Annotated in this window: 60 protein-coding genes and 1 tRNA gene (1 of these 61 cut by a window edge); 30 read left to right on the plus strand and 31 right to left on the minus strand. The window is 58.8% G+C overall.

Annotated features, from left to right (window positions below; all coding sequences use genetic code 11):
- The 4 genes from ACR0DE_RS16860 to ACR0DE_RS16875 form a co-directional block, all read right to left on the minus strand.
- A protein-coding gene (locus tag ACR0DE_RS16860; RefSeq protein ID WP_480754380.1) for an autotransporter outer membrane beta-barrel domain-containing protein crosses the window boundary here: on the minus strand, positions 1 to 251 show its 5' end (the start). It extends 1,087 nt beyond the left edge of the window; only the first 251 of its 1,338 coding nucleotides appear in the window; it begins with the start codon at positions 249 to 251; its stop codon lies beyond the left edge, outside the window.
- 403 nt (positions 252 to 654) lie between these two features.
- Entirely contained in the window at positions 655 to 1,434 is a 780-nt protein-coding gene (locus ACR0DE_RS16865) for a gamma-glutamyl-gamma-aminobutyrate hydrolase family protein (protein WP_170397133.1), read from the minus strand.
- A gap of 134 nt (positions 1,435 to 1,568) precedes the next feature.
- Positions 1,569 to 1,994 carry a GlcG/HbpS family heme-binding protein gene (locus ACR0DE_RS16870; RefSeq protein WP_170466015.1) on the minus strand — a complete coding sequence of 142 codons (426 nt, stop codon included), beginning with the start codon at positions 1,992 to 1,994 and terminating at the stop codon, positions 1,569 to 1,571.
- 81 nt (positions 1,995 to 2,075) lie between these two features.
- Positions 2,076 to 4,211, minus strand: a complete 2,136-nt coding sequence (locus ACR0DE_RS16875; RefSeq protein ID WP_480754381.1) for a malate synthase G — start codon at positions 4,209 to 4,211, stop codon at positions 2,076 to 2,078.
- Positions 4,212 to 4,415: 204 nt separating this feature from the next.
- On the opposite strand from ACR0DE_RS16875, the gene pepN reads away from it, so the two are divergent.
- From pepN to ACR0DE_RS16905, 6 genes are all read left to right on the plus strand, one after another.
- Entirely contained in the window at positions 4,416 to 6,968 is a 2,553-nt protein-coding gene (pepN, locus tag ACR0DE_RS16880; protein WP_480754383.1) for an aminopeptidase N, read from the plus strand.
- The gene (locus ACR0DE_RS16885; protein ID WP_170397141.1) at positions 6,965 to 7,393 is read left to right on the plus strand and encodes a hypothetical protein; all 429 of its coding nucleotides are present in this window, start codon (positions 6,965 to 6,967) and stop codon (positions 7,391 to 7,393) included. Before pepN ends, ACR0DE_RS16885 begins: the two co-directional genes overlap by 4 nt.
- 126 nt (positions 7,394 to 7,519) lie before the next feature.
- A complete protein-coding gene (locus ACR0DE_RS16890; protein ID WP_170733179.1) occupies positions 7,520 to 8,779 on the plus strand; it encodes a hypothetical protein in 1,260 nt (419 codons plus the stop codon).
- Positions 8,780 to 8,856: 77 nt separating this feature from the next.
- The gene (gatB, locus tag ACR0DE_RS16895; protein WP_170424174.1) at positions 8,857 to 10,368 is read left to right on the plus strand and encodes an Asp-tRNA(Asn)/Glu-tRNA(Gln) amidotransferase subunit GatB; all 1,512 of its coding nucleotides are present in this window, start codon (positions 8,857 to 8,859) and stop codon (positions 10,366 to 10,368) included.
- Positions 10,369 to 10,521: 153 nt separating this feature from the next.
- Entirely contained in the window at positions 10,522 to 11,760 is a 1,239-nt protein-coding gene (gene pepT, locus ACR0DE_RS16900) for a peptidase T (RefSeq protein WP_480754385.1), read from the plus strand.
- Between the two features lie 98 nt (positions 11,761 to 11,858).
- On the plus strand, positions 11,859 to 12,305 hold the full coding sequence (locus ACR0DE_RS16905) for a DUF4177 domain-containing protein (RefSeq protein WP_480754388.1): 447 nt from the start codon (positions 11,859 to 11,861) through the stop codon (positions 12,303 to 12,305).
- 272 nt (positions 12,306 to 12,577) lie between these two features.
- Here ACR0DE_RS16905 and ACR0DE_RS16910 read toward each other — a convergent pair whose 3' ends face one another.
- Positions 12,578 to 12,820, minus strand: a complete 243-nt coding sequence (locus ACR0DE_RS16910; protein ID WP_480754389.1) for a glycine zipper 2TM domain-containing protein — start codon at positions 12,818 to 12,820, stop codon at positions 12,578 to 12,580.
- A gap of 364 nt (positions 12,821 to 13,184) precedes the next feature.
- Positions 13,185 to 13,260, minus strand: a tRNA-Thr gene (locus ACR0DE_RS16915).
- A 179-nt stretch (positions 13,261 to 13,439) separates the two neighbouring features.
- Here ACR0DE_RS16915 and ACR0DE_RS16920 point away from each other — a divergent pair.
- Positions 13,440 to 14,315, plus strand: a complete 876-nt coding sequence (locus tag ACR0DE_RS16920; protein ID WP_170424180.1) for a hypothetical protein — start codon at positions 13,440 to 13,442, stop codon at positions 14,313 to 14,315.
- Positions 14,316 to 14,325: 10 nt separating this feature from the next.
- Here the strand turns inward: ACR0DE_RS16920 and ACR0DE_RS16925 are convergent, their stop codons facing one another.
- On the minus strand, positions 14,326 to 14,592 hold the full coding sequence (locus ACR0DE_RS16925) for a DUF2312 domain-containing protein (protein ID WP_170397751.1): 267 nt from the start codon (positions 14,590 to 14,592) through the stop codon (positions 14,326 to 14,328).
- A 147-nt stretch (positions 14,593 to 14,739) separates the two neighbouring features.
- Here ACR0DE_RS16925 and ACR0DE_RS16930 point away from each other — a divergent pair, with 147 nt between their 5' ends.
- Positions 14,740 to 14,958 carry a hypothetical protein gene (locus tag ACR0DE_RS16930; RefSeq protein ID WP_170397154.1) on the plus strand — a complete coding sequence of 73 codons (219 nt, stop codon included), beginning with the start codon at positions 14,740 to 14,742 and terminating at the stop codon, positions 14,956 to 14,958.
- A gap of 9 nt (positions 14,959 to 14,967) precedes the next feature.
- Here ACR0DE_RS16930 and ACR0DE_RS16935 read toward each other — a convergent pair whose 3' ends face one another.
- Positions 14,968 to 15,183, minus strand: a complete 216-nt coding sequence (locus ACR0DE_RS16935; protein ID WP_170397156.1) for a hypothetical protein — start codon at positions 15,181 to 15,183, stop codon at positions 14,968 to 14,970.
- A 242-nt stretch (positions 15,184 to 15,425) separates the two neighbouring features.
- On the opposite strand from ACR0DE_RS16935, the gene ACR0DE_RS16940 reads away from it, so the two are divergent.
- Genes ACR0DE_RS16940 through ACR0DE_RS16955 form a run of 4 tightly spaced genes read left to right on the plus strand, consistent with a single transcriptional unit; the run spans position 15,426 to position 17,606 of the window.
- On the plus strand, positions 15,426 to 16,289 hold the full coding sequence (locus tag ACR0DE_RS16940) for an MBL fold metallo-hydrolase (RefSeq protein ID WP_170397158.1): 864 nt from the start codon (positions 15,426 to 15,428) through the stop codon (positions 16,287 to 16,289).
- 19 nt (positions 16,290 to 16,308) lie between these two features.
- The gene (locus tag ACR0DE_RS16945; protein WP_480754390.1) at positions 16,309 to 16,737 is read left to right on the plus strand and encodes a YeeE/YedE family protein; all 429 of its coding nucleotides are present in this window, start codon (positions 16,309 to 16,311) and stop codon (positions 16,735 to 16,737) included.
- A complete protein-coding gene (locus ACR0DE_RS16950; RefSeq protein WP_170404153.1) occupies positions 16,737 to 17,168 on the plus strand; it encodes a DUF6691 family protein in 432 nt (143 codons plus the stop codon). Before ACR0DE_RS16945 ends, ACR0DE_RS16950 begins: the two co-directional genes overlap by 1 nt.
- Before the next feature lie 9 nt (positions 17,169 to 17,177).
- Entirely contained in the window at positions 17,178 to 17,606 is a 429-nt protein-coding gene (locus ACR0DE_RS16955; protein WP_170397163.1) for a protein tyrosine phosphatase family protein, read from the plus strand.
- A 5-nt stretch (positions 17,607 to 17,611) separates the two neighbouring features.
- On the opposite strand, the gene ACR0DE_RS16960 is transcribed toward ACR0DE_RS16955, so the two are convergent.
- The 5 genes from ACR0DE_RS16960 to ACR0DE_RS16980 all read right to left on the minus strand — a co-directional run bounded on the left by ACR0DE_RS16960 (position 17,612) and on the right by ACR0DE_RS16980 (position 23,524).
- Positions 17,612 to 18,706, minus strand: a complete 1,095-nt coding sequence (locus ACR0DE_RS16960; protein ID WP_480754391.1) for a FliM/FliN family flagellar motor C-terminal domain-containing protein — start codon at positions 18,704 to 18,706, stop codon at positions 17,612 to 17,614.
- 77 nt (positions 18,707 to 18,783) lie between these two features.
- Positions 18,784 to 21,465: an ATP-binding protein gene (locus ACR0DE_RS16965; protein WP_480754393.1), complete on the minus strand. Its 2,682-nt coding sequence runs from the start codon at positions 21,463 to 21,465 to the stop codon at positions 18,784 to 18,786.
- Complete coding sequence (locus ACR0DE_RS16970; protein WP_170397170.1) at positions 21,453 to 21,773, minus strand: hypothetical protein; 321 nt, start codon at positions 21,771 to 21,773, stop codon at positions 21,453 to 21,455. Before ACR0DE_RS16970 ends, ACR0DE_RS16965 begins: the two co-directional genes overlap by 13 nt.
- The gene (locus ACR0DE_RS16975) at positions 21,770 to 22,150 is read right to left on the minus strand and encodes a response regulator transcription factor (protein ID WP_170397172.1); all 381 of its coding nucleotides are present in this window, start codon (positions 22,148 to 22,150) and stop codon (positions 21,770 to 21,772) included. The genes ACR0DE_RS16970 and ACR0DE_RS16975 overlap by 4 nt, the downstream gene beginning before the upstream one ends.
- 78 nt (positions 22,151 to 22,228) lie before the next feature.
- The gene (locus tag ACR0DE_RS16980; protein ID WP_480754395.1) at positions 22,229 to 23,524 is read right to left on the minus strand and encodes a short-chain fatty acyl-CoA regulator family protein; all 1,296 of its coding nucleotides are present in this window, start codon (positions 23,522 to 23,524) and stop codon (positions 22,229 to 22,231) included.
- A 176-nt stretch (positions 23,525 to 23,700) separates the two neighbouring features.
- On the opposite strand from ACR0DE_RS16980, the gene ACR0DE_RS16985 reads away from it, so the two are divergent.
- The 4 genes from ACR0DE_RS16985 (at position 23,701) to aat (ending at position 26,921) form a co-directional block, all read left to right on the plus strand.
- Positions 23,701 to 24,237, plus strand: coding sequence for a helix-turn-helix domain-containing protein (locus tag ACR0DE_RS16985; protein ID WP_170397176.1), 537 nt, complete (start codon positions 23,701 to 23,703; stop codon positions 24,235 to 24,237).
- Between the two features lie 149 nt (positions 24,238 to 24,386).
- The gene (gene accB, locus ACR0DE_RS16990; RefSeq protein WP_170564810.1) at positions 24,387 to 24,881 is read left to right on the plus strand and encodes an acetyl-CoA carboxylase biotin carboxyl carrier protein; all 495 of its coding nucleotides are present in this window, start codon (positions 24,387 to 24,389) and stop codon (positions 24,879 to 24,881) included.
- Between the two features lie 9 nt (positions 24,882 to 24,890).
- Complete coding sequence (gene accC / locus ACR0DE_RS16995) at positions 24,891 to 26,237, plus strand: acetyl-CoA carboxylase biotin carboxylase subunit (protein ID WP_170397180.1); 1,347 nt, start codon at positions 24,891 to 24,893, stop codon at positions 26,235 to 26,237.
- Between the two features lie 51 nt (positions 26,238 to 26,288).
- Complete coding sequence (gene aat, locus ACR0DE_RS17000; protein ID WP_170404159.1) at positions 26,289 to 26,921, plus strand: leucyl/phenylalanyl-tRNA--protein transferase; 633 nt, start codon at positions 26,289 to 26,291, stop codon at positions 26,919 to 26,921.
- On the opposite strand, the gene ACR0DE_RS17005 is transcribed toward aat, so the two are convergent.
- From ACR0DE_RS17005 to ACR0DE_RS17030, 6 genes are all read right to left on the minus strand, one after another.
- The gene (locus tag ACR0DE_RS17005) at positions 26,885 to 27,244 is read right to left on the minus strand and encodes a DUF2155 domain-containing protein (protein WP_170466088.1); all 360 of its coding nucleotides are present in this window, start codon (positions 27,242 to 27,244) and stop codon (positions 26,885 to 26,887) included. The two genes, aat and ACR0DE_RS17005, sit on opposite strands and share 37 nt — an antisense overlap.
- Entirely contained in the window at positions 27,241 to 27,693 is a 453-nt protein-coding gene (gene mlaD, locus ACR0DE_RS17010) for an outer membrane lipid asymmetry maintenance protein MlaD (RefSeq protein WP_170397186.1), read from the minus strand. Before mlaD ends, ACR0DE_RS17005 begins: the two co-directional genes overlap by 4 nt.
- 10 nt (positions 27,694 to 27,703) lie before the next feature.
- Positions 27,704 to 28,087, minus strand: a complete 384-nt coding sequence (locus ACR0DE_RS17015; RefSeq protein ID WP_010443266.1) for an NADH:ubiquinone oxidoreductase subunit NDUFA12 — start codon at positions 28,085 to 28,087, stop codon at positions 27,704 to 27,706.
- 79 nt (positions 28,088 to 28,166) lie between these two features.
- Positions 28,167 to 28,529, minus strand: a complete 363-nt coding sequence (locus tag ACR0DE_RS17020) for a RidA family protein (RefSeq protein ID WP_170397754.1) — start codon at positions 28,527 to 28,529, stop codon at positions 28,167 to 28,169.
- A gap of 62 nt (positions 28,530 to 28,591) precedes the next feature.
- Entirely contained in the window at positions 28,592 to 29,857 is a 1,266-nt protein-coding gene (clpX, locus tag ACR0DE_RS17025) for an ATP-dependent Clp protease ATP-binding subunit ClpX (protein WP_170397188.1), read from the minus strand.
- Between the two features lie 136 nt (positions 29,858 to 29,993).
- Positions 29,994 to 30,626, minus strand: a complete 633-nt coding sequence (locus ACR0DE_RS17030) for an ATP-dependent Clp protease proteolytic subunit (protein WP_170564807.1) — start codon at positions 30,624 to 30,626, stop codon at positions 29,994 to 29,996.
- A 309-nt stretch (positions 30,627 to 30,935) separates the two neighbouring features.
- Here ACR0DE_RS17030 and ACR0DE_RS17035 point away from each other — a divergent pair, with 309 nt between their 5' ends.
- The 3 genes from ACR0DE_RS17035 to ACR0DE_RS17045 all read left to right on the plus strand — a co-directional run bounded on the left by ACR0DE_RS17035 (position 30,936) and on the right by ACR0DE_RS17045 (position 32,769).
- A complete protein-coding gene (locus ACR0DE_RS17035) occupies positions 30,936 to 31,277 on the plus strand; it encodes an ArsR/SmtB family transcription factor (protein WP_170397190.1) in 342 nt (113 codons plus the stop codon).
- Between the two features lie 99 nt (positions 31,278 to 31,376).
- Positions 31,377 to 31,514, plus strand: coding sequence for an entericidin A/B family lipoprotein (locus tag ACR0DE_RS17040; RefSeq protein ID WP_010443271.1), 138 nt, complete (start codon positions 31,377 to 31,379; stop codon positions 31,512 to 31,514).
- Positions 31,515 to 32,418: 904 nt separating this feature from the next.
- On the plus strand, positions 32,419 to 32,769 hold the full coding sequence (locus ACR0DE_RS17045; protein ID WP_480754398.1) for a hypothetical protein: 351 nt from the start codon (positions 32,419 to 32,421) through the stop codon (positions 32,767 to 32,769).
- Positions 32,770 to 32,851: 82 nt separating this feature from the next.
- On the opposite strand, the gene ACR0DE_RS17050 is transcribed toward ACR0DE_RS17045, so the two are convergent.
- Positions 32,852 to 33,301, minus strand: coding sequence for a hypothetical protein (locus ACR0DE_RS17050; RefSeq protein WP_170466098.1), 450 nt, complete (start codon positions 33,299 to 33,301; stop codon positions 32,852 to 32,854).
- Between the two features lie 130 nt (positions 33,302 to 33,431).
- Positions 33,432 to 33,752, minus strand: coding sequence for a hypothetical protein (locus ACR0DE_RS17055; protein ID WP_170397195.1), 321 nt, complete (start codon positions 33,750 to 33,752; stop codon positions 33,432 to 33,434).
- Positions 33,753 to 33,938: 186 nt separating this feature from the next.
- Here ACR0DE_RS17055 and ACR0DE_RS17060 point away from each other — a divergent pair, with 186 nt between their 5' ends.
- Positions 33,939 to 34,886 (plus strand): aldo/keto reductase, encoded by a 948-nt coding sequence (locus ACR0DE_RS17060; protein WP_480754400.1) that lies wholly within the window; start codon positions 33,939 to 33,941, stop codon positions 34,884 to 34,886.
- Positions 34,887 to 34,914: 28 nt separating this feature from the next.
- Here the strand turns inward: ACR0DE_RS17060 and lepA are convergent, their stop codons facing one another.
- Both lepA and ACR0DE_RS17070 read right to left on the minus strand, forming a co-directional pair.
- Complete coding sequence (lepA, locus tag ACR0DE_RS17065) at positions 34,915 to 36,714, minus strand: translation elongation factor 4 (protein ID WP_170424201.1); 1,800 nt, start codon at positions 36,712 to 36,714, stop codon at positions 34,915 to 34,917.
- An 86-nt stretch (positions 36,715 to 36,800) separates the two neighbouring features.
- Complete coding sequence (locus ACR0DE_RS17070; RefSeq protein ID WP_480754402.1) at positions 36,801 to 37,355, minus strand: RNA ligase family protein; 555 nt, start codon at positions 37,353 to 37,355, stop codon at positions 36,801 to 36,803.
- 244 nt (positions 37,356 to 37,599) lie between these two features.
- On the opposite strand from ACR0DE_RS17070, the gene ACR0DE_RS17075 reads away from it, so the two are divergent.
- From ACR0DE_RS17075 to ACR0DE_RS17085, 3 genes are all read left to right on the plus strand, one after another.
- Positions 37,600 to 37,908, plus strand: coding sequence for a hypothetical protein (locus ACR0DE_RS17075; RefSeq protein ID WP_170404173.1), 309 nt, complete (start codon positions 37,600 to 37,602; stop codon positions 37,906 to 37,908).
- Between the two features lie 65 nt (positions 37,909 to 37,973).
- Complete coding sequence (locus ACR0DE_RS17080) at positions 37,974 to 38,915, plus strand: LysR family transcriptional regulator (RefSeq protein ID WP_170397757.1); 942 nt, start codon at positions 37,974 to 37,976, stop codon at positions 38,913 to 38,915.
- Between the two features lie 223 nt (positions 38,916 to 39,138).
- Entirely contained in the window at positions 39,139 to 39,684 is a 546-nt protein-coding gene (locus ACR0DE_RS17085) for a hypothetical protein (protein WP_480754404.1), read from the plus strand.
- A gap of 181 nt (positions 39,685 to 39,865) precedes the next feature.
- Here ACR0DE_RS17085 and ACR0DE_RS17090 read toward each other — a convergent pair whose 3' ends face one another.
- Positions 39,866 to 40,309, minus strand: a complete 444-nt coding sequence (locus ACR0DE_RS17090; protein WP_480754406.1) for a low molecular weight protein-tyrosine-phosphatase — start codon at positions 40,307 to 40,309, stop codon at positions 39,866 to 39,868.
- A gap of 27 nt (positions 40,310 to 40,336) precedes the next feature.
- On the opposite strand from ACR0DE_RS17090, the gene ACR0DE_RS17095 reads away from it, so the two are divergent.
- Both ACR0DE_RS17095 and ACR0DE_RS17100 read left to right on the plus strand, forming a co-directional pair.
- A complete protein-coding gene (locus ACR0DE_RS17095) occupies positions 40,337 to 41,035 on the plus strand; it encodes an NAD-dependent deacylase (protein ID WP_480705514.1) in 699 nt (232 codons plus the stop codon).
- 61 nt (positions 41,036 to 41,096) lie between these two features.
- Positions 41,097 to 41,705, plus strand: a complete 609-nt coding sequence (locus ACR0DE_RS17100) for an HdeD family acid-resistance protein (RefSeq protein WP_480754409.1) — start codon at positions 41,097 to 41,099, stop codon at positions 41,703 to 41,705.
- A gap of 68 nt (positions 41,706 to 41,773) precedes the next feature.
- On the opposite strand, the gene ACR0DE_RS17105 is transcribed toward ACR0DE_RS17100, so the two are convergent.
- The 5 genes from ACR0DE_RS17105 to meaB form a co-directional block, all read right to left on the minus strand.
- Positions 41,774 to 42,238: a copper chaperone PCu(A)C gene (locus ACR0DE_RS17105; protein ID WP_480754411.1), complete on the minus strand. Its 465-nt coding sequence runs from the start codon at positions 42,236 to 42,238 to the stop codon at positions 41,774 to 41,776.
- 45 nt (positions 42,239 to 42,283) lie between these two features.
- The gene (locus ACR0DE_RS17110) at positions 42,284 to 42,634 is read right to left on the minus strand and encodes a glycosyltransferase family protein (protein ID WP_170424215.1); all 351 of its coding nucleotides are present in this window, start codon (positions 42,632 to 42,634) and stop codon (positions 42,284 to 42,286) included.
- A gap of 405 nt (positions 42,635 to 43,039) precedes the next feature.
- Entirely contained in the window at positions 43,040 to 43,327 is a 288-nt protein-coding gene (gene rpmB / locus ACR0DE_RS17115) for a 50S ribosomal protein L28 (protein WP_008756960.1), read from the minus strand.
- A gap of 119 nt (positions 43,328 to 43,446) precedes the next feature.
- Positions 43,447 to 44,640, minus strand: a complete 1,194-nt coding sequence (locus ACR0DE_RS17120; RefSeq protein ID WP_170612173.1) for a Hint domain-containing protein — start codon at positions 44,638 to 44,640, stop codon at positions 43,447 to 43,449.
- 170 nt (positions 44,641 to 44,810) lie between these two features.
- The gene (meaB, locus tag ACR0DE_RS17125) at positions 44,811 to 45,788 is read right to left on the minus strand and encodes a methylmalonyl Co-A mutase-associated GTPase MeaB (RefSeq protein ID WP_480754413.1); all 978 of its coding nucleotides are present in this window, start codon (positions 45,786 to 45,788) and stop codon (positions 44,811 to 44,813) included.
- A gap of 120 nt (positions 45,789 to 45,908) precedes the next feature.
- Here meaB and hrpB point away from each other — a divergent pair, with 120 nt between their 5' ends.
- The 3 genes from hrpB to ACR0DE_RS17140 all read left to right on the plus strand — a co-directional run bounded on the left by hrpB (position 45,909) and on the right by ACR0DE_RS17140 (position 50,568).
- Positions 45,909 to 48,347, plus strand: a complete 2,439-nt coding sequence (gene hrpB / locus ACR0DE_RS17130) for an ATP-dependent helicase HrpB (protein ID WP_480754414.1) — start codon at positions 45,909 to 45,911, stop codon at positions 48,345 to 48,347.
- 194 nt (positions 48,348 to 48,541) lie between these two features.
- Positions 48,542 to 49,000, plus strand: coding sequence for an NUDIX hydrolase (locus ACR0DE_RS17135; RefSeq protein WP_170404203.1), 459 nt, complete (start codon positions 48,542 to 48,544; stop codon positions 48,998 to 49,000).
- Between the two features lie 89 nt (positions 49,001 to 49,089).
- Positions 49,090 to 50,568: an inorganic phosphate transporter gene (locus ACR0DE_RS17140; protein WP_170397220.1), complete on the plus strand. Its 1,479-nt coding sequence runs from the start codon at positions 49,090 to 49,092 to the stop codon at positions 50,566 to 50,568.
- A 61-nt stretch (positions 50,569 to 50,629) separates the two neighbouring features.
- Here the strand turns inward: ACR0DE_RS17140 and ACR0DE_RS17145 are convergent, their stop codons facing one another.
- Positions 50,630 to 51,604: a 2-dehydropantoate 2-reductase gene (locus ACR0DE_RS17145; protein WP_480754415.1), complete on the minus strand. Its 975-nt coding sequence runs from the start codon at positions 51,602 to 51,604 to the stop codon at positions 50,630 to 50,632.
- A gap of 65 nt (positions 51,605 to 51,669) precedes the next feature.
- Positions 51,670 to 52,635, minus strand: a complete 966-nt coding sequence (locus ACR0DE_RS17150) for a pirin family protein (protein ID WP_480754416.1) — start codon at positions 52,633 to 52,635, stop codon at positions 51,670 to 51,672.
- A 256-nt stretch (positions 52,636 to 52,891) separates the two neighbouring features.
- Here ACR0DE_RS17150 and ACR0DE_RS17155 point away from each other — a divergent pair, with 256 nt between their 5' ends.
- Positions 52,892 to 53,380 (plus strand): peptidase associated/transthyretin-like domain-containing protein, encoded by a 489-nt coding sequence (locus ACR0DE_RS17155; protein ID WP_170397223.1) that lies wholly within the window; start codon positions 52,892 to 52,894, stop codon positions 53,378 to 53,380.
- A 6-nt stretch (positions 53,381 to 53,386) separates the two neighbouring features.
- The gene (locus ACR0DE_RS17160) at positions 53,387 to 53,983 is read left to right on the plus strand and encodes a ferric reductase-like transmembrane domain-containing protein (RefSeq protein WP_480754417.1); all 597 of its coding nucleotides are present in this window, start codon (positions 53,387 to 53,389) and stop codon (positions 53,981 to 53,983) included.
- Positions 53,984 to 54,002: the final 19 nt, after the last annotated feature.

Below are 54,002 nucleotides of genomic sequence, written 5' to 3' on the forward strand. Positions count from 1 at the left end.
CCGCCTCCGAATCCGCCACCTGATCCACCCGAGCCGCCGCCCCCAGAGCCACCGCCAGAGCCACCGCCGGATCCACCCGAGCCGCCTCCGTTTCCTCCCCCGCCGCCACCATTGCCACCACCCCAACCCGGCAGCGTCCAATCTCTTTTTTGGTTTTGCGTATCGATCAGACAGTCGCGCCCATTTGGTGCCCCTCCGCGTTTGAACAGACGATGAACGCCCCCTGATCCATTAGATACGAAGGGAGACAAGCTTAGATGAACTCCGGGCCGAGATCGGCTCCAGGTATCAACGGTCGTGTTGCCCTGTGCAGCTTCCAGACGAAAAGCGCCGCTTTCCGTCTGCGATAACCACAATGAGGATGAAGAGTCAGGTGTTCGCCCGATGTAAAGCAGGTCTCCGGCCGAGCTGCATTGTTGCGCATGCCCAGCAGTTCCCAGGACCGCCAAAAAAAGTGCCGCAGGAACGAATTCTCTTAAACCGCGAGGGTACTTTCCTGAAAAGCTGTGCATGAACTGCTCCGAACCCAGTCAGATTTGAATATGGCCAAGGGTATCTCGGCGCAAATTCGCGGTTCAGGGAAGATATCCAATTATCTTTTTATTCGAATGTTGCCGGTAAACCTTAGAACGATCTATCGACAGATTAGCGTGACTAAGCAGACTGCCGGATCGCCCCGACCGTTTTCGCGTTTTTCCAATCGTATACGGCGCGACCAAATTCCTTGAACAATGGCCGCGAAACCGGGTCATTCGCCGCGTCCCATTCAGGGTGCCATTGGACCGAAAGGGTAAAGCCGGGGGCATCCTCGACATAGATCGCCTCGGGCGTGCCATCAGGCGCGTGGCCATCGATCACCACATTCTCGCCCAGCGTCTTGATCCCTTGTCCGTGTAACGTATTGGTCATCACTTCGGCCGCGCCCAGCAGGCGGTGGAACACTCCACCTTCGGTTAGCGACACGACATGGCGCAGAGCAAACTTCTCCTCCAAAGTGCCGTCGGGTGGCATCCGGTGGTTCTGACGCCCCGGGAGGTCACGAATCTCAGGGTAGAGCGTACCACCCAAGGCGACGTTTACTTCTTGAAACCCGCGACAAATCCCAAAGAACGGCTGACCCCGCTCAGCACAAGCCCGGATCAGAGGCAGCGTGATTGCATCCCGCGCGCGGTCAAACTCACCATGCGCCTCGGTTGCGGGCTCGCCATATTCTTCGGGGTGAACGTTCGGACGGCCGCCGGTCAGCAGGAAGCCGTCGCAAACCTCGAGCAACTCATCAACCGCTACATAACGCGGGTCGGCGGGGATCAGTAGCGGCAGACAGTCAGACACGTTCGAGACCGCCTCGGAATTCATCGTTCCGCCCGCATGGGTCGGATACTGATCATTCATCAGATAAGAGTTGCCGATTATTCCAACGACGGGGCGCGCCATTCCAAGTCCCTTGTATCGCTCATTTCCTGCAAAACCTATCGGCAGGTTTGGCCGCGCGCAACGGCACAGACCCTGCATGGTAGCGCAAGCGCGTGTTCAGCGACGCACATCCCTGATGAAGTTCGATAAAGGGGTCAGATCTCGCCCGTCAACCCAGCGGCTTCGATACCTGCCAACGCGGCCGCTGCGTCATTATCAGAAGTGTCGCCGGTTACACCAACGGCACCAACCACCGCACCCTTGCGGTCACGCAGCAGCACACCGCCAGGAACCGGAACAACCTGACCGCCATAAACCCCGTTCACGGCCGCCATGAAATAGGCCTGCCCTTCGGCCCGCTGCATCTGCGCGGTGCCCGCCATACCTAGCATTACCGATCCGTAAGCCTTGCCATGTGCGATTGCAAAACGCCCCGGCGCGGCGCCATCTTCGCGTTCGAACGAGATCACGTGGCCTCCGGCGTCCAGGACAACAACCGAGAGCGGTTTCAGCTCCATCTCGCGCCCTTTTTCCAGAGCTTTCCGAATGATGGTCCGCGCTTTGCGCAATGAAATGTTCATGCCCGATCCTTTTCATCTGGCCAAAAATACCTTCGGGGGAGCACGAGGGGGCAGACAGCCCCCTCGTACCTGCCGTTGCCCCTAGCTCAAACTTGCCTTCAGTTCCAGGCGACGGGCGTGCAGCACAGGCTCGGTATAACCCGAGGGCTGCACCCGCCCCCGGAACACCAGATCACAAGCCGCCTGAAACGCCACCCCGTCAAAACCCGGTGCCATGGGCCTGTAGGCCGAGTCTCCTTCGTTCTGACGGTCCACTACCGCGGCCATTTTCTGCATCGCCGCCATCACCTGTTCCTGACTGACCACATCGTGATGCAACCAGTTGGCCAGCGCCTGCGAAGAAATCCGACAGGTCGCGCGGTCCTCCATCAGTCCTATGTCGTTGATATCCGGAACTTTCGAGCAGCCAACACCCTGATCAATCCAGCGCACAACATAACCCAAGATTCCTTGTGCGTTGTTTTCGATCTCACGGGTGATCTCACCAGCGCTGAGATTACGACCGCCCAGCAGAGGTATGGTCAGCAGATCATTCAACGTACCACGAGCCCCATCAGCAGCCAATTCATCCTGGCGCGCCAACACATCGATCTTGTGATAGTGGGTTGCATGAAGCGTTGCCGCAGTAGGTGACGGCACCCAGGCGCAGGTTGCACCGGATTGCGGGTGGCCGATCTTGGTCGCCAGCATGTCCGCCATCCGATCGGGCATGGCCCACATACCCTTGCCAATTTGCGCTCTGCCTTTCAGGCCGCAGACCAGTCCGATATCCACATTGCGATCCTCGTAAGACGCAATCCATGGCGTATCCTTGATATCGCCCTTCGGCAGCATCGGGCCTGCTTCCATAGAAGTATGAATCTCATCCCCCGTCCGATCCAGGAATCCGGTATTGATAAAGGCCACGCGCGATTTTGCGGCCCGGATGCATTCCTTGAGGTTGGCCGATGTGCGCCGCTCTTCATCCATAATGCCCAGCTTCACCGTATTGCGCGGCAGGCCCAGGATGTCCTCGACCATGTCGAAAATCTCGACCGAAAACGCCACCTCCTCGGGCCCGTGCATCTTGGGTTTGACCACATAGACCGACCCCTTGACCGAGTTCCCGCCCTCGCGCTTCAGGTCATGCATGGCGATCAGCGTTGTGCAGAGCGCGTCCATCAAACCTTCACCAATCTCGCGCCCTTCGGCATCCAGCACTGCGGGGTTCGTCATTAGATGGCCCACATTTCGCACCAGCATCAGCGACCGACCTTTCAGAGTGGCTGGCGTGCCATTCGGAGCCATGTAGGCCAAATCCCCAGCAAGCTTGCGCGTGAAGGTTGTGCCGCCTTTCGTAACCTCTTCGGTCAGGTTGCCGGCCATCAAGCCAAGCCAGTTTCCATAGGCCAACACCTTGTCGGTCGCGTCGACACAAGCAACAGAATCCTCGCAATCCATGATGGTCGAAAGCGCGGATTCCAAACGGACATCAGAAATACCTGCAGGATCGGTGGCGCCAATTGTGCTATGCGCATCAATCTTGACTTGAATGTGCAACCCGTTGTTGCGCAGCAGTACAAACTCCGGTGCTTCAGCTGCGCCAGCGTAGCCTGCGAACTGAGACGGGTCGGCGAGCTTCGGCATCAGCGCACCGTCCTTAACGCTTAACCCGGAGACCTCCGCCCAGGACCCGTCGGACAGCGGCACAGCTTTATCTAAGAACGCCTTGGCCCAGGCGATGACCCGCGCACCGCGCCCGGCGTCATAAGCCTTGCCTGTCGGCAGATCGCCTAACGCATCTGTTCCATAAAGCGCATCATATAAACTGCCCCAGCGCGCATTTGCGGCATTCAACGCAAAGCGCGCGTTGGTGATCGGCACTACCAATTGCGGTCCGGGGATTAGCGCGATTTCAGGGTCGACATTGGCTGTCTCGATCTCGAAATCGTCGCCTTCCTCTACCAGATACCCAATCTCACGCAGAAAAGACTGATATTCAGCCGCGTCAATGGGCAACCCCCGCCGCGCCGCGTGCCAGCCATCGATCCGGCCCTGAATGTCAGCCCGCTTGTCCAGCAGCGCCCGGTTTTTCGGCCCAAGCTCATTGGCCAAGCGCGCCAGACCCGCCCAGAAATCAATTGCCGAAACTTCCGTGCCCGGCAGCGCCTTCTGTTCGATGAAATCCACCAGAACCGGGTCAATCTGCAGCCCGTTGCGGGTCTCTCTGCTGCTCATATTCCGAATCCCCTACGATTGTGTGCCATTGTATGCGCTCCCCAATTAGGGCGTTCGTTTCCGATAGGCAACTTCTGTCCCGACATGAGGGGCATTTGACCCAGCGCGAACCGTCTCAAATGAACAGCGGCAATGGCACATCGGTTGCAGCGTCCGCGCGAAGCCCATAACGTCGCGCCAGATTCCCAGTCGATGAGGCCCCCGATGCGCGACGCCGCCCCCACAACGATTTATCTGAAAGACTACACTCCGTTCGGGTTTCTAGTGGACAGTGTGCATCTGACCTTCGATCTGGCCGCACACGCCACTCGCGTCACTTCCCGCATCGCCTTCCGCCCGAACCCCGAAGCGACCGACCGCACGTTTTTTCTGCATGGCGAAGAGCTAAAGCTGATCCGTGCTGCAATTGATGGCGACGTGATCACGCCTGAGGTGACCACCGAAGGCCTCACCGCACCGGTTCCAGACGCGCCTTTCGTGTGGGAGGCCGTGGTCGAGATCGATCCCGGCAATAACACCGCGCTTGAGGGGCTGTATATGTCGAACGGCATGTATTGCACCCAATGCGAGGCCGAAGGGTTTCGCAAGATCACCTATTACCCCGACCGCCCGGATGTGATGTCTACCTTTACGGTGCGCATCAATGGCGACCTTCCCGTGCTGCTATCGAACGGCAACCCTTCGGGCAAAGGCGAGGGCTGGGCTGAATGGGTCGATCCATGGCCAAAACCCGCCTATCTGTTCGCGCTGGTCGCCGGAGAGCTGATCGCCCATCCCGGCCAGTTCACCACCAAATCCGGTCGCGACGTCGAACTAAATCTCTGGGTCCGCCCCGGCGATGAAGGCAAATGCGCCTTTGGCATGGAAGCCCTTAAGAAGTCAATGAAATGGGATGAGGATGTCTATGGCCGCGAATACGATCTGGACGTGTTCAACATCGTGGCCGTGGACGATTTCAACATGGGCGCAATGGAGAACAAGGGGCTGAACATCTTCAACTCCTCCGCCGTTCTTGCCAGCCCTGAAACCTCGACCGACATGAATTTCGAACGGATCGAGGCGATCATCGCACATGAGTACTTCCACAACTGGACCGGCAACCGCATCACTTGCCGTGACTGGTTCCAGCTGTGCCTGAAAGAGGGCCTGACTGTGTTCCGCGACGCGCAGTTCACTTCGGATATGCGCTCGGCTCCTGTGAAACGTATCCATGATGCCATCGACCTGCGCGCGCGGCAATTCCCCGAAGATAACGGGCCACTTTCACACCCGGTCCGGCCCGAGAGTTTTCAGGAAATCAACAACTTCTACACCTCAACCGTCTATGAAAAAGGCGCCGAGGTGATCGGGATGCTGAAACGGCTGGTCGGGGATGAGGCCTACAGCAAAGCACTGGACCTGTACTTCGATCGCCACGACGGGCAGGCCTGCACGATCGAAGATTGGCTGAAAGTATTCGAAGACACTACGGGCCGCGACCTGACCCAGTTCAAACGTTGGTACAGCCAATCCGGTACCCCCCGTGTCTCAGTTGCCGACGATTGGATCGATGGCACCTATACCCTGACGCTGCGCCAACGGACCGAGCCGACGCCGGGGCAAGAAGACAAGCAACCTCAGGTCATCCCTATCGCTGTGGGTCTGCTTGGCCCGAACGGGGACGAGATACGTACGACCGAAGTGCTGGAACTGACCGAAGCCGAGCAGAGTTTTACCTTTACCGGTCTCGCGGCCAAACCTGTGCCCTCGATCCTGCGTGATTTCTCGGCCCCTGTGATCCTTGAACATGAGATCAGCAATGCCGAACGCGCCTTCCTTCTGGCTCATGACACCGACCCGTTCAACCGCTGGCAGGCAGGGCGGTCGCTAGCCGAGGACACCCTGCTGCGCATGATCACCGATGAGGCAACGCCTGATACCGACTACCTTGACGGCTTGCTGGCAGTGCTACGGAATGAGGCGCTGGACCCGGCCTACCGGGCACTGATGCTGGGTCTGCCGACGCAATCGGAACTGGCCGCAACACTATTTGACAAGGGCATCACCCCCGACCCGATGGCGATCTGGCGAGCGGTGGAGACTTTGCGTCAAGCCACGGCGCAACACGTTCAAGACCTGCTCCCCCGTCTGAACAGTGAAACGCTGGTGGACGCGCCTTATCAGCCGGACGCTGAACAATCAGGCAAACGCGCCTTGGGCAGCGCGGCGCTTGCGCTGACCTCGAGACTGGATGGAGGTGCCAAGGCCGCAGAGCAATATGCACGTGCTGACAACATGACCCTACAGTTGGCCGCGTTGTCTTGTCTGCTACGCGCGGGCAAAGGCGAACGTGAGCTGGCCGCCTTCTATGATCAATGGCAGCATGACCGGCTGGTCATGGACAAGTGGTTCGCCATGCAGGTCTTGATGACCGGACCGGAAAAATCGGTTGAGACCGCGCGCAGGTTGACCGAGCATGCTGATTTCAATTGGAAGAACCCAAATCGCTTCCGCGCCTTGATGGGATCCCTGGCAGGCAACCACGCAGGCTTCCACCAAGCGAACGGAGCAGGTTACGCGCTGCTGGCAGACTGGTTGATCCGACTTGATCCAGTAAACCCGCAGACCACCGCCAGGATGTGCAGCGTGTTCCAAACTTGGAAACGCTATGACGCCGACCGTCAGGCCTTAATACTTGCACAACTGAATCGCATTGCCGGCACGCCGAACCTGTCCCGGGACACGACCGAAATGGTCACGCGCATCTTGGGCGCATGACCGCGTTTACGTTCACTCGACAGAACCGAAATCAGCGAACGGTTCTGATCCTGATCGGCGTTTACGCGATGTTGATCGCTTTGATGATCCTGCTGAACGCGGTCTGGTGGCTGATGGCGCTTCTGGCCCTGACTACCCTGCCCGCGCTGTGGGATGTCATCAAGGACACCAGCGCAGGTATGGAGCTGACCGATGAAACCCTGCGTTGGCACACCGGCCAACGTCAGGGACAACTCAAGCTGTCCGAGGTGGATCGATTCCGGTTTGACACGCGGTGGGATTTCTCGGTGCGCGTCTCAGCGGTTCTGAAATCCGACAAACGCGTGCGTTTACCCGATGAATCACTGCCGCCACACAAGCAATTCGAAATGGTCCTGAATCAGGCGGGATTCGCGGTCGAACGACATCATTTTAGAGTTTTCTGAAACGATTCATGGAGTCTGGGCCACATTGGCACCTGAATCGCGGGTTCTCCGCGACGCAGTCTTGATTTGAGCAGATTTTTTGGCAAACTGGACGGGTTACAAGTTTGTTCCAGTTCGAGTTTTGCCATGTTTTGGTCTTTGAAGGCTTTTGCCGCCCGTATTGTCGGTTCTTCTGATCCCACCCCTACACCTCTGCCTGCGTCCGTCGCCGATGCTACTGCATGGCTTGTCGCCTCGGGGCAGTTGAACATCCCAATCGCAGAATCAGATGAAAATGATGCGATCGGGCATCAGGTGATCGAACGTGGCCGCCATCTGGCGCGGCAGGATATGTGGGCAGAACTGTCGCTGGAGATGCGCGCTGCAGATGAGGGGCGCAAGGCTACCCCTTGCGGGCAGCCGATCTCCGAGCTGTTGGCCTTTGGGGCCCGGTCCGATGTGGTTTTGGCGGCCGAGCACGCGCTGTCGGACGGCAAAGCACTGTCAGACTATGATCTGCTGGGCGGGATCTCGGAATTGGAAGGCGAGATTCAGAATCATCCCGATGATCCGATGATCACGCTTGTGGTTGCCTTGGCCCATATCGATTTGGCGTGGGCCTGGCGCGGGACGGCGCACCCGGACACGCTGCCGGCGCTGCACCAATCCCGTTGTGCCGCGCATTTCGACCGGGCTGCTGCGCTGCTTCCGAAATGCCGCGCTGCGCTGCCCGACAGTCCGGCGATTGCTGCAGCGGATTGCGCCTTGCTGGCAGGACACATTGATCCGCGCACCCGCGTTGCTGATAAATACGAGGCCCTGATCACGCTGGATCCCCAGAACCATCGCCACATGCGCGCGATGGGCAGCCACCTTCTGCCACGCTGGTTCGGCAGCTATGAACAACTTGAAGTGCAAGCCTTGCGCAACGCCGCACGGACCCAGAAAAATTGGGGCGCGGGTGGATATACCTGGGTGCAATTCGACGCCATCGCGCTGGATGACGAGGCCTGCGCGCGGGTGGATGTCGAATACTTCATTGAAGGTTTGCGCGATATCGTTGCACGTCGTCCGGATCAGCAGACAATCAACCTGCTGGCGGCCTATTGCTCGGTCACATTGCAGAACAGAATGGGCCAGAACCCGCGCGCCGATATCGCCCGCAAACAGATTTGCGAGGCCGCAAACTGGCTGATCCGCGATCACATGACCGAACTGCATCCGCTGATCTGGGCCCATGCGGCTAACGGGTTCAATAACAGCCTTCGCGTCAACTCGGCCGAGCGTTTTGCCGCCCGTGGTCGCCGCGATGCGCTGAAGGCGATCGCCAATCTGTTGCGGGATGAGTTGCGCAGTGGGCAGAGTGTGACCTTTACACCGTCGGGGCTGCAGTTCTCGGGGAACTAAAGCGCCATTGCCCCTTGCCCCTTTGGCGCGCCGGGCCTAATACGCAGGCTTAGACTTCTGCGGAAATGAGGCGCGCCATGCTCGACCTGACATACGAAATGCCCAAACCCAAAACCATTGCCGGGGCCAAGCACGATTGGGAACTGGTGATCGGGATGGAGGTGCACGCTCAGGTCTCATCCAATGCCAAGCTGTTCTCGGGTGCATCAACCCAATTCGGGGCCGAGCCGAATTCGAACGTGGCCTTCGTGGACGCTGCGATGCCCGGCATGCTGCCAGTGATCAACGAGTATTGCGTTGAACAGGCCGTGCGCACCGGGCTGGGTCTGAAAGCGGATATCAACCTGAAATCGGCCTTTGACCGCAAGAACTACTTCTATCCCGACCTGCCGCAAGGATACCAGATTTCCCAGCTTTATCAGCCTATTGTAGGTGAAGGAGAAGTTCTGGTCGAGATGGGCGACGGTACCGCGCGCATGGTCCGCATCGAACGCATCCACATGGAGCAGGACGCAGGCAAATCGATCCACGACATGGATCCGCATATGTCCTTTGTCGACCTGAACCGGACCGGCGTCTGCCTGATGGAGATCGTTTCGCGCCCCGATATTCGTGGACCAGAAGAGGCCGCGGCATATATAGCCAAGCTGCGTCAGATCATGCGTTACTTAGGCACCTGCGACGGCAACATGCAGAACGGCAACCTGCGGGCAGACGTAAACGTCTCGATCTGTTTGCCGGGTGCTTACGAGAAGTATCAAGAAACACAGGACTTTTCGCATCTGGGCACGCGCTGCGAGATCAAGAACATGAACTCGATGCGGTTCATCCAGCAGGCGATTGAGGTCGAAGCCCGCCGTCAGATTGCAATCGTCGAAGCGGGTGGCGAGATTGATCAGGAAACCCGTCTGTATGACCCGGACAAGGGTGAGACACGCTCGATGAGGTCTAAAGAAGAGGCGCATGACTATCGCTACTTCCCTGACCCCGATCTGCTGCCGTTGGAGATCGAACAGGCATGGGTGGATGACATCGCCGCCAATCTGCCCGAGCTGCCAGACGATAAAAAAGCTCGTTTTATCAGTGCGTTCGGACTGACCGACTATGACGCATCGGTGCTGACCGCCGAGGTGGAATCAGCGGCTTATTTCGAAGAGGTCGCCAAGGGGCGCAGCGGCAAGCTGGCCGCGAACTGGGTCATCAACGAACTGTTTGGTCGCCTAAAAAAAGAAGACCACGACATCACCGAGTCTCCGGTGTCTCCGGCTCAGTTGGCGGGTATCATTGATCTGATTTCGTCGGATGCCATCTCGGGCAAGATCGCCAAGGATCTGTTCGAAATCGTCTATACCGAAGGCGGTGACCCGGCGCAGATCGTTGAAGACCGCGGCATGAAACAGGTGACAGATACCGGCGCGATCGAGGCCGCTTTGGACGAGATCATCTCGGCCAATCCGGCGCAGGTTGAGAAGGCCAAGGTGAACCCGAAACTGGCCGGATGGTTCGTCGGTCAGGTGATGAAGGCCACCGGCGGCAAGGCCAACCCGAAGGCCGTTAACGAACTGGTCAGCAAAAAGCTGGGTTCGTAAACCTTCCGAGTTGTACAAACCCCGGACAGGGGTTTGTTCGATTTGTACATAACGAAAACTTAATTTCAGAGCGCTCAAATCGGGCAAGCCATCGGCTTGACTCCCTGCCCGAATGCGCATTCTCATCTCGCCAAGTCAGAGAGGTGAGCATCAATGAAAAATCGTTTCGATCAGGAACTGGAAACCCGGCTGGTGCGCTATGCAGCCATCGACAGCCAGAGCGATGAGACCTCGCCATCGACCCCCAGCACCGAAATCCAGTTCGACATGCTGAACCTGCTGAAGCAAGAGCTTACCGAAATCGGTGCGCAGGATGTTGAGATGACTGGTGACAGCGTCGTGGTGGCAACCATCCCCGGTACGGCCGAAGGACCGACCATCGGGTTTCTGGCGCATGTCGACACCGCGCCTCAGTTCAATGCAACCGGCGTGAAGCCTCGGGTGATCAAAGGGTATAATGGCGGCGAGATTACTTTCCCTGATGATCCCGAGCTAGTGCTGTCGCCTGAAGAGCACCCTTATCTGGCCGAAAAGATCGGGCAGGATTTGATCACTGCGTCGGGAACAACTCTGCTGGGGGCCGATGACAAAGCGGGCGTTTCGATCCTGATGACGATGGCGCGACACCTGCTTGAGAACAAGGACGTGCCGCACGGTCCGATTCGCATCGCCTTTACCCCGGATGAAGAGATCGGGCGCGGTGTTACCGAACAGCTGCCCAAAGATCTGGGCGCGGATTTCGCCTATACGCTGGACGGGCAGGAACTGGGTGAAATCGAATACGAAAGCTTCTCGGCCGACCGCGCGGTAATCAAGATTACCGGCGTGTCGATCCACCCCGGGCTAGCCAAAGACAAAATGGTAAACGCGGCACATCTGGCTGCAAAGATCGTGCAGACCCTACCTCAGGCAACGATGACGCCCGAGGTGACGGATGGGCGCCAGGGGTTCATCCATGTCACCGATATGAACGGCGGCTCGTCCGAGATGGAGATAAAACTGATCCTGCGCGATTTCGAGATGGATGCGCTGGAAGCCCAGCGCGAGATCGTCCGACAAGTCTGCACCGCCGTACAGGCCACCGAGCCGCGTGCGACCATCACCTGCGACATCTCCCATCAGTATCGCAACATGCGCTATTGGCTGGAAAATGACATGACGCCGGTTGATCTGGCCCGCGAGGCCTGCCGTGAACAAGGGATCGAGCCGGTCTCGGTGCCGATCCGAGGTGGCACCGACGGCTCGCGCCTGACCGAATTTGGCACACCGACACCTAATATCTTCACGGGTATGCAGTGTATTCACGGACCGCTAGAGTGGATTTCGGTGCAGGACATGGCAGTCGCTACAGAAACCTGCTTGTCACTCGTAGGCAAAGCAGCGCGGAGCTAAGGCCACAGTGCGGGCCGAAATTCGCCAATGCGCGATCTTGGCTTTCGCCCGCCCGTCAAAATGTTAATTTGCCCCGACACGGCAATCAGGACCAGTTGATGCAGCGCTACGAATACAAAGTTGTCCCCGCTCCGCAAAAGGGCACCAAGGCGAAGGGCGTGAAAACGCCCGAGGGCCGGTTTGCCACCTCGATCGAGCAACTGCTGAACCAGATGGGACAGGATGGCTGGGAGTATCAGCGCGCCGAGTTGCTGCCCAGCGAAGAACGTTCGGGTCTGACCGGGTCAACCACCAACTGGCGCAACGTGTTGGTTTTCCGCCGGGCTCTGGCGTTGGAAAAACCTGAGCAGACCGAACCCGTCGAAGAGGACACCGCCCCAACCGCGCGCGCAGTCCCGGGACCCGAAGAGGTTTTGGCCAAAACTCCTGCCGCCCCTGCCCCAATCTCGGAAGAGCCCGAAGAACCGCCCTTGTCTTTGAAACCTTCGGACGAAGTGGCAGATGACGAAGTGCGCCCCGAGCAAGCACGCCCAGCCGAGCCGTGATTGGATAACAATCAATCGAAGGATACCGCGTGAAGGGGCAAGGCCCTTATACCCTGCCCCATAACGGTTATGCTTTGTCAGTTCCGACCCGCGAACCCCATCGGCGAGAAACGACGCAGTAATGGGATTGCTGCTGAGCCAGTTGACCTTGAATTTGGCACATCCAGAAAGCTAGGCGCGCAACCGCCAGACAGGGCAACTGCATGACCTGCGAAACCAATGTTTGCGGAGCCAAAAACGAGCGTGGGGTAAGAGGGTTTATTGCAAGGTTGTCAATTGCAAGCTGATTGCCCTGCATACATCCCAGCGCCTGCACCTGCTGCAGTCGCGAGTGTCTTGCCTGTACCGCCTCCGAACCGATTTCCAACCGCTCCCCCAAGGGCAGCGCCACCAAGGATTCCCGCAGCGCAGCGAGCGTCTTGCTGTACCTGCGCCTGAGTTGGCGTCGTCGGAGCCCCGCAAGCAGCCAAGAGCAGTGAGGTCGCAAGCGCACAGGTTGTCAGTGCTTTGTTCATCTCGATTGCCTCTCAAATACCAAATAGTTATCTGAGTAAGTGGCTCTGGCGCGTCTAGCGTACAAGATATCAGCGTCTGTTTGATTCGAGATTAATCAAAACTTAATAAAGAAGACTAAGGGTCGAGCGCTTAATACGATATTTGCTGGTTTCCGATGGTTGCGGGTGCCGGGTTCCTGGTAAACCCCGACATTGGACGGCCGCGTACTAATTGTAGAAAACGGGCGATGAGCGCGGAGCATCACAGTAAGATTTGAGGCGCAATAAAGCACGACTACTGAATCTTCTGTTCCCCTATATTTGCCCCCAAGACCACATAGGTCGCGAGCCAGATCGAGCAAATATACATAGATATCTGAAGAGATGGTGCCCCCACACGGACTCGAACCGCGGACCTACTGATTACAAATCAGTTGCTCTACCAGCTGAGCTATAGGGGCACTGGGTGTCGATTAATATCTCGGAACAGCGACTGCAAGCCCGAAATTTCGGGTCATCTTAACTTTGTGCTGGTTTGCCTTAGGATAACAGTAATAACAGGCCTCATCCGAATTTGACTGCACCGGGGACAGGTTGTAACCCAAGCGGCGATCCCGACCGAGGTAAGGACAATTCCGATATGCAGATGGTCATCCAAGCCGGAGCGCACTTTACCGACCATGATCACCTGCTCAATCTGCTGCAGGCGAATGCGGATCTGGTTGCGGGAAATCATACTGCCTTTTGGGGGCTTCGTCCGTTCAGAAAGATCTTTCGACCTGCGCTGAAACCCTCTGCCGACCGGCCATCACATCAGGATACACTGGCGCGATTTCATAAACTGTTCCCCAATGGGCAGCAGGTTGACCGGGCGATCTTGTCGAGCGCGCTTTACCTGGGGGAACGGCCTTCCATCATCATGGATGGGCAATTTTACGCGAATGCCGGTCAAAGGTTGGCCTATCTGGATAATCTGTTCAGCGATTCGACGGTTGAGCTATTCGTGGGGCTACGTAATCCCGGCAGCTTTATTCCCAAGGTGCTGATGCTGCTGTCGGCGCCTGAGCGCGAGCATATCATTGCCACCACCGATCTGAGTTGCCTGAGTTGGCTCGCCATGATCGAAGACATTCGCGACCTAGCGCCAGATGTCAAAATCACTTTGTGGAGCAACGAGGATTCGCCGCTGATCTGCGGCGACATCGCGCGCGCGCTAGTGGGGCTACCCGAGGACACGCCGCTGGAACAGGAATACGCGCTGCTGTCCTCACTTGTCTCAGACATGGGCAAACAGGAGATTCAGAGCTTGTTAGAGCATCAAGCGGCCCCCAATGATCCCGTGCTCAGGGGCAGGCTGGCGCAGGTGTTTCAGCAGCATGCGCTGACGGATGAAATCGAAGAAGAGGTGGAGCTGCCTGGCTGGAACGAAGATATCGTTACCGCCTTTACCGAGCTTTATGAGCAGGATCTGGCACGGCTGCAGACCATGCCAGATATACGTTTTCTGAACCCGTAACCGGCTGGCGCTACATGCCCAGCGCTTCCTTGTACATTTCCAGCACCGCCTCTTCCTCGGCGATGTCGTCCTTGTCGCGCTTGCGCAGGGCGACGACCTTGCGCATGACCTTGGTGTCGTAGCCGCGGGCCTTGGCCTCGGCCATGACCTCTTTCTGCTGGTCGGCGATATCTTTCTTTTCGGCCTCAAGACGCTCGAACCGTTCGACGAACTGGCGCAGCTCGCCTGCGGTCACTCGGTAGTTGGCTGCGGCCTGATCTTCGGTGATGTCTTCCATCTGCGTCTCTCCCAAGGGCTGAAAATAAGGTGCCGGATACATCGGCACCGACCCGACCGCAAGCGTGCATTCTGCACGGCGGGCTTGTCTGACCTGCGCCGATCCGATAAGCGCGGTCACGGATTCAAAGGGTGAGCGTAAACAACCATGTTCGACATTATCGTCTGGGGCGGGGCCGCCCTGTCTGTGGCCGGGCTGGTCGGTCTGGTCTGGTGCATCCTGCAAGTGATGAAAGCGCGCAAAGCCAACCTGACGGATGACGAGTTGCGCGCTGCAGTTCAGGGTGTTCTGCCTTGGAATCTGGCGTCGCTTTTCCTGTCGGTACTTGGGCTGATGATGGTTATCCTGGGCATTTCGCTGGGATAACCAGATCGATCAGATCGGCATATTGTCGAACCGCGCTTCAAGCACGTCTTCGCATAGCGCAGCATCCAGCCGACGCAAGCGCGATGGGATATGAACCCCCTGCGCGCGCATTTTATCCAGAACCATGCTGACATGTGGCTGAAGCTCTAGCCGGGTCTCAAGACACGCACCATTCAGCTTTTGTTCAAGCCGTTCCGCTTCGGTAAAAAGATCCTGAGCAGTCATTTCCTTCCTCCCATATGGTGCCAATGTGCCTGATATAGGTAACGAGTTTAAGACGAGCACGAGACCGGAACAAAACATCGCGAATTCTTGCCTAGTCAGGCAAAAAACCGTCAATATGCCCATGGTCGCCTAAAGCATACGCTCAAATTGCGGAGATTGCTTTGACAGACATCAACTCGTGATTAGGGGCTTTAAACATATTCCACTATTGTTATATGTATGCAAGCTGAACGGAGGAACCCATGACGCCAAGTGTGAAAGCTTTTTTCGACCCGCAGACCTTCACCGTCTCTTACGTTGTGCAGGAACCTCAGGGGCAGGCCTGCGCCATCATCGACAGTGTATTGGATTTCGATCACGCCTCGGGGCGGACCGACACCAGCTCGGCCGACCAGATTGTCGACTATGTGACGGCACAGGGACTGAAGGTGGAATGGATTCTGGAAAGCCATGTCCATGCCGACCACCTGTCAGCAGCCCCTTACCTACAGGAAAAGCTGGGTGGTCAGATCGGGATTGGCGAGAATATCGTGGTCGTTCAGGACACGTTCGGCAAGGTCTTCAACGAAGGCACCGAGTTTCAGCGTGATGGCAGCCAGTTCGATGCACTGTTTGCCGAAGGGTCCAGCTTTCACATCGGCCAGATGCGCGGGGACGTTTTGCACACGCCAGGCCATACGCCAGCCTGCATGACCTATGTGATCGGCGATGCGGCCTTTGTGGGCGATACGCTGTTCATGCCAGATTTCGGAACTGCCCGATGCGATTTTCCCGGCGGGTCATCGGCGGACCTGTATGCCTCGATCCAGAAAATCCTGTCTCTGCCTGACGAGACGCGGATTTTTGTAGGCCATGATTACAAAGCGCCTGGTCGCGATGAATACGCGTGGGAGACCACGGTTGGCGAACAGAAGGCGCTGAACGTTCATATCGGTCAGGGCCGCAGCGTCGAAGAATTTGTCGAGATGCGCGATGCGCGGGATGCAACCCTTGCGATGCCGCGCCTGATTTTGCCCTCGCTGCAGGTCAATATGCGGGCCGGTCAGATGCCACCAGCGGATGAGCAGGGCGATGTTTTCATGAAAATCCCAGTCAATAAGCTTTGATACGAGGGCAGACGAGACAATGAATATCGAATGGATTTCGGGTCTGGCTGGTGGTCTGCTGATCGGGCTGGGTGCCAGCGTTTATCTGCTGTGTAATGGGCGGATCATGGGGGCGAGCGGCATATTGGGCGGGCTGCTGGAACGCAGCGACCGGAGCGTATTAACGGAACGCCTGGCTTTCGTCGCTGGCTTGATCGGGATGCCCTTTTTGCTGCGCCCATTGATTGCGCCGCAGGCCGAGACCCATTTGACCCCGGATCTGGCGATCGTGATCCTTGCTGGGCTGCTGGTGGGGGCTGGAACACGGATCGCCAATGGCTGCACGTCGGGTCACGGCGTTTGTGGGATTTCTCGCTTCTCGTTGCGCGGGATCGTCGCAACGGTGTTCTACATCCTTGCAGGTGGCCTGACGGTTGCGCTGTTTCGCCATGCTTTGGGGGTGATCTAATGCGCGCAGTGTTTGCTTTTCTCGCCGGATCGCTGTTCGGCATCGGGCTTTTGATCTCAGGCATGACCGACACCACCAAGGTGCAGGGGTGGCTGGATGTGTTCGGCAATTGGGACCCGACGCTCGCCTTTGTCATGGGCGGGGCGATCCTGCCGATGCTGGTGGCGTGGCGATTGACACGGAACAGGGTCCCTGTTGTGGGCGGACAATTCCCCACCCCGCCCCGTGTTGAACTGGATCGCCGTCTGATCGTCGGGTCGGTCCTGTTCGGCGTCGGTTGGGGATTGGCGGGTTTGTGCCCGGGCCCGGCGATGGCCTCGCTTGGATATGGGGGCGTTGGCGGGATTGTGTTCCTGATTGCGATGATCGCAGGCATGTTTGCCGCACCAAAGCTGGGTGCGCAACTGGACAGGATCGCCGACGCAGCCTAAGCAATTGCCATGGAGATTCGACCGATAACCCCCCGCTACGCCGTCTCACCTCAGATCTCGGTGGAGGACGTGCCAGCCATTGCCGAGGCCGGATTCGTCAAGGTGATCTGCAACCGTCCCAATACCGAAGTTCCGCCGGATCAGCAGTCAGACGCCATCGGTCAAGCCGTTCGCGAGGCCGGGATGGAATATGAGGTTCTGGAGTTGACACACCAGACGATGACACCGGAAAACGTGGCGCTGCAACGCGATCTGGCCGAAAGCTGCAGCGGGCCGGTTCTGGCCTATTGCGCCTCTGGCACACGATGTTCGGTGGTCTGGGCGCTGGGACAGTGCGATCGGCTAAGCACGGATGAAATCCTCGATGCGACCGGAAAAGCGGGCTATGCGCTCGACGGGTTGCGCCCGGCATTGGAACAGCTGCGAGGGCGCGGATAAGCCTCTTAATCGCGGCCATTGCCTTCGGGCGCTGGCAGACCGGCGAGGTGCGAGATTTCCGTGACACGCTGTTCGGAACTGGCAGGCAACAAGTCGTCGGGTTCCAGGAGGGAATCCTCGGTCGTCAGATCATGCGCTACAATATCGTCATCAAGCGGGGACGACATCTCGTCATCCGGGGCCGAGGGCGTCAAGCTTGATTTGCTGGCCAGAAATCCGGCGCAGTCTTTGGCGGGCAACGCAGAAGGAGGGCCTTGTTCGTTGATCCGTACCGCACGCATTCCGCCGCACTGACCCAGACGTCCGATGGCGGTTCGGGCACGATCGATTGACAGAACTTCAACCCGATCCACCCGCGCGCCCTGCAGCGGCAGGACATCCCCGACGGATAATCCCGAAAGCGCTGTCAACGGCAAAGACAGGCGGCAGATCACGGTGTTCAGCTCAGCCCGAATTACCCCGGATGCCTGATCCAGATTCACCCCCGATTGGGTGATATCCGCAACCTGTTCCTGATTCGAGAGCGGGCGCTCGGGCAGCAGGATACAGACCTCGCCCTGACGCGGACCACCGGCAAGTTCGACCGTCAGATCAAACATGCGATAGACCTCATCCACCAGCGCCAGGTTCAGTGCGCGCCGACCTTCGGCGCGTGAGCTGAACTCATACCCGGACAGGCTGGCCATGTCTGCCGGGGACTCAACCAGTTTCAGCGCCCGGCTCAGCATATCCTCGATCAGAGGGGCGACCATGGCAGCGTCGGTGTCGGTAAACGCACGCTCGGGTGGCGGGTCAGAGGTGACCATGGCAATCGTTTGCTGCTGGACGATAGCAGAGACGCAACCCGGGTCCAGACAGGCCGCAGCCAGGCCGCCCTGATCCGAGGTAAACAGCAGCATCAACCACCCCTCATTCAGCCGGTCGGCGACATCTTCCTGCGCACGTACGGCCTGCTTTGCCCCGATGACCGACAGCGCCAGCCCCATGCTTTCGCCGGAGGCGCGTGCCAACCCCAGCCGCAAGGCGCGCAGGACCGAGCGGGGCGTGTCGGCACCGCATTGCCCCGCTGAAAGCTTTCGTGCCAGTGCTGATGTGGTCATGGCCCCGTTCCGCCGTTTGTCGATGCGATGACAATTTGTCTAACCCGGCGGAGGTTACGAATGTCTTTATGACGCCCTCATTGCGCGGCCTGACGAAAAGCCAGCGGAAGGCTGACGCGGAAGGCCGCCCCTCCCTGCCCCGGCAGATAGGCAACTTCGCCGCCCAAGCGCTGCATAATCTCTCGGCAGATCGCCAGCCCCAACCCTGCCCCGCCTGCCTTGTCCGAGCCGACGCGGGCAAATTTCTCGAATACCATCGATTGCGCCTCGGCCGGGATACCACCACCGTTGTCGATGAAATCGATTACCACTTGCCCGCCGACATCATGGGCCGAGATGGTCAGCACCGGTTCAATGGCGTCGCAATATTTCTGGGCGTTGGAAATCAGGTTGATGAACACCTGCCCCAGCCGGTCGAGATCCGTGTGCAGCGGGATACGTTCACTTGCGCGCACCCGCCGTACGCCAATCTTTCGATCACTGCCCGCCAGCGCGCTTGAAACGGCGCGGTCCAGAACTTCGCTTAGGGTGGCTTCGCCCATGTTCAGGCTAACCTGGCCGCTTTCCAGCACGCTAAGGTCGAGCAGATCATCCAGTAGCCGGGTCAGACGCAGCGATTCATCATGTATGATCGCAGCATAACGGATTTGTTCCTCGGCGCTGAGGCCATCGGTGTCGCGCATAATTTCAGAAAACGCCCGAATCGAGGTCATGGGCGTGCGCAATTCGTGGCTGACCTGGCTAAGAAACGCGTCTTTCTGTTTCGAGACTTGCGTAAGCTTGGCATTCGCCTCGCGCAATTGCCGCGCTGTGCGGCTGAGCTCAGTCGATTTCGCCTCAAGCTGGCTGGAATATTCCAACATCTGCGCGGACTCGTCGGCAACGGCCAACAGGTCTTCGACAGACACAGACGCCCCGCCAACGATCTGACCGATCATCGCATGCGCGGTTGCGGCCCCGACCGAGCCGCTGAGTTCGCGTTCCAGCCGTTCCAGAAACTGCGGCGTGGGCTCGGGCAGTCGTCCGGGGCGACCATTCTGGCGCTCGGCTTCGGCTTGAAAGAACTCTTGCGCGGGAATAGTGCCCAGAATCCGCTGGGTCATGATCATCAGGTCTTCGCTTTGCGCCACCGAACCGGTCCAGCCACGGGCTGAAACCGAATGGTCAAATACATTTACGAATTGCGCACCCTGAAGGCGTTCCAGCGGGCTGGGGAAGCTGAGCATCGAGGCGACGCAGAAGGCGATTGTATTCAGCGACAGCGACCACATGACCGTATGCACCATCGGGTCGATCCCTTCGATCCCGAACAACGCCTGCGGGCGCAGCCAGCCCCAGCCGAAGGGTCCGTTTTCAATCACTGATGCCGGGACAATGCCGCCACCCATGCCAGGCAGCAGCAGTGTGTAAATCCAGAGAAAGAACCCGACGCTGAGCCCGACCAACGCCCCAGTTCGGGTCGCGCCGCGCCAGAACAGGCCACCCACCAGTGCGGGCAGAATCTGGGAAATCCCGGCAAAGGCCACCAGCCCGATCGAGGTCAGGGCAGCCCCGCCCCCCGAAAGCTGGAAGTAGAAATAGCCCAACGCCATGATCGCCGCGATCGAGACGCGCCGCGCCATCAGCACGACTGTTCGCACATCACCAGAGACCGACGCGGTGCTTTCCTGCGTATTCAGCCAGATCGGCATGACCACATGGTTCGAGACCATGGTTGACAGCGCCATCGCGGTAACGATCACCATTGATGTGGCCGAGGAAAACCCGCCGATGAACGACAGCATCGCCAACCAGTCATTGCCCTGCGACAGCGGCACGGTCAGCACAAACAGGTCGGGGTTCGAGCCTTCGGGCATCAGGTCCAACCCAACGACGGCGATGGGCACGACAAACAAGCTCATCAGCAGCAGGTAGAGCGGAAAGGCCCAGGCGGCGGTGCGCAGGTGGCTCTCATCGTCATTCTCGACCACCATGACCTGAAACATCCGCGGCAAGCAGACAAAGGCCGCCGCCGAAAGGAAAATGAAAGTGGTCCAGCGCCCGGCATCCACATGCCATTGGCCAATTTCCGAGGCATCGATCTGATCCATCATCGGCCCCAAGCCGCCAGCGACGCCCCAGACAACAAAGATGCCAACGGCCAGAAGGGCGAAGAGTTTCACCACAGATTCCAACGCAATAGCGGTAACAACGCCGTGGTGGCGCTCATTGGCATCCAGATTGCGCGTCCCGAAGAGGATCGCAAAGACGGCCAAGCCCGCCGCGACCCAGAACACACTGGAGCCTTCGCGATAGAGACCTGAGGGATCGGCCTCGGCAAAGATCGAAAAGGACAGCGTGATCGACTGCAATTGCAGCGCGATATAAGGTGTGCCGCCCAGAACGGCTAGAATGGTCACGCACACCGCCAGTGTGTTGGACTTGCCGTATCGTGACGAGATCAGATCAGCGATCGACGTCACGCGCTGGCTGCGTCCGATGCGCACGAGTTTGCGCAGGCCCCACCACCAGCTGATCATCACCAGTGTAGGACCCAGATAGATGGTTACGAATTCAAGCCCAGAACGCGCGGCGTTGCCAACCGCGCCATAAAACGTCCATGCAGTGCAGTAGATCGACAGTGACAGGGTGTAGATCAGCGGGGAACGCAACCATTTCCCGCCGCCACGCGCAGCCAGCCGGTCCGCTGCGAAGGCGACACCGAACAGAAGAACCACATAGCCCAGACAGACCAGAATCAGGACATTCAGGGTTGCCATGTCTCGGCCTCGGGCTCGGCAGTCTCGCGCGCGGTCATGCGTTTGGCGACGAAGCCGAAGATCACGCTGATCAGGATCAGAACACCCCAGCACGCAAAGATGTAGAACATGGCCGTCGACAGCGACAGAGCCTCGGCGCCTGCGCTGTCATCCGGCCATAGAAGCGGCAGCGCGAGCATTGCGGCACCCAGAAAAGGCAGCAGCCGCGCTGCATCCGCCAGCCTGCGCCGACGATAGCTTTGCCGTTCCAGAAACAGGGACGGACGAACTGGCGAGGGCCGATCTTTGCCGTCGCCCGCGGAGCTCATAACTGAGACGCCTGCGCATGCAGGTCACGTACCGCTGTCAGGACTTCGGTGTTCGAAAACGGCTTGGTCATGAATCGGCTGACCCCTGCCTGTTCGGCCATTTCACGATCCCGGGATTGCCCGCGCGCGGTCAGCATCAAAACCGGCAACGCCTTCATATCATCATGTTCGCGCAGATCACGCAGCACATCCATCCCGCTTTTTCCCGGCAACATCACATCCAGAATCACCAGATTGGGCCGCGCGGACAGAATCACCTGCACCGCATCCGTTCCCTCGGCATGGGTTTCAACCTGCCACCCCTCGCGTGTCAGCAGAAACCGGATCGCCTCGGTGATGTTGGGCTCATCCTCGATCAACAGAACCTTGCGGCTCATATTTGCATATCCTCCCCATGACGGATTGCACGTCCGGCCACCCGTCCAGCCCAGATTAAGCGCTGCGTCACGAAACTGTCAAAACCCTTCGCTCAGGATCGATGGCTCGCGCCGCGCGCTGCATTCGCGTTTCGGGCATATCCGACAACTGGCTCCGGCTTGCGCCGCGTTTTCCGCAGGCTGCACCGTGTCTTCGACCGGCAGCACCAGCATGACCGAACGATAGACCGGCTCGGCCCCGAATTCCTTAGCTGGCTGAGGGGTTGCGATTGCAAAACACTCAAACTCAGCAGCGGTTCGACCAAGCTGAACAACCCGTTTCCGGATCGGGACCAAGGGCCGATTCAAGGCGGTGAACAAGGGCCAGAGCGGACAGGCCTCGCCATGGCGCGGCAGGGCAAACCCCGGCGCGGGTTTAAAAAACAGAACGCTGCCGGAGGCGTCGCAAATCACCAAGCCAGCCGGACGCGCCAGCGTGCCTTCAGGCAGAAAGGCCAACCGTCGCAATACCGTAGCAAGATCCACTGAAAACACCGTCGCCAACGCCAGCGGATCGGGGTTTGCTGCATCCAGCGCGGCACACACCTGATCCAGCGGCATAGCGCGCGCGTCGGCGGCATAAAGGTCCAGCAACCCCGAGGCCACAGTGTTGGCCGCAGCGGAATCGAGCCCATCCAGCGGCACTTCGGTCAATTGCCCACCGTCTTCGAGTTCCGGGAAATGATATCCTTGCTCGGCAAAAAACGCCTCGACCGCGTCCAGTGGGATACCGCGCAGATCGCGCTGCCCGTCACTGTCATCCAAATAGGTCACCAGCGATTTGGAGCTTTCGGCCAGTCGTTCGGCATCCTGATGCAAGTTGCGATGGAACCGGTCGCGCCATTCCGGTTCGATCTCTCCCGGTTCAGCCAAGATTGCAGCTGTTGAGCGGATGGCGGCGGCGGTCGACAGCACCTCGTGCATTGAGGCCGCCAGATGCGGGTCATGGGTCAGTCGGTCGGAAAGAACTTCGACAGTGCGCTCCAGCGACACTACGCGGCGATGCATTTGCGCCAGAACACCCGACCAACCGGGAAAGCGGCCGGCGAATTCTTCCAGCCCGTCCACCTCGGCCTTTTGACCGACTGCATCCGCCGCGGCCTCGCGCAGAGCGGCGATGAGCGTCTCTTCGATCCCTTTTGTCAGCAGCGACGGCTCGACGGACAAAGCCGCCGCGATATCGACGAGCAGTTTGCCCCCAATGCGGCGGCGGTTGTGTTCGATCAGGTTCAGATACGATGCCGAAATCCCCACCTGCCGCGCCAGTTCCGCCTGTCGCAGCCCAGAGATTTGCCGTCTTTCGCGTATCCGGCTGCCGGTCAGCGTGTCGCGCATGGCGTTTATGTCCTTGGCTACTGCGGCTGGATTTGCAGATTAACTAAGTATTTATTATCTGTTGCTGACTAATTTTCAAAGAAAATTTACAACTTTGACAACAGCAACAGAAAGAAACCCGCCCTTTCCTGCCGCCCACCCTTCTCTTTCGACGCAATACCCGTCACCATAAGAACATGAGCGATCCCGCCTTTGAATACGCCCCCATCGGCCTTGTTGAGCTTGAGAACCGGATCATCCGACGGTGCAATCTGCAATTTGCGCGGACCTTTGGCGGGGATGAGGTTGACTATCGCAACATGCCCCTGCTGCATCTTTATCCTTCGGTCGCCGATTGGGAACGGATCGGCGCGCGTAGTCTGCAGGTGATGCGCGATACAGGCTATTACACAGACGAACGGGTGATGCGGCGACGCGACGGTGACCTGTTCTGGTGCCGCGCGCGGGGGCGTTCGCTGACGCCAGACGATCCGTTCCGGCACGGGATATGGAGCTTTTCGGACATCTCGGAAGAGCGCCCCTTGGTGCAATTGACAACCCGCGAACGCGAAGTGGCCATCCTGTCATGCCGGGGTTTATCCGCGAAGGAAATTGGCGTTGAACTTGGGCTAAGTTACCGCACGATCGAGGCCTATCGCGCCCGCCTTTTGGAAAAATACGGAGCCCGCAAGCTACCAGAACTGGTCGCAAAATTGTCTGGAACGCCGCTGTAATCGCGACAGCCCTCGTAATTCGCGCAAAAACCCCCATTTGGCAGGCTTAGACGGCGCTTTTCATGGCCGTCTGCATGGCTTATAACCCTGCGTAATCAAACCAAGCCCGCAGCAAACAGACGGGCATAGGGGAACCTTCGAGGACACTCATGACAGATACCAAACACGAAGCGGATGTCGCGTTTATCAAGGCACTGGCCGAACTGCTGCGCGAGAATGACCTGACCGAATTGCAGGTCAAGCGCGAATATGGCGAGGAAGACAGCCTGAATGTCCGTGTCAGCCGCATGTCGCAGACCGTGGCCGCTCCGGTTCAGGTTGCGGTTCCTGCGGCTGCACCGGTTGCCGCACCTGCTGCCGCGCCGGCCGCTGCCGAAGCGCCCGCTGCCGTGGATGATCCCGCCAGCCATCCAGGCGCTGTGACCTCGCCCATGGTAGGCACGGTTTACATGCAACCGGAACCGGGCGCGCCTGCGTTTATCTCGGTCGGTGCATCGGTCTCGGAAGGTGACACGCTATTGATTGTCGAAGCCATGAAGACAATGAACCACATCCACGCACCCAGGTCGGGCACCATCAAACGCATTCTAGTCGGCGATGGTGATGCTGTGGAATTCGGCACGCCTCTGGTCATCGTTGAGTAAGGCGGGCCCATGTTCGACAAAATCCTGATTGCCAACCGAGGCGAGATCGCCCTGCGTGTGATCCGTGCTGCGCGCGAGATGGGGATCAAGACGGTTGCCGTGCACTCCACCGCCGACAGCGATGCGATGCATGTGCGCATGGCCGACGAATCGGTCTGCATCGGTCCTCCGCCCAGCCCGCAAAGCTATCTGTCCGTGCCCGCGATCATCTCGGCTTGTGAAATCACCGGCGCGCAGGCGATCCATCCCGGCTATGGCTTCCTGTCCGAGAATGCCGAGTTCGTGCAGATCGTCGAAGATCACGGCATTACCTTCATCGGACCCACCGCCGAACATATTCGTGTCATGGGTGACAAGATCACCGCCAAGGACACGATGAAAGAACTGGGTGTCCCTTGTGTTCCGGGTTCTGACGGCGGCGTTCCCACGCTGGCCGACGCCAAGCGCATTGGTGAAGAGTTCGGCTATCCCGTCATCATCAAGGCAACCGCCGGTGGCGGCGGTCGCGGCATGAAGGTGGCACAAAACGCCGATGAGATGGAAAGCGCCTTCATGACCGCACGCGCCGAGGGCAAGGCCGCCTTTGGCAATGACGAGGTCTATATCGAGAAATATCTGACCACCCCGCGCCATATCGAGATTCAGGTCTTCGGCGATGGCAAGGGAAAGGCAGTGCATTTGGGCGAACGCGACTGTTCGCTGCAGCGCCGCCACCAGAAGGTGTTCGAAGAGGCCCCCGGCCCCAGTATCACGCCGGAAGAACGCGCCAAGATCGGTAAGATCTGTGCCGATGCGGTCGCCAAGATCAACTATATCGGCGCAGGCACCATCGAGTTCCTTTATGAAAACGGCGAGTTCTATTTCATCGAGATGAACACGCGTCTACAAGTGGAACACCCCGTGACCGAAGGTATCTTCGGCGTCGATCTGGTGCGCGAACAAATCCGCGTCGCCGCTGGTGAGGACATGTCGTTCGGTCAGGACGATCTTGAGATCAATGGCCACGCCATCGAGGTTCGCATCAACGCGGAAAAACTGCCGAACTTCTCGCCCTGCCCGGGCAAGATTACGGCCTATCACGCGCCAGGTGGTCTGGGCGTGCGGATGGATTCCGCGCTCTATGACGGCTATTCGATCCCGCCGTATTACGACTCGTTGATCGCCAAACTGATCGTTCAGGGCCGTGACCGGGCTGAAGCTTTGGCCCGTCTGGAACGTGCTTTGGGCGAGTTGATCGTCGACGGTATCGACACCACCGTGCCGCTGTTCCACGCCCTGCTGCAGGAACCTGACCTGCACAGCGGCGAGTACAACATCCACTGGCTGGAGCACTGGCTTGCGGAGAACATGGCCTAATCTGACCAAAGGGCCGAAGGATAACCCCCCTTCGGCCCCGAGGCACCCGGCATGAGCCTTTCCCCTGAACTTCTGCTCCATGGCTATTCCATCGGCATTTTTCCGATGGCCGAGCATCGCGACGACCCCGAGTTGTTCTGGGTCGACCCGAAGTTTCGCGGCGTGTTCCCCCTGGATGGGTTCCACATCTCCCGCAGCCTAGCGCGGCGTATCCGGACCTGTGGGTTTTCGGTAAGCATCAATCGCGATTTTGCGGGCGTCGTGGATGGCTGCGCCGACCGATCGGATACCTGGATCAATCCCGAACTGCGCCATCTGTATCAGGAACTACACCGGACCGGCCGCGCGCATTCCCTCGAAGTCTGGGACGGCGCTTCACTGATTGGCGGCGTTTACGGTGTAGTCCTCGGCGCGGCCTTTTTTGGCGAAAGCATGTTCTCGCGTCGCACGGACGCATCGAAGATTGCACTTGCCTATCTGGTGGATCGACTGCGCCAGACCGGGTTCACGCTGTTCGATACACAGTTTCTGACGGCGCATCTGGCCTCGTTAGGCGCGATCGAGATCCCGCGTGCGGTTTATCATAGCGAATTGAAACAAGCGCTTGACCTGAAAGCAGATTTCACCGCTGATCTGCAGCAGACCCCTCAGGGTGTGATACAACGGATCACCCAGACATCGTAGCGGGCGTGATCCAACGCGTTCAGCGCGGGTGAGGTCGCAATCATCCAGCCATCAAACAGCTGCTGCGCCTTGCCCTGTTCCCAGATAGTCAAATAGGCAAAGGCGTCACCTGTCGGGTTTTCGGCTGGATAGCGACAATCACCCAGCGCGACATCCAGACCAAAGACCGAGGTGGTCTCGCCGTTCTGCATTTCGATGTCCACCGTCTGCCCGCTGACCTTGTCCAACCCGCGCAACATGGCGCCGGGGCCGGATTCGACCTTTTGCTGCGCAGCAGCTCCGGTTGCGGTGACCATGAGAGCCACCAGTGCAGCGCGGATCATTCGCTTCCGTCCCCGGCCACGAATTTGACCAGCAACGAGATCAGGCTGACCGCGCCTTGCGTATCGGTAATCTCATCACCCGCCTCAAAATAGAACGGGGAACCGCCCGGCATAACCTCAACAAAGTTGCCACCCAGCAAGCCTTCGGAAGAAATCACAGCGGCGCTATCGTCTGGAATAAGAATACCATCTGCCACAGAAAATCGGGTATCTGCGCGGTACGTATCAGAGTTTAGCGTAACGCCGGTCACCGTCCCAATCTTGACCCCGGCAAGGCGTACATCCGTGCCAACGCCCACACCTTCGAGCGAGCGGAAAGACGCGCCCAGCTCGTATCCTGCGCCGGATTGAGACAAGCCTGTGGATTGGCTGGCGTAAACACCGAACGCAATGGCGCAGGCCAGCACGGCACCGCCGACGATAACTTCGGTCTTCGTATGAGTAGACATCAGGCCTCGCTTATTCCGGGCTCCACGCCTCGTAATCGCTACGTTCAACCGGATCGGCACGACGCAGAGAACCGGCAGGTGCATAGGCCAGCGCGGTGCCGGTCAGATTCTCCTGATGCGGTTTTTCCCAGGACTTGTGCGCCAGAGGTTTATCGGTTGGCGGTTCATCCCATGTGCGGTGCAGCCAGCCATGCCAATCGGGATCGATCCGGCTGGCCTCGGCTTCGCCATTGAAAATCACCCAGCGCTTGCTGTCGTCGGCATTGCGATAGAACACGTTGCCCTCGTCGTCCTCACCGACCTTGATCCCCTTGCGCGCAGTGTAGAACTGCGTGTTCAGGGTGGCCCCGTTCCACCAGGTCACGGCCCGCAAAAGACTGTTCAGGATTCCCATCGGCTGCCTCCGGCATTTCTGTCCCCGAAGATATGGACCAAAGGCACGCTAAGGTCCAGTACTGCCAGCGCTACCTGCGTCATTCCGGCAGGATAGCGGTGACTTCAATTTCAATCCGGTATTTCGGATCGATCAATCCGCATTCGATCATCGTCGCTGCAGGAGGGTTCGCACCAAAGGTTTCGGCCAGAATGGGCCAGCAAGGTTCAAATTCGGTTCGATCCGGCAGCATATAAGTGATGCGCACGACATCAGAGAATGAAGCACCCGCCTCGGCCAGCGCGTTTTCGATGATAGACAGCGCCGAGCGGCATTGCTCCACGACCGTTTCACCTTGCCCAACAGTTCCCGCAACATGAACCCAACCACCCGCGACAACCGCGCGGCAATAGCCAACCTTGGCTTCAAACTCACCACCCGAAGAGATACGTCTTACTGTCATCGTGTCCTCAAACGAAAACGGCGCGGACATTGCCGCGCCGTGTGTGCATTAATCTATGCGGTTCAACCCGCCGAAGCCGATTCCGCCGCGTCTGCGTAGATGATCAAAGGCTGAGAGTCCGACGTCACAGCCTCTTCGTTGACCACAACTTCGGTCACGTTCTTCATGCCCGGCAGTTCGAACATTGTATCCAGCAGGATGTCTTCCAGAATAGAACGCAGACCACGTGCACCGGTTTTACGCTCGATCGCTTTCTTGGCGATCGCCTTCAGCGCATCATCGGTAAAGGCCAGTTCCGCATCTTCCAACTCAAACAACCGCTGGTATTGCTTGACCAGAGCGTTCTTCGGGCTGGTCAGGATGGTGACCAAAGCGTCTTCGTCCAGATCTTCCAGCGTCGCCAGAACCGGCAGTCGGCCGACGAATTCGGGGATCAGGCCAAATTTCAGCAGGTCTTCGGGTTCCAGATCCTTGAAGATCTCGCCCACGCCGCGCTCGTCATTGTCACGCACGTCGGCACCAAAGCCCATGGCCGAGCCTTTGCCACGCTGTGCAATGATCTTGTCTAGTCCGGCGAATGCGCCACCACAGATGAACAGGATGTTGGTGGTATCCACCTGCAGGAATTCCTGCTGCGGATGTTTGCGTCCGCCCTGCGGCGGAACGCTGGCCACGGTGCCTTCCATCAGTTTCAGCAGGGCCTGCTGAACGCCCTCGCCCGATACATCGCGGGTGATCGAAGGGTTTTCAGACTTGCGCGTGATCTTATCGACCTCGTCAATATAGACGATGCCGCGCTGTGCGCGTTCGACATTGTACTCGCTGGCCTGCAGCAGTTTGAGGATGATGTTTTCAACATCTTCACCCACATAACCGGCTTCGGTAAGCGTGGTCGCGTCCGCCATCGTAAATGGCACGTCCAGAATCCGCGCCAGCGTTTGCGCCAGCAGGGTTTTGCCGCAGCCGGTGGGGCCAATCAGCAAGATGTTGGATTTTGCCAGTTCTATATCGCTGCCCGCTTTCTGGGCGTGATTCAGGCGCTTGTAGTGGTTGTGTACCGCAACCGACAGAACCCGCTTGGCGGTGGCCTGACCGATCACATAATCATCCAACACTTCGCAGATATCCTTGGGCGTTGGCACGCCGTCCGAGGACTTCAGGCCGCTGGCCTTGGTCTCTTCACGGATGATGTCCATGCACAGCTCGACACATTCGTCGCAGATGAACACGGTCGGGCCTGCGATCAGCTTACGCACCTCATGCTGGCTTTTGCCGCAAAAGCTGCAATAGAGCGTGTTCTTGCCGTCACCGCCTGAATTCGTCGCCATGCTTTACCCCTCGGGCTCCGTCTCAGCGGCCCCTCTCAAGGGCCGCGCTTGCCGTATATGCCTGCAGCTTAGGCCAGCGTTCTGGCAGCTACAATCTCAAAATCATCCCTCACGCCGGACGCGCGCGGATTTGAACCTAGGCCTCTTCACCATCCATCTTAGCGCGGTTCTCGACGATCTCGTCGATATGGCCCCAATCCTTGGCCTCTTCCGGGCTCATGAAATTGTCACGATCCAGCGCCTTTTCAACGGCCTTTTTGGTCTGCCCGGTATGGCGCACATAGATGTCATACAGGCGATCTTTCAGCTTTTGCGTCTCGGCCGCGTGGATCATGATGTCGCTCGCCTGGCCTTGATAACCGCCGCTGGGCTGGTGCACCATGATCCGGCTGTTAGGCAGCGAAAAGCGCATTCCCTTCTCGCCCCCGGCCAGCAGAACCGAACCCATGGACGCCGCCTGACCGATGACCAATGTGGAACATTTCGGCTTGATATACTGCATTGTGTCGTAAATCGACAAACCACTGGTGACCACGCCACCGGGAGAGTTGATGTAGATCGAGATTTCCTTGTTCGGATTTTCCGCTTCAAGGTGCAGCAGCTGAGCGACCACCAAATGGCTCATACCGTCATGGATGGGGCCGTTGATGAAAATGATCCGCTCTTTCAGAAGGCGCGAGAAGATGTCGTATGCGCGCTCGCCCCGGCTGGTCTGCTCGACGACCATGGGGACGAGTGTGTTCATATATGTATCAACTGGATCGAACATTCGGAACCTGCCTGTTTTGCGATGGATCGGGACATTACCCGAAGAGTAGTTATCCGAGTCTTAGTGCCGCCACAGGGGGGCTGCAAGGGGGGCCGAACGTTCCCACGAATTCCGTCTACCTGCACGACCCGAATGCACACGCCGCTACAGGTCGGTTGACGGATTGCGCGGAAACGTGCTGGTTACATCACGCTATTTTGATCCATGCATATGGAAATACATGCCTGGAAATTGTACCAAGAGTTCTCGCTGCGGATGCGGCGCCGGTCAGGCGCCGGGATTCGGCGGCACTAACGAGGGAATACGATCATGGCTTTTCCGCAAATGACCGAGGATATGTCACCCGGCGACCTTGACCGGATGGTTGAAAACGCAACGCGCGCGTCGAACTTTCTGAAAGCCATAAGCCACGAAGGGCGTTTGATGATCCTGTGTCACCTCGTCTCGGGCGAGAAATCCGTTACTGAACTGGAACAATTGCTATCGGCCCGCCAAGCCGCCGTTTCTCAGCAACTGTCGCGGCTCAGACTTGAGGGGCTGGTTGTTCCTCGTCGCGAAGGCAAGGCGATATATTACCGGCTGGCAGATGATCGACCAGCCCGAATACTGGAAGTGGTGTACGAACTGTTTTGCGCTCAGGATGCGACCTGAGCCTAGTTTTTAGCCCTTCGAAATCGGCCATGCAAAACCTGTAGCTATGGCCCGGGAAAGCTGCTAGTCAATTCGAAACAAGCACTTATGGAGCAACCGATGATCCGCGCAATTCTGATTGGCCTGGCCCTGTTCACCTTGACCGCATGCGAAACCGCAAAGGGCGCTGGTAAAGATATCGAAAACGCCGGCGATGCCATCCAGAACGCGGCCGAGGACGTGCAGGAAAACATCTGATCGTGACGGGATGTTGCGTTCAGGCAACGCTTACCCGCAATATGTAGTTGCCACGCCGACTCAACCCGAGTAGTGTGCCGGTACAGGTGCATAGACGCGGCATTGCATTTCTGACACTCTGACGGGGTTCTTTTGCGCAAGCGAAAGAACCCCGTTCTGGTCCGGAGGGTGGTGCGTGGTAGCCTGTATGAACCTTGGGTTCTCAAAAAGGAAAAGGCGTCAGGTGCTCAGACGCGGTCTTTGCATGCATCCTTGCGGACACTCCTGACGCCTTGCCGGTCCGTTCCGCCCGAGGGGCTTCCCGGTCCAGTTGCCTCGGCCCCCGAAGGGACTTTGGCCACTGCCACACGCGCTATGTCGCGTCGCAGTCCGCGCGGACCTTCTGAGAGGCTGAGCATCTAACCCGAACCGAAGCCCAGACCACTTGCTCCACCACCGGTAAGCCATTGCAACTAAAAACAAATCCTAAAATCCGCCTTCGTTGCTGTGGCCCCCTTGGCCCTTGCGTCCCGCCCCTGTTCCGAAGATCAGAAGCAGTAACCAGACTGTTACATCAGCGTCATGATCCGGCAAGAAAATAGCACTGCAGCAAAAAAATTAAACGGGGATAAGCTGTTGATATCCGCCGGGAGAGCCATGTGGATAACCCGAGAATTCGCGTCATCGCGCAGGCTTGGGGATGGAAAAAGTCAAATATGGATCGCCGACCAGAATTCGCTTGGTTTCTGCACCTGCGAAGGTCCCGTGCGCTGAATTAGGGGGTATTGTCCGAGTTGTACAACACTCAAGCCCCCAATCTTTCGAATCGTACAACCGGAGATTCGCCTATGCGCCTGACCATTTCTCAAGCCCGCGCCCGTTTGGGCGAATTGGCCACCTTGTCGCAAGACCCCGGCAAGTGATCGTGCTGACCCGTTATGGCAAACCGATCGCCGCACTGGTGTCGATGAACGAGGCGCAGCGGATTTGGGAGTTACTGGATGATGACACCATCGGACGTAAACACCCGCTCAGCGGGGTGCGCGGGTGGTGGTCGAAGGGGCGTGGTATTCCGGGGATGGAACCTGGGCCGGACGGTTCTTACCTCACCGCGCGCGACGCCGCGCTGAAGGTCCGCGAGATCCAGATGACCCGTGCCGAGGAACGCCGCATTCTCAAACGCGGGGGTCTGGACCCTGTCGCGGGCGGCGAGATCGCCGCCCGGCCCGTCGCCTCCCTGTGGAGACTGTTGTTTATGAGAAGCGCTCCGACCTGAACGGGGTACCTACTACTCCTGCCGCAGTCACAAATCTCAGCGGCATTAACCCCCTTTAACATCCGATCGGGCCGGAAACGCTTCAGTTCACCTGACGTTCCAGAACTGTGCTGTAGGTCGTTCCGTTCCGCAGGCTACGGAAATCGGCAAAGATCTTGCCGTCCTCGTACCGCGCATCGATCAACGCATTGGCGCCAATCACCAGCGGGGAAGTTTCAACGATGCCGATCGAGCCAGACCCATCGAGGCTGATGGTTCCGGTGGCCTCGTATTCATTCCATTCAGTGTCGCCATCCCGACGCCACTTGCTGGGCCCCCAGAAAACATTGTCTTCCTGCATCTGGACGTCGAGCATCCATTCGGCCTGATTAAAGCGGGGCTGATCGCCCTTGTAATAATGGCTGGGCTGCACGGTCGTGTAAGACCCGACCCACGTGCCGCGCAGATCCGGTGTGGTATCGGCCAGTGCTGCGGTTCCGAGGGCGAGGGACGTGGCCAGAGCGGCGGCTCCGGCAGTCATGTATCTGGTCATGGGGATCTCCTCCTGAAAGCGACCCTTTGAAGTTCAAAAGCGAACATCCTTGCTGTGGCATACAGATTGGGCGGAGGTGCGCCGGTTACAACTTACCTAAGGGAAACTTCATGAACCGGTAATGTTTGCGTCAGGCCCAGGCCAGCGCAGTGCCGAGGATGACCAGACCGATACCTGCCGCCTCGCGATACGAGAAGTTCTCGCCGAACAGAAAGAATGAGGCGATGGCGATCAGAACCACTTCGGCCCCAAGAATGCCGGTATAGATGATGCCCAGCCGTTCCTCGCGCAGAGCGGCGAGTTCGAGCGTGGCCCCGGCCAGCAGGGTCGCGACGATCAGTAGACCAAGACCCACGCCGGGGAGTTTCCACCAGAACTTCATCGCGATCATGGCAACGGAATAAAGGCCTGCTGATCCAAAAGCGATAAGGGGAACAAGCGATGTAGACATAAGGGCCTCCTGCAAAGGTTGCCGTTGGGTCAACTGTAGCAGATGGGCTGATTTAGGGCTGTGAGGTGGGTCACAGTTCCAGGTTCCATTCTCGCTTTTCTTCTAGTGTTTTTTGCCCCCGAACTTGCAGTGATGGGTCGACCTGTTCAAAATTCAATTATTCATATGCGACTGGGGAGGGGTGCAATGACAACACTTTGCGAAATAGGTCAAACCGGAGTGCGAATCCCACGAATTGGCTTTGGATCAACCGGTATAGGCAACATTCCACAGATTTACGGTTACGAAGTTGATGAGAATAGGGCGCGCGAGACCATACGTGCCATACTTGCCCGGCCCGACGGTTTTATCGACACCGCCCGAGGCTATGCGTTGGGGCGTAGCGAGGAGCGCATCGGGAGTGTCATCCGTGAACTCGGTGGCTGGCCGAAAGGCCGCGTTCTGTCCACAAAAGTAGACCGTGACATGGAAACGAATGTTTTCGACGCCGCCCAAGCGCGGCGGTCCTTTGAACAAAGCCTCAAGGCTCTTGAGGTAGATCGCGTGGACATCCTTCATCTGCACGACCCGGAATACGCGGGTGACGTAACTGAGATTACCCGCAGCGGAGGTGCGCTGGACGAATTATTCAAAATTAAAGAGGAAGGATTGGCAACTGCAGTTGGTCTGGCGGGCGGGCAGTTGGATGTGTTGATGCCAATGCTGCGCGAACGGGATTTCGACGTGGTGATGACTCACAACCGGCACACGCTTGTAAACATGAATGCGGCGCCGCTGATCGAACTGGCCAACTCGAAGGACGTTACGGTATTGAACGCAGCGCCTTACGCCGGCGGAATCTTGGCCAGAGGCAGCGCAATCCATCATTTCTACGTCTATCAGCCAGCAACAGAAGAAACGCTCGCACCCGTGCGCGCGGTTGAGGAAATCTGTGCCCGCTATGACGTGCCCTTAGGCGCCTTAGCGCTGCAATTCTCGATGCGGGACGCAAAAATTGCGTCAACGGTGTGTGGAGTGACTTGGCCACAGCATGTGAGACAAACACTCGAATGGGCGGATTGGGATATCCCAAGAGCGGTTTGGAGTGAACTCGCGGAACTTGGTCAGAGTGACGCTGATCCTGAGGCCGTATAGAACCGATCAACGGAGAGGAAGGACAGCCTTAGCTGTCCATCTTCAACGCTGAAATAAACGCCTCCTGCGGGATATCGACCTTCCCGAACTGACGCATCTTTTTCTTACCGGCCTTCTGCTTATCCAGCAGTTTACGTTTCCGCGTGGCGTCGCCTCCGTAGCATTTTGCGGTCACGTCCTTGCGCAAGGCCGAGAGGGTCTCGCGGGCGATGACCTTGCCTCCGATGGCGGCCTGGATCGGGATTTTGAACATGTGGCGCGGGATCAGGTCCTTGAGCTTTTCGCACATGGCACGGCCCCGCATCTCGGCCCGGTCGCGGTGAACCATGGTCGACAGCGCGTCAACGGGTTCGTCATTCACCAGCACCGACATCTTGACCAGATTGTCCTCGGTATAGCCGGTCATCTGATAGTCGAACGAGGCATAGCCCTTGGTCACCGATTTCAAGCGGTCGTAGAAGTCAAAGACGACCTCGTTCAGCGGCAGGTCATAGACGACCATGGCGCGGGTGCCCGCATAGGTCAGGTCCAGCTGGATGCCGCGGCGGTCCTGGCAGAGTTTCAGCACGTCGCCGAGGTATTCGTCGGGCACCAGAATGGTCGCCTTGATGCGCGGTTCCTCGATATGGTCGACCTTGGAGGGGTCGGGCATGTCGGCGGGGTTGTGCAGCTCGATCATCTCGCCGTCTTTCATGTAGACGTGATAGATCACCGACGGCGCGGTGGTGATGAGCTCGATATCATATTCGCGTTCGATGCGGTCGCGGATGACCTCAAGGTGCAGAAGACCGAGGAAGCCGCAGCGGAAGCCAAAGCCAAGCGCGGCCGAGGTCTCCATTTCAAAGCTGAAGCTGGCGTCGTTCAGGGCCAATTTGTCGATCGCATCGCGCAGGTCTTCGAATTCGGAGCTGTCAACGGGGAAGAGGCCGCAGAACACCACCGGCTGCGCGGGTTTGAAGCCGGTCAGGGCCTCTTCGGTGCCGTTGCGGTCATTGGTGATCGTGTCGCCGACGCGGGTGTCGCGGACCTGCTTGATCGAAGCGGTCAGAAAGCCGATCTCACCGGGGCCAAGCGAGTCGACCATCTCCATCTCGGGGCGGAAGACGCCAACGCGGTCGACGTGGTGCAGGGTGTTGTTCGACATGAACTTGACCCGCATGCCCTTTTTCAGCGTGCCGTCCATGATGCGGACCAGAACGATGACGCCGAGATAGGCGTCGTACCATGAATCCACCAGCATCGCCTTGAGCGGCGCGTCCAAGTTGCCTTGCGGCGCGGGCAGCTGCTGCACAATGGCCTCAAGTGTTTCGTGGATGCCCTGCCCCGTCTTGGCACTGACCTGAATGGCGTCGGTCGCGTCGATGCCGATCACATCCTCGATCTGTTCGGCCACGCGGTCACAATCGGACGCGGGCAGGTCGATCTTGTTCAGCACCGGCACGATTTCGTGGTCGGCGTCGATGGCCTGATACACATTCGCCAGCGTCTGCGCCTCAACCCCCTGGGTCGAGTCGACAACCAACAGCGACCCCTCGACCGCACGCATGGAGCGGCTGACCTCATAGGCAAAGTCCACGTGGCCGGGGGTGTCGATCAGGTTCAGCACATATTGCTCGCCATTGTCGGCGGTATAGTCGATGCGAACCGTGTTGGCCTTGATGGTGATGCCGCGTTCACGCTCGATATCCATGCTGTCGAGCAGCTGTTCCTTCATGTCGCGATCCTTGACCGTTCCGGTCTCTTGGATGAGCCGGTCAGCAAGGGTGGATTTGCCATGGTCGATATGCGCGACGATGGAGAAATTGCGGATATGAGCGAGGTCTGTCATGGGTTGGGGATATGCGTCGGAATTGAGCTGTGGTCAAGGTGGGACGAGACCCAGCGAAACCCTTTGTTTGCGAGGCCTCCGTCCAGTCAGACCAGCCTGTTTTTAACCAGCTCTGCGTTCATCCAATGCGTCTCGCTTTGCACATGACCCTCGCGCACGTATTTCGCGAGGTGAGTGGGCAGTTCTTCTTCGTCAAACGCTGCAATTGTGCGAACGACAAAACCCTCCTGAGTATCCAGATCCAGGCCCGCGATCACATCTGCCACAACCTTAACAGAGAACCGTCCGCGATAGAGTTCGGGAACGGCAGTAATCCCCAGCTCGAGAAAGCGTGAAAGCGTCGCGTCCCACGATTGCACGCGCTTTGCCTTGATCCAGGCGGAGCCCAGGAAATAAGTCGGCAACGCCGAGTACGCTATCGAGTGGCGAGCAAACAGATATTCACCGACTATGCGCTCATCTTCATCAAGCTGTGGCGAAATTCCGGCAGCGAAGGCCTTCATCCAATCTCGGGACGGGTGGTGTCGCGCGTCAATGCTGCGAGGATGGCAGCCCTGACTATGAATCGTTGTATTCTCACCGTCCAGTTTTTCGGTGAAGACAACCTCATCAGCCGAAGCCAGTTCGTCAACGCTGGACATGATCTTATCATCGCTGGTCGCCCCGGGAGACTCCGGCAGATGGAAGTGCGCCCGTATTTCTTAAGCATAGTGGTCTCATGAAAGAGATTTAAACAATGTCTGGCCAGAAAACGCGACATCCCAGCCGCGTGCAATCACTTTTTCGAACCACCCAATTGATCCCGAATCCACTTTGATTCATACTCCGCCGCAGACCGAGAGGGGCATAAGACCCGTCCGGGCAGGCAAAAAACGAGGCTCGAGTATGAAACAGTTCCTCTTAATCGCATTTTGTGCGGCATCGCTGACGTCGGTGGCCCACACGGTGGACGCGGCGCAGATCAAGCGGGCGTGTCTGGCATCAGACCGTGAAGCGGCGACGCGGGCGCGGTGCCGGTGTATTCAGCGCGTGGCGGATCAGGCGCTGACGCGTAGTGATCAGAAGACCGTCGCCAAGTGGTTCACCAACCCGCATCAGGCGCAGGAGTTGAAGATGTCGCAGACCGCGCGCGATGATGCGCTGTGGGATCGGTATCAGAACTTTGGCCAGATGGCACAAGCGATCTGCAACTGAGCCCTGTCAATCCTTGACCTGATGCCCGCTGCGCCTCAGAAATGGGGCAGCGAAAGGTATGTGCGATGGTGATGAAAGGGCTGACCCTGCGGGGCCTTGAGGTGTTCGAGGCGCTGGCACGGACGGGATCGGTGGCGCAGGCGGCCGAGATCACGGGGCTCAGCCAGCCCTCGGTTTCCCAGCAATTGCGCAATCTGGAAAAGGCTTTGGGCACCGATCTGGTGGATCACGGGCGGCGACCGATGCGACTGACGCAGGCCGGCCGCAGTTTCCTGGCGCGGGCCGAGGCAGTGCTGGCCGAGTTGCAGATGGCGCAAGGCGAACTGGCGGTGATGGATCTGGGGCATCTGACCACCCTGTCCATCGGCTTGATCGACGATTTCGACAACGACCTGACGCCGCGATTGGCGACGTTGCTGGCCGACAGTCTGACCCGGTCGAAATTCAAGCTGATCACGCTGCCCAGTCTGGACCTGTTTGCCGAGCTGGAAGCGCAGCGCCTGCACATGGCGGTCTCGGCCCATTCTGGCGAGGTGCTGGAGGGCGTGGTCGAATATCCGCTGGTGCAGGATCCGTTCATTCTGGTCGCGCCTAAGGGCGTTGCGCAACCAGTGCAGGATCTGCCCTTTCTGCGCTATGCCCGCGAGCAGTTGATCAGCCGTCAGATCGAAAGCCATCTGGCCCGGCAGCAGCTGGAGTTCGAGGAACGGTTCGAAATCGGCTCACACCTCGCGCTGATGGCGATGGTTGCGCGCGGCCTCGGCTGGGCGATTACCACGCCGCTGGGCTATATGCGCGCCGCCCGCTTCCACGACGGGATGGAGGCGCACCCTGCCCCGTTCGGTGAATTCGCGCGCACCATTTCCTTGTTTACACGGACCGACTGGTCCGATCAGGTACCGCAGGAGGTGGCCGACATGATCCGACGCCTGATGCGCAGCCAGATCGTTGATCCAGCGATTGCGCAATTGCCGTGGTTAGGTGGTCAGTTGAAGGTGGTGGGATAGAGCGAGAGGCAGCGAATACGATTATTTGCTATCGCTCTAATTTGCGACTTTCAAAAGTTTATCTCAAGAACGCAGCATTTCTTCTACAACGAAACCAGATGGACTCTGGCGCCTCTCTTTTTAGCGGCAAGTCACCATTTTCATTAAAGTACGTTGCCAAGCATTGCCTTTGCAACATAGTGTGCGCTTCATGTTTTGAATTTGCTACGAAAGTTTTTTTAGAATGACGATGACTATAGATGGCATCGGTGCAGAGCCGCCGGGTTACAAAGATGCTCTAACTCTTGAACAAGCGTTGCTTCTGACACCCAAAGCGCTCGATCGACAAATTTCAAGCGATCTCAGACGCGTAGCTAACGCGCATGGTCGAAGCTACTCGATTGTTAGCTGGTGGCAAGAGCAGAAGGCACGGTTTATTGGCTGGTCGGGTCGCTTGCTTGCTCGACAAGTCAAGAGAAAACCACCTGGCGAACCTGAGGATTTTTGTGACAAAATCGACTATTGCCGACGGCGCAAACAAGCCCGGACTGCTGTCGGCTTTATCCGGAGCCTTCAGGAAGATCGCGTACTGTTGGCAACCGAGGCATACGATAAGTTCCGAGAGAACAATGAGACAATAGCTATACTACTTGAGGAAGCGATGGCTCTGACGACTGAAATCGCTGAATTTACGGCCGACACCGTTGTTCCAGTTACTGTTATTGCTAAGATCGTTCTGGAAGCAATGGATGAGATTTGCCCATGCCCGGATGAGGATAGCGCTACATAAGGAAGCTTCAGCCACCACCTGCTTTGCCCCATTTTTGCCGTAGAACCTATTTGAAACACTTGGCTCAAATTTAGTTGTTACAAATTGAGTTCGACATACCCATCAGTCCAGAATTGGACATATATCGCATGGGGAACAATGCCGTCCGCATCTGCCGTCGTAAATGAATGGTATATTCAAGCTAGGCCCGCACATGTGCCTCGAGCCCCTGCACCGCCTCTTCGATCAGGTCCAGCGCGCCGTCGAAATCCCGGGTGTAATAGGGATCGGGCACGTGGTCCGCGCCGCTGTCAGGCGCAAAATCGGTCAGCAGGCGGACCGGGGTGGTGATGCCGTCGGGGCGCAGGGCCTCGATACCCTCGATGTTTTCTGCGTCCATTCCGATGATCAGGTCGAAGTGGTTGAAATCTTCGGCCACGAACTGGCGCGCGCGTAGGTCGCTGAGGTCGATATCACGCGCGCGGGCGGCCTTTTGCATTGGGCCGTAGGGCGGGTCTCCGATATGCCAGCCCGAGGTTCCGGCGCTGTCGGTCTGGTGATGCGGGGCGCGGGCGCGAAAAGCGCCCTCGGCGGCGGGGGATCGGCAGATATTGCCCAGGCAGACGAAAAGGATACGGTGTGACATAAGAGAGGTTTAGCGCGTGGGGCAGGTATGGAAAAGATCGTCATTCTGACCGGGGCCGGGATTTCCGCCGAAAGCGGGTTGGGCACGTTCCGCGATGAAGGGGGCCTGTGGGCGCAGCACCGGATCGAGGATGTGGCCACGCCCGAGGGCTTTGCCCGCAATCCGTCGCTGGTGCATCAATTTTACAATGCCCGCCGAGTACAGGCCGCCAAGGCGCAGCCCAACGCGGCGCATCAGGCGCTGGCCCGGTTGCAGCAGGGCTGGCCTGGAGAGGTGATCCTTGTCACCCAGAATGTCGACAGCCTGCACGAGGCAGGTGGGGCCGCGCATGTGATCCATATGCATGGCACCTTGGCTGGGGCTTTGTGTGCGGCGTGCGGATATCGTTGGGCTTCGCCACCCGAAATGGATGTGGGTGAGCCCTGCCCGTCCTGTCACCAGCCCTCGGCCCGGCCCGACGTGGTATGGTTCGGCGAGATGCCATATTTCATGGATGAGATCTACGACCATCTGATGGAAGCATCGCTGTTCGCCTCGATCGGCACCTCGGGGCAGGTTTATCCGGCGGCAGGGTTTGTACAAGAGGCGCGGGCCGTGGGCGCGCGGACGATCGAATTGAACCTTGAGCCATCCGCCGGAATATTTGATGAAACCCGGCTGGGGCCAGCCTCGGAGGCAGTACCGCGCTGGGTCGATGAGCTGTTGGCGCGAGGCAGCACGCGATAGGGGCAGACAGCGGCGCGTCTTCCCGTCTATGGTGCAGAAAACGCAAACCCGAGTGAGTGACATGACCGATCTACCGCCCAAAGACGGAGAAATCCTTGACGACAGCAGTATCGACGCGCGCGATACGTTAAGTACCAATCTGGTCAGCCTGTGGTGGACCTTTCTGCTGCGTGGAATTCTCGCGGGTCTGATCGGGATTGCAGCGCTGTTCTGGCCGACCAGCAGCATCTCATTATTGCTGCGATTGGTAGGGGCGCTGCTGATTCTGGATGGCGCGCTGACCTGGCTGGGTTTTGGGCGGCGCGGGCTGATCGGAGGCGTCGGTATCGGTGCCGCGCTGATCGGTTTGGTGTTGCTGATCTGGCCACAGGGCGTGGCCTGGCTGGCGTTCACCCTCATGGGGGCGATGGCGCTGTTCGTTGCGATCGGCTCGTTCATGGCGCTGCCCCAAATGCATCCACAAGACCCCGAGCGCGCAACGGTGCGTAATTCAGGTATCTTCGCACTCATCGTCGGGCTGGTGCTGATCTTCTGGCCCGGCAGCGGCATGGTGGCGTTGGGCTGGGCAATTGCCTTCTTCGCGCTGACCTCGGCGGTGGTGATGTTCTTTCTGGCGGCACGGTTCAAAAAAGCGGGCGATCGATTGGAGATGAAAACCGTCAACAGATGACGCAACAGGCCGGGCATTGCCCGGCCTGACGTATGGATGATGGCTGTACCACAGCCTGAAGACAGGCGTTAGTTCGTATGGCCGCCTTTGTCCTGGCGCTCAAGATCGACCGGGATCTCGACCGCGACCTCTCCCGCGTTTTCGAAGATCAGTGTGACGGGAACGCTCCCTCCCTGTTCGAAGGGCGCTGTCAGGCCCATGAACATGACGTGATCACCGCCGCGTTTCAGCATGTGGGTTTCGCCCGCCGGAATGGCGAAGCCTTCCTTCACATGCACCATCTTGGCGACACCGTTTTCGTCAACCTTATGAGTGTGCAGTTCCACTCGGGCAGCCGCATCCGAGGTCACGCCGATCAGGCGGTCATCGGTATCGCCTTGATTCTGGATCATCATGAAGGCGGCACCCGCCTTCGCGGTTTTGCCCGAAGACCGTGCATAAGGGTCTTCGACCGAGATGGTATCGGCAGCCAGCGCCGCACCGGTCAGCGAAAAGGTAGTCAGGACTGCAAGCAGGCTGGATTTGAGGGTCATTATGCCTCTCCTTGGTAACTGTCTGATAGAGTTTGGAAACTGGAATCAGGCAGAAACCGGCGGGGCACGAGCTGGGTGTCGCGGCAACGGCGCGGCAATCAGATGCTGGGAAAGGAGCGACGGCGCGGGGAGCGCGCGCGACGGGGCCGGAGGTACGGCAACCGAGGCTTCATGGATCGCGCCCAGCAGGTTGAGCGCATAGTCAGGGCAGTATTGCGGTGCGCGGGTCGGTTGGCCGTCTTCGTCCATATAGACGACGACCGGCCCGCTGCCGGTGCACAAAACCATCTGCCCGACCGCGCGCTCCATACCCCGCGACACGGCTAGTCCCTGCCCGGTGAGGATCACCATCAAGGACAGCGCATAAGGCAGAAATGTGCGGAAAAAGCCTGTCATGTCAGCTTGGTATATACGCCGCCAGCTGAACCGGCTTCAAGCGCAAAGCAGTGGCTGAGACAGTATGGCCTAGCTCAGCTTTTCGGCGGCCTGAACGCCTCGGCATTCATCCCCGTATGCAGTCGGTTTACCCGGCGCTGCATCCGGGTGCAGCGGATCACAGCTTTTGCAATTGATCGTGGCAGTAAAAACAGAAAATTCTTTGCTTTGAGTGACATGGTAACCCCCTCAACATGAATATGCATAAACATATGCGATATTCAGCAGGTGTTCTGTGAACAACGTCACGAAGCGGGGCGTTTTATTACCATTTCAGAGACAATCATTCGCACAGGGGCAGCGAATGCAAAAAAGAAAAGCCCCACACCGCAGGGTGCAGGGCTGAATTCTTGCGTGAGAAAGCGCTTAGGCCGAGGCTTGTGCCTTGGCGATTTCTTTCTTCACTTTCAGGGCGTTCGCCGACAGCTCGTCATCCTTGGCTTTGGCCAGGAACGCGTCCAGACCACCGCGGTGGTCGACCGAGCGCAGGGCAGCTGCCGAGATGCGCAGCTTGACGCCACGACCCAGAGTTTCCGACTGCAGGGTAACGTCGTTCAGGTTGGGCAGAAAACGGCGACGAGTTCTGTTTTTGGCGTGGCTGACATTGTTGCCAGTCATCGGGCCTTTTCCGGTCAGTTCGCAACGGCGCGACATGGTTTCTTCCTTTGTTTCTGGAGGCCGGGTACAAGACCCGCGGCCAAATCACAAGGGGCGCAACCCGAAGTCGCGCCCGAAAACTGGTTGGATGCGTTTAGTGGGAATCGCGCGAAGGGTCAAGACGGCTGCGGCGAAATCTTTGCACCCGAGTTGAATTCATTTGAGGTCAAGATCGGGGACATCCGCAACAGCGGCTTGTTATTCTTCAAATGCCGTGTGATCAACTGCGCTTGCAGCCGACCGCCGGGGATCATGCGGGCCGGGTCGGCGCGGTAGTCAAGATCTGTCAGTTCGGGAAAAATCTCGAATATCTCGCGACGCGACGCGGCGCTCAGCATTTTCAGCGCTTCGGGGCCGGTATAGAGGCTTTCGGTTGGCGCATCCTCGGCAAAGATCACCTGATGGCGGTCGAACAGCAGGTGGTAATACTCGACGCTTTCCACGCTTTCATCAACGTAGATATCCGGCATTGCGGTGAGTTTGATGGCCGGAATCAGAACCTCGGTCGTGCCGAACATGCGTTGGGCGATCTTTGAGTGCACCAGCATCCGATGCTGGCGCGAGACCAGCAGATCGCGATGCGGCAGCCCCTCACCCAATGCCCCTGCAAGGATACGCACAGGCCAGAGTCTGGGGTTGGCTTCAAGCTGGAAGCGATCAAATTCACGCCGCCCGATCCAACGGATCGGGTGCAGGCCCTGCCCCAGCGTGGGGATCAGGTCACCGGTGCGCAACGACTGGATCAGGGATCGCCCATCCTGTGTCGTGATCAATGTATCGCGCGTGAAACAGGGCATACCCGACCCGTTCTCGAACGCTGAATACGTGACGGTGATGCCTGAAGGCAGGGTAAATGTGCCGCTCGAGACTGAATAACCAACCCCGTCTTCTACCGTAATCACCCCGAAAGTATCGTCCGTGATAACAGTGCCCTCAGGGAGGTTCAGCGTGTCGGTTCCGCTGCCGCCGCGAATGTCACCCGACACCGTGGTGCTGGTGAAATTCAGCGTGTCATTACCGGCACCAAGCCGGATATCGCCGACGGTTGACCCCCTGATATCAACCGTATCCGCATCCGACCCGCTAGCGATGCGCCCGCCAACCGTGCTGTTGGTGACAATGATCGTGTCGGTGCCTGCATTGCCCAGGACATTGTTGGCAATGGTGCTATTGGTGATGGTGATATCGTCATCGCCGCCACGGCCACGGATACCGGTCACCGGAGGCGTCGCCGGGTTTCCGTTCAGAGTACCGTTGTCATTTGTGACATCGATATCGTCGTCGCCGTTGGTACCATTGATATTGGGCATTCTGACGTGTCCCGTTCCTCGGAGAATCCGGGCACGATCCGAGCTGACCAAGCCCTTTCTCAACCCGGTTCAAACGCAGTGACTTACACTCAAACACAACAATATATGTAGCTTTAATACACGATTAGCGGTCAGCGCACCAGCCGCGCACGCATCATACCGCCAGAGTGTTACGCGTCGGACAGCCCGGAGAGGATTTGTTCGGCCGCCGCCGATGGGCTGAGGTGGCCCGCACTGACCTGAGCGCCAAGATCGCTCATCCGACTGCGCATCTGTGGCGTTTCGAGACGCGCAAGCAATGCGTGGCGTACCTCTTGCTCGAACCAGTATTGTGCCTGTGTGGCGCGGTTCAATACCCAATGCCCGGCTTCGCGCCGCCAGGTTGTCAGGGCCTGCATCTCGTCCCAGGCCTGTTCCAGCCCATGCTCTTCAACTGCTGAAACGGTCATGGCCTTGGGAAACCCTTCGGGGTCCTGCGGGCGTTTGCGCAGCAGACGCAGCGCGCCCGCGTAATCGGCGCAGGTGCGGGTTGCAGTCGCTTTCAGGTCGCCATCGGCCTTGTTGATCAGGATCATGTCGGCCATCTCCATGATGCCGCGCTTGACGCCCTGCAACTCATCTCCACCCGCCGGGGCCAGCAGCAGCAGGAACAGGTCAGACATCTCGGCCACAACGGTTTCCGATTGGCCCACACCCACGGTTTCAATCAGCACTACGTCAAAACCAGCCGCCTCACAAAGTGCAATCGCTTCGCGTGTGCGGCGCGCCACGCCACCAAGATGGCTCTGGCTGGGGGACGGGCGGATAAAGGCGTTTTTCTCGCGGCTCAGCCTTTCCATGCGGGTCTTGTCGCCCAGGATCGAGCCCCCCGAACGGGCCGAGCTGGGGTCAACTGCAAGAACCGCAACGCGCAGCCCCAGCCCCGTCAGCATCATACCGAAGCTTTCGATAAAGGTCGATTTGCCTACACCCGGCGTACCCGACAGGCCGATCCGCAACGCCTGGTGTCCGGCGCCGCTCAATTGATCCAGCAGCGCAGTTGCCTGCGCTCGATGATCTTCACGCCCGCTTTCGACCAGTGTGATCGCACGGGCCAATGCCCTGCGCTCTCCGTTCAAGATCCTGTCGCCAAGCTCGGCAATGTTCATCGGTAAGTCCCCGGCTGGAATTTGCCCTAGATGAGGGGGGATGACCCGGTTTGTCCAGCCCCAACCGGAGCCGAGTTTGGCGACGCTGGACCTTGGCCGAGGCTTTGGCGATAAGGCGATATGACCCGGTTGCCCATTGATGACGCCATTCCCGATCTTCTGAACGCCTTGCGAACGCATGGGCGCGCGGTGCTGCAGGCGCCGCCGGGTGCGGGCAAGACAACCCGCGTGCCGCTTGAGATGCTACAGGCCGGTCTGTGCGAGGGCCGGATCGTCATGCTGGAGCCCCGGCGGCTGGCCGCCCGCGCCGCCGCCGAACGCATGGCCGAGACGCTGGGTGAACCCGTGGGCCAGACCGTGGGCTATCGTGTCCGTGGAGACGTGAAAGTTTCAAAGGCGACGCGCATCGAGGTTGTGACCGAAGGTATCCTGACACGGATGCTGCAATCCGAACCTGACCTGCCCGGCGTAGGTGCTGTGATATTCGATGAATTCCACGAACGGTCCCTGAACGCCGATCTTGGGCTTGCACTGTGCCTTGAGGTGACTGGAGCGTTGCGCGATGACCTGATCTTGCTGGCGATGTCCGCGACGCTGGATGCTGAACCGGTGGGCCAGCTGATGAACGCGCCTCTGGTGACATCCGAAGGGCGCAGCTATCCGGTCGAGACCCGCTGGTTGGACCGGCCTTTGGGGCCGCAGGCGCGGCGACTGGACGCGCTGATCGATCTGGTGGTGCGAGCCGAACGGGAAACCAAAGGGGGCATGCTGGTGTTCCTGCCCGGTGAAGGTGAAATTCGGCGGGCCGAGGCGGCTTTGGCCAGCCGTCTACCCGACACCTGTTCAGTGCGGCCTTTGTTCGGAGCACTGCCCTTTGCCGCCCAGCGCGCGGCGATTTCGCCGGTTAAGCAAGGTCGCAAGGTAGTTCTGGCGACGTCGATTGCCGAAACCTCGCTGACTATTCCCGATATCCGCGTGGTGGTCGATATGGGGCAAGCCCGGCGGGCGCGGTTCGATCCCGGATCAGGCATGTCGCAGCTGGTGACCGAGCGGGTGACGCGGGCCGAAGCGACGCAGCGCGCAGGCCGCGCGGGGCGTGTGGCCGAAGGTGTATGCTATCGGCTGTGGTCGAATGGCGAAGAAGGTGCGCTGGCCGCCTACCCGCCTGCCGAAATCGAGGCTGCCGATCTGACCGGGCTGGCGTTAGAATTGTCGCTCTGGGGCGCAGAACCGGGTGATCTTGCATTTCTGACCGCGCCGCCCGAAGGCACGCTGGCTGAGGCGCGCGCGTTGCTGGCGATGCTGGGTGCCCTGGATGGCAAAGGTAGGATCACCGAACATGGGCGGGCGCTGGCGGCGCTGCCGCTGCATCCTCGGCTGGGGCACATGCTGCTGCACGCGGGACCTGAGGCCGCGACACTGGCGGCGCTGATGGCGGAACGCGATCCGCTAAGGGGTGCTCCGGTCGATCTGTCTTTGAGGCTTGAGGTGCTGCGGGACGTGCGCGCGTTTCAGCGCAATCGGGTCTGGCAGGTCAACATGGGCGCGCTGGATCGGATCAAGGGCGAAGCAAAGCGGTTGCGCGCGCAATCTAAGGATGCGGGCGGTCTGAGCCCGGCAGCGATGGCGGCGCTGGCCTATCCTGATCGCATCGGACAGCGACGCAAGGGAGATGTCCCGCGTTATGTCCTGTCGGGTGGCAAAGGCGTCGTGCTGGAAGCCGGTGATACGCTGGCGGGTGCACCTTATCTTGTGGTGACGGATACGGATGGGAACCCGCGTGAAGCGCGCGTGCGCATGGCAGCGCAGATTTCCGAGGGGGAAATTCGCGATCTATTCGGCGATCAGATCGCGTGGGTCGACAGCTGCGACTGGTCGAAACGCGAACGCCGTGTCGTGGCGCGCAGGCAAGAGCGGTTCGGAGCAATCACGCTGGACGACCGCATCTGGAAAGATGTCCCCGAGGATGCATTGGCGCGGGCGATGTTGGACGGGGTGCGCGATCTGGGTGTGCGGCTGAACGGGGCCGCAGCGCGATTGGCCGCTCGGGTCGAGTTGATCCGCGCGGAAGGCGCTGATTTGCCGGACTTCTCGGAAACCGGGCTGATGGATACGCTGGAAGACTGGCTGCTGCCGATGCTCTCGGGCGTGCGCAATGCCGATGACTGGAAGCGGTTCGACCTGCTGCCCGCGCTGCGTGCCCGGCTGGACTGGGAACAGATGCATGAACTGGATCGGCGGGCGCCGGGCTCGTTTGTGACTCCGTTGGGCCGCAAGCTGCCAATTGACTATGGCGGTGCGGTGCCCGAAATCTCGGTTCGGCTACAAGAGGTATTCGGCGTTACGCAACATCCGGTGGTTGGGGGCGAGCCTTTGAAGATCACGCTGCTGTCACCGGCCCAGCGACCGATCCAGATCACCCGTGATCTGCCCGGATTCTGGGCCGGGTCTTATGCGGATGTGCGCAAGGACATGCGGGCGCAGTACCCAAAACATCCCTGGCCCGAAGATCCAACTCAGGCGGATCCGACGCTGCGCGCGAAGCGGCGCAAAGGCTAAGCTGATCAGGTGGGCGTTGATAAGCCTCATTGGCGGAAACGGCGGAAAGCGCACAAATTGCTGCAAAAATACACGAAACACTGAAAGTTCAGGCCATATTTTGCGGTTATCCGAGGGCGGTATTGTTAACTCAGCAATACATGATTATGTAACTTCTTCGAATTACAAAAAGAATACGCCCGAGCAGGCCTGACATGACGACATGGATACGCAACATCTGGGAAGAGGTCGCGCGACCGCTGATCCAGCGCCCAAGCCGGGTGCAGGTTGCTGCGTTGTGTACCCGCAAGGCAGGTCCCGGTGACGACGTTTTGTTAATCACCAGTCGGGGCACCGGACGCTGGATTATCCCCAAAGGCTGGCCCATTGATGGGCTCAACGGGCCGGAAACCGCATTGCGGGAAGCCTGGGAAGAGGCTGGAGTGCGCGCGACTGAGGTGCAGAAAGATCCCGTTGGTCATTACTCTTACGACAAAAGGTTGGATGACGGCACGGCGTTGCCGGTGATCACCAGCGTTTATCGGATCGAGGTGACCGATTTGGCGGATGTATTCCCCGAGTCCGATCAGCGTAAGCGCTGCTGGGTGTCCCCGAAGGTGGCCGCCGAACGCGTGCAAGAGCCGGAATTGCGCGACTTGCTACTGCAATTGTAACAATATTGTAAAAAACTGATGACAAAGGTTGCCGCGCCCATTGGAACCGTTTAGCGGCGGGCATCATTCAAAACAGCCGTTGTGAACCGATGTCAGACCACCCCACCAAAGCCCGTTGGCACGCACTGGACCGCGACCTGCAGCGTATCTCGCGCGTTGAGCACGCCAATGCCCAAGTATCGCGTCCTCTGTTGGCCCCCGGAATTGCACTGGCCTTTATCGCGCTGGCAGGTTTGGCTGCAGCGCTTCTGTTCGGACGGGCCGATGGTGGCGTGATCGTTGTCGCAGCTGCGGCATTCGGCGCTTACATGGCGATCAATATCGGTGCCAACGACGTAGCCAACAATATGGGCCCGGCAGTGGGGGCCAATGCTCTGACCATGGGCGGAGCCATCCTGATTGCCGCCATCGCAGAAAGCGCAGGCGCGTTGCTGGCAGGGGGGGATGTGGTTTCGACCATCTCTAAGGGCATCATCGATCCGATGTCGGTGCAGAACAGCAATGTGTTCATCTGGGCGATGATGGCGGCCCTGATATCGTCGGCACTGTGGGTCAATCTGGCTACCTGGGTCGGGGCACCGGTTTCGACCACGCATTCGGTGGTCGGCGGCGTGATGGGTGCCGGCATTGCAGCAGCGGGCCTGAGCGCGGTGAGTTGGGGCACGATGAGCGCGATTGCCGCCAGTTGGGTGATCTCACCCGTTTTGGGCGGGATGATTGCAGCCGCCTTTCTGGCATTGATCAAACACAAGATCCAGTATCAGGACGACAAGATCGCGGCAGCGCGGCGCTGGGTGCCCATTCTGGTTGCCGTGATGGCAGGGGCGTTTGCCACCTACTTGTCGGTCAAAGGCCTGAAGCGGATCGTCAAAATTGATCTTCAATTTGCCCTTTTGATCGGTCTGACCTTTGGCGGCCTGGTCTGGGCTGCGACGGTACCGTGGGTCAAGCGCAAGTCTGAAGGGTTGGAGAACCGGACCCGGTCGTTGAAGACATTGTTTGGTCTGCCTCTGGTGATTTCGGCCACATTTTTGAGCTTTGCGCATGGGGCCAATGATGTGGCCAATGCGGTGGGTCCATTGGCGGCGATCGTGCATGCGGCCGAGTTCGGAGATTTTGCCACGAAAGTATCGATCCCGACATGGGTCATGGTGATCGGCGCGTTTGGCATCTCGTTCGGCCTATTCCTGTTCGGTCCCAAGCTGATCCGTATGGTCGGCAGCCAGATCACCAAGCTGAACCCGATGCGGGCGTTCTGTGTCGCGCTATCGGCGGCGATCACGGTCATCGTCGCCAGTTGGCTGGGTCTGCCGGTCAGTTCGACTCATATCGCGGTTGGGGCCGTCTTTGGTGTTGGCTTTTATCGGGAGTGGCATGCAGAACGGCGGTGGAAATACTCGAACCGCCAGCGGCCTGCAGAGCTGCGACTGGCGCGCGAGGAACGGCGGCGGCGCAAGCTGGTGCGGCGGTCGCATTTCATGACCATCGTGGCGGCCTGGGTGATCACGGTACCGGCAGCGGCAGTGATGTCGGCGCTAATTTTCTGGGTTTTGACTGCGTTCGCTTGATCGGATTTTGCGAGGCTCTGCCTCGCGCTCCGAGGTATTTTAGGCCAGATGAAGAGACGGATCAGGTTATGATCTGGTCGACTGTGAGCGGCGTGTCCGGTGATTGGTGGATGAGTTGAGAGACTCGGCTATTGATCGGGGTTGGGATCGCGTACTGTTGGCCGAGTTTGATGATTTCGCCCTGTAGACTGTCGATTTCGGTCGGGCGTCCCGCCGTCAGATCATAAGCCATCGAGGTGCGCGCGTTTGGGTCGATGATCAGCATTTTTGCCGCAATTCGTGTAAAAATTGGCGTTGGCAGACGTAGAATGTGCGGTGTCATCCATGCGGGTAGTGGCGTTGTGGAGGTGGCCTCGATCTCGGCGACTTTCAAAACACGCTGCGCCTCGGCCATCTGATCAGCCATCAGGCGACGCCAGTTTCGGTCGAGCAGTTGGTTTTGCAAGGTCAGGCCGGACAATGCGTTCAATGCATTGTTGAGGTTGATCACCAGCTTACCCCATTGCACTGCCTCGATCTGGTCTCTTTCGCTGACGGGTAGATCTGGGGCGCTTAGGCGTTCAGCCAGAGACCGGGAGCCATGCTCGATGACGATCTCGCCCGATGTGGCGCGGTGATAGGTTGCCGGGCCCGTCGGCACCACGTTGAACGGCACCATTCCAGCCCGAACGTCGCGTCCGGGAAGAGCGGTGCGCAGGGTGCGGGCGTTCTCGAGCCCATTCTGCCAAGACAGAACCGGGGCCGTTTCCGTGGCGTATGCGGCGATCAGCGCTGCCATCTCGCCGGTCGCGCCTGTTTTTACCGTGACGATGACCAACTCGGCATCCCCGAGACAGGCAGGGTCTTCGCTGAGCGTGAGTTGTGCGGCGGCGACGTGACGATGCAGGTTCGAGAAATCTGTCACCGTCAGCCCCTGTCCCCGGATGGCGTTCAGCACCCGCGCGCGACCCAGCAGTGTCACGCTGTGTCCCGCTGCGGCCAGCAATGCGCCGCAAAAGCAGCCAATGCTGCCTGCACCGGCGATGACGATATTCATGGCTTACCTCCGCTGTGCCTCCAAGGATCGCCGGGATCGTTCAACGGAGCCAGCGTGACGTGAGGTCAGACGCGGGCGCGTCTGGGTCGGGTGCGTTCGAGGTCTTCCGAGATCGGAATGAACTCCAGATCATCACCGGGCGGCAGGTGGAAGGCGCCGTTCGCCCAGTCGGCAGTTTTCCATTCGCGTGTGGCCGTTTCTATCTTCTCCTTCGAAGAGGAGACGAAGTTCCACCAGATGTAGCGATCTTCGTTCAAGGTCGCGCCGCCCAGCAGCAACAGCCGCGCACCCAGTGGTCCGGCCTTCACGGACAGGTGATCGCCGGGGCGGAAGACCATCATGCGACCCGCCTCAAAGCTGTCGCCTGCGATCTCGACCGAGCCTGTGGTGACATAGACACCGCGATCCTCGTGATTGTCGGGCAGCGGGAAGGAGGCACCCGGTTCTAGCTGGACGTCGAGATAAAAGGTCTCGGACAGCATGGTGACCGGGCTGGTTTCGCCATAGGCGGAACCAAGGATCAGGCGGGCGCTGACGCCTGCATCCTGAATATGAGGCAACGCGCCCTGTTTGTGGTGTTCGAAATCGGGGGCCATATCTTCGTGCGTTTCGGGTAAGGCGATCCAAGTCTGGATGCCAAACAGGCTGTGTTTCTTGCCGCGTGTTTGGTCACTGGTACGTTCGGAATGGGTCACACCACGCCCAGCGACCATCCAGTTGACCTCGCCGGGATAGATCATCTGATGCGTGCCGAGACTGTCGCGGTGTTCAAACTCGCCCTGATATAAATAGGTCACGGTACCAAGTCCGATATGGGGATGCGGCCGTACGTCAATACCGCCTTCGGTGATGAATTCGGCCGGACCCATTTGGTCGAAGAAGATGAAGGGGCCGACCAGTTGCCGTTTGACCGAGGGTAGCGCGCGGCGCACCTCGAACCCACCCAGATCACGGGCACGGGGGATGATCAGGCTGTCCAGCGCCGGGTTCTCGGACCGGCAGTCGGGGGTATGGGTCGGATTCCAGCTCATTCTCGCTCTCCCTTGGGTCAGGATCTGGCTTGGGCTTCAATATGTTTGATAATGTGGAATATAGTATGATTTATTATCTGGCATAGCGCATGAGTGCACATATACAGTGCACGATGGGCGGAAACGGCGGAAACGCTCACGTGACGGTGATGAAATGACCCGATCTTCAGACCAGCTTAACTCGGCTTTCGCAACAAACGTGCTAGATTGAGTATCAGGCCAGACAACATGCCCGTTATCGAAAGGAGCCCTCTCGATGTCGCACGTTCTTCTTACCCGCCGCAGCGCGTTGGTTACGGCGGGCTGTTTTGCAGCGCTAGGCACGGCCGGGCTGACCACGCCCGCGCGGGCGCAGGGCGTTGCACCGACCCCGTCCATGCGGGGCGGATCGAACAACTATCGCCCCGGCGCCCCTATTGTGCAGCGCATCGGCGGCGGAGGTTTCTGGATGACCGGCACCGTGCGCCGCGCAGGCGACGGAGCCCCCTTGCCCGGCCAGCGTATCCAGATCTGGGCGCATACGACCGAGGGGCACGAGCGCGACCAGCGCAGCCATGGGGCGACGCTGACGGATGCGAACGGTGAATTTCGGCTTGAGATGCCACAAATCGTGCCCGCCTTTGGCCAACCGCATGGGCATCTCGCCTATGACAGCGGCGAATTCGAAACGGTTTTCCTGCGCCCGGTGATGTCGAGCGCGAAAGACAAAACGCTTGCAGCGCATTTCGTCTTGCAGCCTGCCTGATACGTGTTGAGGCGCATACTGATCTGGGCAGCGTTGATTGTCGCCCTTCTGGTGCCGGTTATCGCGGCAGCATTCAGCCCTTATCTGGCGTGGCGCGAGCCGATCTACATCCTAGCCGGGTTTGCGGGCATCGTCGGGATGTGCCTTCTGCTGATGCAACCCTTGCTGGCCGGACGCTGGTTGCCTGGGCTTTCACCTGTGCGCAGCCGCTTATGGCACAGGCGGTGCGGTCTGGCCCTTGTCGCAGCGATCGTAATCCATGTGGGCGGTTTGTGGATCACGAGCCCGCCGGATGTCGTGGACGCGCTTCTATTCGTATCAGCCACACCCTTTTCCGTCTGGGGTGTGATCGCGATGTGGACGGGTTTTGCTGCAGCAACGATGGGCGTTCTGCGCCTACGCCTGAACCTGCGATTTCGGCTCTGGCGTCTGGGGCACACAGGACTGGCGCTGGTAACCATACTGGGCAGTGTCGTACACGCCCTGATGATTGAGGGCACGATGGAGATCATGACCAAGATCGCATTGTGTGTGCTGGTAGTTCTGGCGTGCGTCGCTACGCTCGCCAGATTACGGGTCTGGGAAGTGTCCCGACGCGCTTAGTCCTCCCATACGCATACCG

Source organism: Ruegeria sp. C10 (assembly GCF_056537805.1).

Excerpts from the sequence above, each read along its gene's own strand:
- ACR0DE_RS16865 (WP_170397133.1), bottom strand. The coding sequence starts at position 1,434 with ATGGCGCGCCCCGTCGTTGGAATAATCGGCAACTCTTATCTGATGAAT.
- ACR0DE_RS16870 (WP_170466015.1), bottom strand. The coding sequence starts at position 1,994 with ATGAACATTTCATTGCGCAAAGCGCGGACCATCATTCGGAAAGCTCTG.
- ACR0DE_RS16875 (WP_480754381.1), bottom strand. The coding sequence starts at position 4,211 with ATGAGCAGCAGAGAGACCCGCAACGGGCTGCAGATTGACCCGGTTCTG.
- pepN (WP_480754383.1), top strand. The coding sequence starts at position 4,416 with ATGCGCGACGCCGCCCCCACAACGATTTATCTGAAAGACTACACTCCG.
- ACR0DE_RS16885 (WP_170397141.1), top strand. The coding sequence starts at position 6,965 with ATGACCGCGTTTACGTTCACTCGACAGAACCGAAATCAGCGAACGGTT.
- ACR0DE_RS16890 (WP_170733179.1), top strand. The coding sequence starts at position 7,520 with ATGTTTTGGTCTTTGAAGGCTTTTGCCGCCCGTATTGTCGGTTCTTCT.
- gatB (WP_170424174.1), top strand. The coding sequence starts at position 8,857 with ATGCTCGACCTGACATACGAAATGCCCAAACCCAAAACCATTGCCGGG.
- pepT (WP_480754385.1), top strand. The coding sequence starts at position 10,522 with ATGAAAAATCGTTTCGATCAGGAACTGGAAACCCGGCTGGTGCGCTAT.
- ACR0DE_RS16905 (WP_480754388.1), top strand. The coding sequence starts at position 11,859 with ATGCAGCGCTACGAATACAAAGTTGTCCCCGCTCCGCAAAAGGGCACC.
- ACR0DE_RS16910 (WP_480754389.1), bottom strand. The coding sequence starts at position 12,820 with ATGAACAAAGCACTGACAACCTGTGCGCTTGCGACCTCACTGCTCTTG.
- ACR0DE_RS16920 (WP_170424180.1), top strand. The coding sequence starts at position 13,440 with ATGCAGATGGTCATCCAAGCCGGAGCGCACTTTACCGACCATGATCAC.
- ACR0DE_RS16925 (WP_170397751.1), bottom strand. The coding sequence starts at position 14,592 with ATGGAAGACATCACCGAAGATCAGGCCGCAGCCAACTACCGAGTGACC.
- ACR0DE_RS16930 (WP_170397154.1), top strand. The coding sequence starts at position 14,740 with ATGTTCGACATTATCGTCTGGGGCGGGGCCGCCCTGTCTGTGGCCGGG.
- ACR0DE_RS16935 (WP_170397156.1), bottom strand. The coding sequence starts at position 15,183 with ATGACTGCTCAGGATCTTTTTACCGAAGCGGAACGGCTTGAACAAAAG.
- ACR0DE_RS16940 (WP_170397158.1), top strand. The coding sequence starts at position 15,426 with ATGACGCCAAGTGTGAAAGCTTTTTTCGACCCGCAGACCTTCACCGTC.
- ACR0DE_RS16945 (WP_480754390.1), top strand. The coding sequence starts at position 16,309 with ATGAATATCGAATGGATTTCGGGTCTGGCTGGTGGTCTGCTGATCGGG.
- ACR0DE_RS16950 (WP_170404153.1), top strand. The coding sequence starts at position 16,737 with ATGCGCGCAGTGTTTGCTTTTCTCGCCGGATCGCTGTTCGGCATCGGG.
- ACR0DE_RS16955 (WP_170397163.1), top strand. The coding sequence starts at position 17,178 with ATGGAGATTCGACCGATAACCCCCCGCTACGCCGTCTCACCTCAGATC.
- ACR0DE_RS16960 (WP_480754391.1), bottom strand. The coding sequence starts at position 18,706 with ATGACCACATCAGCACTGGCACGAAAGCTTTCAGCGGGGCAATGCGGT.
- ACR0DE_RS16965 (WP_480754393.1), bottom strand. The coding sequence starts at position 21,465 with ATGGCAACCCTGAATGTCCTGATTCTGGTCTGTCTGGGCTATGTGGTT.
- ACR0DE_RS16970 (WP_170397170.1), bottom strand. The coding sequence starts at position 21,773 with ATGAGCTCCGCGGGCGACGGCAAAGATCGGCCCTCGCCAGTTCGTCCG.
- ACR0DE_RS16975 (WP_170397172.1), bottom strand. The coding sequence starts at position 22,150 with ATGAGCCGCAAGGTTCTGTTGATCGAGGATGAGCCCAACATCACCGAG.
- ACR0DE_RS16980 (WP_480754395.1), bottom strand. The coding sequence starts at position 23,524 with ATGCGCGACACGCTGACCGGCAGCCGGATACGCGAAAGACGGCAAATC.
- ACR0DE_RS16985 (WP_170397176.1), top strand. The coding sequence starts at position 23,701 with ATGAGCGATCCCGCCTTTGAATACGCCCCCATCGGCCTTGTTGAGCTT.
- accB (WP_170564810.1), top strand. The coding sequence starts at position 24,387 with ATGACAGATACCAAACACGAAGCGGATGTCGCGTTTATCAAGGCACTG.
- accC (WP_170397180.1), top strand. The coding sequence starts at position 24,891 with ATGTTCGACAAAATCCTGATTGCCAACCGAGGCGAGATCGCCCTGCGT.
- aat (WP_170404159.1), top strand. The coding sequence starts at position 26,289 with ATGAGCCTTTCCCCTGAACTTCTGCTCCATGGCTATTCCATCGGCATT.
- ACR0DE_RS17005 (WP_170466088.1), bottom strand. The coding sequence starts at position 27,244 with ATGATCCGCGCTGCACTGGTGGCTCTCATGGTCACCGCAACCGGAGCT.
- mlaD (WP_170397186.1), bottom strand. The coding sequence starts at position 27,693 with ATGTCTACTCATACGAAGACCGAAGTTATCGTCGGCGGTGCCGTGCTG.
- ACR0DE_RS17015 (WP_010443266.1), bottom strand. The coding sequence starts at position 28,087 with ATGGGAATCCTGAACAGTCTTTTGCGGGCCGTGACCTGGTGGAACGGG.
- ACR0DE_RS17020 (WP_170397754.1), bottom strand. The coding sequence starts at position 28,529 with ATGACAGTAAGACGTATCTCTTCGGGTGGTGAGTTTGAAGCCAAGGTT.
- clpX (WP_170397188.1), bottom strand. The coding sequence starts at position 29,857 with ATGGCGACGAATTCAGGCGGTGACGGCAAGAACACGCTCTATTGCAGC.
- ACR0DE_RS17030 (WP_170564807.1), bottom strand. The coding sequence starts at position 30,626 with ATGTTCGATCCAGTTGATACATATATGAACACACTCGTCCCCATGGTC.
- ACR0DE_RS17035 (WP_170397190.1), top strand. The coding sequence starts at position 30,936 with ATGGCTTTTCCGCAAATGACCGAGGATATGTCACCCGGCGACCTTGAC.
- ACR0DE_RS17040 (WP_010443271.1), top strand. The coding sequence starts at position 31,377 with ATGATCCGCGCAATTCTGATTGGCCTGGCCCTGTTCACCTTGACCGCA.
- ACR0DE_RS17050 (WP_170466098.1), bottom strand. The coding sequence starts at position 33,301 with ATGACCAGATACATGACTGCCGGAGCCGCCGCTCTGGCCACGTCCCTC.
- ACR0DE_RS17055 (WP_170397195.1), bottom strand. The coding sequence starts at position 33,752 with ATGTCTACATCGCTTGTTCCCCTTATCGCTTTTGGATCAGCAGGCCTT.
- ACR0DE_RS17060 (WP_480754400.1), top strand. The coding sequence starts at position 33,939 with ATGACAACACTTTGCGAAATAGGTCAAACCGGAGTGCGAATCCCACGA.
- lepA (WP_170424201.1), bottom strand. The coding sequence starts at position 36,714 with ATGACAGACCTCGCTCATATCCGCAATTTCTCCATCGTCGCGCATATC.
- ACR0DE_RS17070 (WP_480754402.1), bottom strand. The coding sequence starts at position 37,355 with ATGTCCAGCGTTGACGAACTGGCTTCGGCTGATGAGGTTGTCTTCACC.
- ACR0DE_RS17075 (WP_170404173.1), top strand. The coding sequence starts at position 37,600 with ATGAAACAGTTCCTCTTAATCGCATTTTGTGCGGCATCGCTGACGTCG.
- ACR0DE_RS17080 (WP_170397757.1), top strand. The coding sequence starts at position 37,974 with ATGGTGATGAAAGGGCTGACCCTGCGGGGCCTTGAGGTGTTCGAGGCG.
- ACR0DE_RS17085 (WP_480754404.1), top strand. The coding sequence starts at position 39,139 with ATGACGATGACTATAGATGGCATCGGTGCAGAGCCGCCGGGTTACAAA.
- ACR0DE_RS17090 (WP_480754406.1), bottom strand. The coding sequence starts at position 40,309 with ATGTCACACCGTATCCTTTTCGTCTGCCTGGGCAATATCTGCCGATCC.
- ACR0DE_RS17095 (WP_480705514.1), top strand. The coding sequence starts at position 40,337 with ATGGAAAAGATCGTCATTCTGACCGGGGCCGGGATTTCCGCCGAAAGC.
- ACR0DE_RS17100 (WP_480754409.1), top strand. The coding sequence starts at position 41,097 with ATGACCGATCTACCGCCCAAAGACGGAGAAATCCTTGACGACAGCAGT.
- ACR0DE_RS17105 (WP_480754411.1), bottom strand. The coding sequence starts at position 42,238 with ATGACCCTCAAATCCAGCCTGCTTGCAGTCCTGACTACCTTTTCGCTG.
- ACR0DE_RS17110 (WP_170424215.1), bottom strand. The coding sequence starts at position 42,634 with ATGACAGGCTTTTTCCGCACATTTCTGCCTTATGCGCTGTCCTTGATG.
- rpmB (WP_008756960.1), bottom strand. The coding sequence starts at position 43,327 with ATGTCGCGCCGTTGCGAACTGACCGGAAAAGGCCCGATGACTGGCAAC.
- ACR0DE_RS17120 (WP_170612173.1), bottom strand. The coding sequence starts at position 44,640 with ATGCCCAATATCAATGGTACCAACGGCGACGACGATATCGATGTCACA.
- meaB (WP_480754413.1), bottom strand. The coding sequence starts at position 45,788 with ATGAACATTGCCGAGCTTGGCGACAGGATCTTGAACGGAGAGCGCAGG.
- hrpB (WP_480754414.1), top strand. The coding sequence starts at position 45,909 with ATGACCCGGTTGCCCATTGATGACGCCATTCCCGATCTTCTGAACGCC.
- ACR0DE_RS17135 (WP_170404203.1), top strand. The coding sequence starts at position 48,542 with ATGACGACATGGATACGCAACATCTGGGAAGAGGTCGCGCGACCGCTG.
- ACR0DE_RS17140 (WP_170397220.1), top strand. The coding sequence starts at position 49,090 with ATGTCAGACCACCCCACCAAAGCCCGTTGGCACGCACTGGACCGCGAC.
- ACR0DE_RS17145 (WP_480754415.1), bottom strand. The coding sequence starts at position 51,604 with ATGAATATCGTCATCGCCGGTGCAGGCAGCATTGGCTGCTTTTGCGGC.
- ACR0DE_RS17150 (WP_480754416.1), bottom strand. The coding sequence starts at position 52,635 with ATGAGCTGGAATCCGACCCATACCCCCGACTGCCGGTCCGAGAACCCG.
- ACR0DE_RS17155 (WP_170397223.1), top strand. The coding sequence starts at position 52,892 with ATGTCGCACGTTCTTCTTACCCGCCGCAGCGCGTTGGTTACGGCGGGC.